We start from the raw sequence: 54,925 nt of genomic DNA, 5'->3' as shown, positions 1-54,925 counted from the left end.
CCTGTACCTTGAACTGTGTCACCGTCAGATGTTCTTCGGTGCTGCCACATTCTCCACGCTCTACATCGGTATAACCAGCGTTTCGCATGAAATTGAAAAAGTCATCCTGCAGCACACTGTAGGACGACTTCAAAATCTTTTTCCCTTTTGCGTTCAACATAGGATTTCCGTTTTCATCAAGAACGGGTTTGGATTCCCACTTCTTACTGCGGCTGACCTGTGTGATCGTTTCCTTTACCGTTCCCCGGAGGGATTCATCCTTGCATCGCTTCGACCACAGGATTTGTTTCTCCACCACCGGGATATAAACCACATGAAGGTGATAGTGGTACACATCCTCACCCAGAGCTTCCGACATTGCCCGGTTGCGCTCGTCGGCATGCATTACAGCGGAGAGGATATACTGCTCACCGCCCACGATCTCCACGGCGGCTTTATAGGCATCGGCATAAAACTGTTTTGCAAACTCATAGCCGCCGTGGTTGTAGAAATAAGCGGAGTTCACATCGAAAACCAACTCGCCATATTTGACGGCATCCGGTTTCAGCCCTCTGGTGGAGATGATCTTGTCCTGCTCCATCTGCTCAAACATTTTTACATAATCGTCAGTGGGAGACTTGAAGTGAACATTCAGCGCAGTACGTTCCGGCACGATGTCCACATTGGAATAACGGTCTTTTTCACGCTCATTGTGTTCCTGTACTTTTGTCACATCATCCGGAGTTTCCAAGTCCTGATTTCTGGCTAAGGTACGATCAATTCCATCATTTCTTGCCATAGATTTTTGTCCTTTCTTTAAGATTTGCAGACAGCGGAGGGCTGAGGAACGGCACTTTTTCAAAGTGTAATAACCCACTATTACACTTTCATCCATGCTGGCTACAAAGTGCCGTGGGCTCTCCGAGGGCTCTCCCGAGGGGGAATGCGGTCACTGCGGTGACCTCTGCTGACCAAGGCAAAATGTCTGCGCCTTTTACCTTGGTCAGCCCGTCTGCATGAAGCTGTTCTGCGGAACATTTCTTGCAGACGATGGCAGCGAAAACCGTATCTTTCACTGCCTGTCCATGGGCAGCACTGCGGTGCGCCTATGGGGACGGGAGATGCGGAGGGCTGTTGCCGGGGTATCACTTCTCCCGTCTTTTCTGCCATACGATGTCGTAACCAAGCACAGCGGCAAGCTTCAATACTTCCTTGTATCGTATACTTTCCCGCTGTAATTTTGCGGACAGGTTGGAAACGCTGTCGCTCCATCCGTACTCGTCCGAGAGCAGGTCAACAACTTCCTGCATGGTCATCCCGGCACGGATGATCTGTGCCTTTATTTCGTTGCGTATATTCATATTGATAAAATCCTCCATAATTCAGTTCATGTGTCGGTGCAACCTCTGCGCTCCAAGGTGGAGTGGATGCACCGAACAGTGAAAAATCTGCAATCTCCGAAATCCGTTCAGAATTTCGCTTGTGATGTCCTGTCCATATATGACCATATCCCACTTTGCCGTTTTGTGTGGTTTGGTCTGGAACAGTGAAAACACCCATTGTTCCGTGAACAGGGTACACGGTTCAGAGAAGCACGATTTCGTGAAATAGTTTCGTCCTGCGGTCAAAAACTTTGCTGTTTCCATTACCATTGATTTTTAATGCCCGAAAACAGGTCAGCTTTGAAAGCTGCTGTTTCCTATAACGGAAGAAAACAGGGGTAAATGCTGCGTACATACGTACAGAGCATGACTGGCAAAATCAATCCCGCCAGTCCTCCGGTACGTACGTACACGGCGAAACATCGTAAAATCCATTTATATGAGGTCTTGCCACAGCTTCCACGCCCATAAAGCCCCACACCCGCCGTCCGGCAGAGTTGGTGATGTTGTTGCAATGCTCCAGATTGAATCTCCCGGCATTGGCAATCATGGCATCGCTGAAGCTACGGGCTTTCAGCGGTGCAAGGGAGTTTTCCTCACACCACATCCGGTAGATTTCATAGAAATCCTTAGAGCTGATGGAAGCATCCGCTTTCAATCGGATGTATCCCTCCGACTCCATGAAATCAAAGATATTGTTGTTGTCACGCTTGACCGCTTCCCGGTTTTTCCGGATACGGTCACTCTCCGTAAACTTAAAGTTGTTGGCAACAAGCCGCTGTAAGCCTTCAAATGCCCACAGGAAGATACCCTCGGCTTCAGCTTTCATCTTCTCTGCAAGGTCAGGATCATCGGCTCTGTCCATGGGCTTTTCTTTGGTGGTCAGCACAAGCTGTCTGCGGTAAAAACCATCGCTGCGATCATATAGGGCTTGCAGATCACCATTGCTGAATGCCAGCAACCGGGCAAACATCCAGCCCTGATAACTCTGCTTGCCCTTGCGTTCCAAGTCCATTTTGCCCTGTGCAGTCACGATGGATTTTACATAGTTGGTCTGACGCAGAGCTTCCATCCGCATATCATCATCCACGCACAGCAGGATGTGTTCCAGATCGGCACGGGCAAAACGGTTTTCAGAAATCTTCCCGATGCTGCCGTCTTTCATATTCGTGCCGAAGATGGTGGACAGCACCGCACCGATTTGAGATTTACCCTCGCCACCGTTGCCTTTAATCACCATCATGCGCTGCCCCTTGTTGGAGGGAATCAGGCAATAGCCGATAAACTCCTGCAAAGTTGGAATGTCCTCGGCGTAAAGCAACCCATCCAGAAAGTTCAGCCAGATCACCGGTGCAGGAGCATCGGGATTATAGCCGACAGGCAGACGGCTTCGCACGATAGCCGGTCTGCCTTCGGTGAAAGTGCCGTTCAAGAGCAGCGTACCGTTGGCAACATGGATGCGATCCTGCTCCGGAGGGAAGTCAGACACCTGCGCTTCCAGTTTCAGCACTTCCAGAATGTTGGTGATCTTCCGTGGGATGTTGTTCACGGCACAAAATTTCAGCTTGTCGTAAATCTCCCCACGCAGAGGAAGGTCATCCGTCACTCGACCATCGGGCGTGAAAAAAGCTCCGTTTGCGAAGATGATTCTGCGCTCATGCAGAAATTCTTCACAAAACAGAGCTTCGTTGATGTTCTGCCCGTCAAACCAGACAGGAAAATTCATATTAGGCGTTTTCCGGTTCTTCGCCACGGTGCGCCACCTCCTTTTTCTTTCGTGCGGTATACTCTTGCAGAAAAGCAATTTTGTCGTCCTGCATCAGCTTGTCCACCAATGCCACCCGTTCTTCCAGATCACCCACCGTCAGCACATCTGCCATATATTCGATATAGCAGTGCATCTGGCAGGCTTCCACAAAACGGTCATCCAGAGCATCTTCCGGTGTCTTGGGTGCGTATCGTATTTTCCAATCTTCCAGCAGATGCAGATAATCCGTCAGCACCCGGAAACACAGCATTTCATTCTCCCGGAACTGACGGATATAGGGACGCTTTGGCTTGACCATAGCTGCGGCAGTGGGCGGTTTCGGGTCAAGCCCGAAGTCCGCAGCCAGCTTTTGCGCTGCTTCATAACTGCTCAGATCGAACAGTCTTGCCACAAGGTCGATTACATCCCCCTTGGCTCCGCAGCCGAAGCAGAAGAAATAATCCTCGTTCAGCTTCAAGCTCGGATGCCTGTCGTTGTGGAACGGGCAGCAAGCCATACCATTGCGGTTGACATTCAGCCCGTAGTGTTTTGCGGCTTGCTTTACGCTGATTGCCGCCTTGATGATTTCATAGATTGTCATAGAAAAACCTCCGTTCATAGTATTTAGAAAGCACGAAACACCCGCCGTGATTGGCAGGGGTTTGGCTCCTTCTACTATGGTTATGCCGGATTTTTCAAAAAACAGGCTAATCGGAGGACAACCCCGTTTCAAAAAACAGGACAACTTATGGATAGATGTAGATTTCTTTACATTAGCATGATAGAATTAAGAAAATGAAAAAACAGGACAGGAGGGGCAAGCATGAACCAAGAACTGATGACATTGGATTTTTGGCAGGATACGGTCATATATGAGGGAAAAACACTTCCTGTCGGCGCTCTTGCCTGTGATGCGCTGAATGTCCCTGCGGATACCATCGCAAAGATGAACGAGCAATGCGAGAAAATCAATCTGCTGCTTGGAATATTAAACGCCGGACAGGATGCTTCTGCACTCTGTCCTATTGCAACGGAAGCTGCTCTGACGATGCTTGATATTCTCAGTCAAACACCGCCGTTCTCCTATATGAATATCTCAAAGCACAGAGAACGGATTGAAAAAGTCTTTACTGTGGACAATGCGCTGAAATATGTGGAGTTTGCCATAAAAGCCGCAACCAATTCTTTGCAATTTGAAGAAATCCAGAACTTTGCCGATGCGATGATGCTCCAACGCTATACCGCAGTTTTCGGGCATCTGGCATACTCCCTTGGGGAATACCAAACGGCCATGCTTGATTTTGCAGAAAAATCAGACGGCAATGAAGCAGAACGCACCGCAGAGGGTTTTGCAAAAATGTTCGGCGACTATTTTCCGCCGGAGTTCTCTATCACGGAGGGCAATGCCTGGATGTCTACTTTGAATAATTCCGTTCAGTATATATCGGTCATCCGTCCCGGCGAAAAAGTTGCGAAGCTGGTCAAGCGGATGCACTATGTATCCTTTGTAGGGATGTTCCGGTCTGATCTTTTTGAGGGCTTATGTGTTGGTCATGCCCCGAAAAAATGCAAAATCTGCGGCAAGTGGTTCCTCACCACCAACGCAAGGCACACCAAATACTGCGGCGGCTATGCACCGGGGGACAAGCTGCACCGCACTTGCCGACAGATCGGCAACCTGAAAGGCAGAGAACAACGGGAGCTTGCGGACGATCATCCGGTGAAACAGATTTATGAGAAACGGCTGAACACCATAAACCGCTATGTGAAGCGTGGTACTCTGGACGCTGATCTTGCAGAGGTTATGAAAAAGCTGGCAAAGGATAAAATGCTTCGAGCGCTGAGCAATGTCGCCTATGCCAAAGGTGATTACGAAAAAGAGATGGGACAGGCTGCTTTGAAGAAAGAAGCAAAATTACGGACGAAATGAGGAATATGTAATGGCACAGAAATATGATTTAACTGATATTGGGAATGCGCTTAGCCGGGTTATGGACAATCCTATGACCAAAATAATCCGTTCTGGCTCTATTGGTGTGTTGGGCGTAGTAAACCCAGTTGCGGGAATTGTAGGCGGAATAGGAAATGATCTTCTATCTGAATACAATACCTTCAAACTCGGCCATCTACTGAACGGTCTTGCATCTGGCTTTAATCTCGAAAGAAGATTGAACGAGCTTTACAACTATGTAAACTCCAGCCCGGAAAAGGCTATTATCGTAGCCAATCTGTTCAAACAAACCGTAAATGCAGAATGCCCAAAGGTTTGCGTTATTTATGGTCTAATTCTTGCAAACCATTTAGAAACACTTACAGAATTCACGCACGAAGAATTGATTGTCTGTAAAGCTTTGGAAAACGCTACGGATTATGATCTGAAGAATTTCAAAGAAATAATGGAGAACTATCTTAAGCCAACATCAAATGGAAGAAGAATTGTATTTCCAAAAGACTTTGCAGATATTGCTGCTTTCACCACCACATGCGATTGGTGTGTATATAATAGAAACGAAAAACCCAGAGAAATCAAGGCAAAAAGCGGCCGGATGTAGGAATACTCAAGAAGTAATCTACACTCAGCCGCTTTTTATCACCCCGTTTTACCTTCTGAAAGGTTACCGCTCAGATCGTCTTGACATAAATATCCCCGTTATTCCCAAGGCTGCTCGCAGGGACGGTTTTACCCGTTAGTATCTGCGCTTCCTCAAGCGTCCCGGTGATGACAGCCCCGCTTTTATCGTGAGCAGTATAGCCTTTCTTCAAAGCCGACGCCACCACAGTATCAGAGGTCAGATCCACAAGGACCTTGCCTCCGTAGACGACCTTGTTGTAGCCCATTCAGTCGTCCTCCTTAACCGATGGTGACGGTCTTGCCGCCGGCAGCGTTGTCGCTCTCGGTGTACGGAATCTTGTTCACTGTCACCTGCGACAGACAGTTGTAGCCCTCGTCGGGCAGAACCTGCTGAGCCGTGCTGGTGGACGGTGTGACCGTCTTCGCCTGCGGCTTCATGTTCTCGGAACCCGACATCGTACCCTCTACGCCGAGGATCGTCACTCCCTCGCGAATGTTGGCCGCGACAAGCTTTGCCTGTTCCTCCGCCTTGATGGCGACCGAGCCGGAACCATCGTGATAACCCAGCGGGATCGTGAACGAATCAGCAACCGCCGCGATCACGCCCGTCACAGCGCCCTTATTGGGCATCGTGCCTGTCACCTTCGCTCCGCGTGCGTAGGCGATCTTGCCCTCCAGAATTTCCGCAACGGCAACATCCGCATCGCCGGAATCCACGTCAAAGGTACAGGTACCCGTGATGACAGCGCCAGATTTGTCGTGTGCGGTAAGACCCTTGAGCAGTTTGTCCGCAGACACGGTGTCGCCGGACAGGTCGATTAGGGTCTTGCCTCCGTAGATTACTTTGTTGATGTACTGATTGGCCATAAGGATGGACCTTCCTTTCTTCCGCTTACAGCGGCATAGTATAATACAACAAAGTTAAGTGGGGGGGGGGGTACTTTTCAGCCCTTGTCCTCATCCACTTCGTTATATTCTGATTTACGAAGAGGAAGCTTGTTGACCTCGTTCATAATCCGTTTTGCAGAGCCGTTCCCACCCATTTTTTCGTACGGCTTGTAGAGATATTGGTAAAGATTTTCGTACTCGTCCTGGGTGATGTGGCCCCGGTCAATGTACATCATGCCGAGATATACGATCCGGTCATGAGCAAGCCCGACCAGCATTTCCGTTTTCACGTCCCTGCTGTCCGACCGCTTATTGACGAAAGCCCAAAACCCGGATGATGCGATGACGGAGCAGACAATGGTGACGACCATTTGAATCCACGGCTCCATACGGCACCTCCTCTTAAAATTTGTAGAAGGGTTTATCGCCGCCCTCTACGGCGTAACGCATCCAGTCAAGAAGCACGATGGCTGGAACGGAAAGCGCGCACCACAGCGCCCAGAATTGCGGACAGATCTGCCCCAGCAGATTCCCCCAGAGGCCGGAGTAATCCCAGACCCCCATTTTGAACCACACGTTCAGCACCAGTCCGCTCACAAATTCCACCGCCGTGATACCCGTGCCGCAGATAAGTCCTTGCGCCCACAGCGGGCATTCCCATGGTAGCTCCGCACCGAAGCGTTCCAGCGGAACCGCCAACACGATGGCAAGCGCCAGCATGGTCCAGCTGATGCTCTCCGGTCTGCTGTGCGCGGTTTTCCAGATTATCTCCAGAAAGAAGTAGACCGTTCCGGTCCAGCTCCATAGAAGCAGACTCAAAACGGCCTTTCTCACTCTTCCGTTCCGGTTCTCGATTTTCCTTGACGGCGAACCACCCGGACTCCAGCCCATGGCGCTTACGCCTCGCCAGCCTGCGCTGCGGCAAGGATAGCCGCCATGTTGGCCGCAAGGTCCTCCGGAAGCTCGCTGCCGTATGCAATGGCCTCTACGTCCTTCACCGTTTCGCATCGGCGTACCCATGCCGCAAGGTGGTTGTAGTAGGTCGTGTGATATAGCTTGTGCTTCGTTGCAGCCTTGCCCATCACCAGGATATCGGCGGCGGAGAACATAGCGCAGAGCTGTCCGTCCAGATGGTACGGATACTCCGTCATGCCGGCTTCGATGCTGGCCGCCGCATTGGTCAGGTTGATCTGATCCTCGTTGGTCAGCGAGATATGCCCACTGGTGGAGGAGAGCGCCACATCACAGCCGTTTACGATGGTCTCGTTGCAGCTCGCGCTGAGCTCTGCCAGCTTCTCCGTCTGAGCCTGCTCTACCGTCTTTCCGAGGATTTCCTCCGTTGCCACCATGTTCGTGATAACGCCCTCATTCGCCACGATGGCTACGAACGGGCCGTGCTCCTCCCATACGCTCTTCAGCGCCTCCGGCAGCTCCGCCCAGCCGGGCAGGACCTCCTCGGCGTCCGCGATACTGCAATGGGCGTTGTTCCATTCAGATTCGATTTTGATGATCGTTTTCATAGTCGCCTTCCTCCCTTAGCACATGCGCATCCAGACGCCGTTGACCTTCTGGTATTCCTCGCCCGCCGGTGCGCTGGCAATGGTGTAGCAGCCGCTGGAGTCCGCAGAATCCGAAACCAAGATTTCAGATGAAAGAGCCAAAGCGGGACGAGCGCAGTAGCTGCCGTAGTATACGCTGCTGTTGTTGACGCTCCCACCAGCGATCACGTAGTACGCGCGGTCGTTGTCGCTGGAGTACGGGGAGCGAAGCCACCAGTAGACTGCTGTGGTGGTTTCGTCCTGATACGCGATGCGGTTCGCCTGCGTGCTCAGATAGGAAAACGCCGTTCCGTCCGAACCCCCGTTGCCCACCTCGGCCGCAGACAGGGAAAAGCACTTACGCATTAGGTTACGGACCGTAGCGCTCCAAGTTCCGTTTACATGGCCGTCGGTCGTGGGGATAGGCACATTGACCAGGCACGCCCGAATGACCGGGTCGAGGCACTGGATATGCTGCTCGTTACAGAAAGAGTCCAGGGAATTGCCGTTGTACACATTGTAGCCGCTCTGGCAAGCGTTGTAGGCGCGGTTGCCAACGGCGTCCTTGCGGAGCAGCGTTACCTCGGCCTTGCCGTAGTGGTTATAGCCGAGCATGATGTACTTTTTGGCAACCCCATTCTCGTTGAGCTTGACGAGGCTGCCTGCTGAAAGAGCGCTGATCTTTTTGCTCATTTCCATTCTCCTTTACTGGTTGTTGATAGACGCGATCCAACCGTTTCCGCATTTCGCGGATAAGCTGGTGCGTGTCGCCGTGTTTTGCATGGGCGCACCAGGACTGAAAGCTCTGCTCGATCTTCTCTTTCGAGATAAGACCGGCGGCGTAGTCCCGTTCCCATTTCTTGATCCGCCGCTTCATGCGCTTCTTGGAGGATTTACGCAGCTTGCGGACCGTTTTTCCGGTTCGGGTGAGATAGACATGGAAACCGCAGAAGTCGATGCCGTGCCGCAGCGGGAAGATTACCGTCTTCTCGTTCAGTTCATAGCCCAGTTCTGCGAATTTCACTCTTGCGGCGGCAAGCAGCGCCACCGCCTCCTCTTTTGTCTCAGCGATTGCATACCAATCGTCCATATACATCCCGGAGTCCGGATGGCCGAGATCCTGATTGATGAAATGAAGCACCTTGGATAGATAGAACACAACGCAGATATGGCTGGTCTGATGTCCCAGCGCCAGGCCCTTGTCAAGCTGCTCGATGTACTTGCCCAGCAGATAGCAGTAGCGCTCGTCGCCCAGTCTTGGGTAAACGGCAGCTTTCAGCTTTTCCTGGTCGGTCGACTCAAAGCATTTCCGCACATCGCCCTTGACCACCCAGCCGTCCGAATAATCCCATTCCTCCATGGGGCGGTACGGCAGACCGAGTTCCCGTCTACGCTGCTCGTCAGCGGCCTTTCGTTTGAGAAAATAGTGCCGCATCTGCTTTTCCATCATGTCCACGCCGTAGTGCTGCCCCTTTCCGGTCTGTGCGGCAAAGGCGTTGAACGGAATGGACTTGACCAGCGCCGGATAGATTACGTTGTCTGTCAGGTCGCGCTGTACGATCTTGTCGCGGAACGCCGGAGCGTTGATAGTCCTTGCCTTCGGCTCGTAGATCATGAACGAGTCCAGACCGGCGGGAAGATAGCCCTTGTCGATCTGCCGTGCGATCCGCTTCAGATTTTCGGTCTCGCTGCTCTCGAAAATGGCTTCTGCCTTTTTGCTCCGTTTTCCTCTTCGGGTCTTCTTGTATGCTTCATATAAAACGGGAGTGCTTTTGAACTCCTCGTATTTCATCACTTGCGTGCCGCTGATAGCACCGCTTCCTTTCTTGGGCCGAGGCGCGTCGGCATGATGTGTTTGCCCTCAAACCGGGCGGGAATTGGCCTCCTTTGGCTTGAACCTTTGCCTTCACCCTAAAAAGGGCTACCGGATCTCGGCATACTTGCCAGCCAGAGCGGGACGAGCGCAGTTGTTGCCGTTGTATACGTTGTTGTTGTTGACGCTCCCATCAGTGTTCACGTAGTACGCGTTGTTGTTGTTGCTGGAGTTCGGGGAGCGAAGCCACCAGTTGACTGCACGATACAGGCCAATCCCCATGAGAATATCACAGTAGATGCCGTTCCAGTTCCCGGTCACGCCATGCCGCACACAGATACCGGACGTCCAGCGAATGCTGTATCCAGATGTCCGCCTTATGCTGGTTGATGCCGGGATAAGCTTTGGACGCTTTCAGCGCGTCGATAAGCTGCTCCAATGTCAGACAGAGCGCGATCACTTCGGTTTGCAGCCTCTGCCGCTCCTCGAATGCGCGGTGAAGATCCGTCGTGTTGGCAAGATGGCACTTCTGAAGAATCTCCATCGCCATGGTTTCAAGCCTCTGACCCGTTGGATACCTTCTTCGCCGCGGGATGACTTTTTCATTTCCTACGGCCTCCGAGGTGTAAATATAAAGATCTTTCGCACGGTTCAGAAGAATGAACTCTTTATCCGAGAACTTGGACATAAGTATCTCCGTTGCTTCCGAGGCTGCTCGCCGGCAGGGTCGTGCCGGTATAGGTCTTGTATGCCGATTCCTTCAACTCGTCGATCTGCGCCTGCAAATTAGCGGCAACATTGTCCGTAAGCTGTGCTTTCAGATTGGCGAACCAGACGTCGAAGTCATACTCCCACTGCTCAAATAGATCACTGATGTCGGCCGGGCCGGGAAGACCGGTCACGAACGGGCATTCCGTTTTGCCGATTACATTCTCGATGTTTCCGGCGTTAATGGAAGTCGCCCCCGCATTGACCAGAATATAAGCCAGTGCGTGCTGATGCACCTTTTCAGTGTTGGTCAGCGTCGGCTTGGACGGATCTGAGCCGGGATTTCCGCTGACGATCTTGATGCTGTTGGCGCGGGTAGCCGTTTCGGTATTCACCTCCAGCACGACTGCGTCGTACCGCTTTAAGGTCACGTCCGCAGCGGGGATCGTCAGCGGCATGGGAGCGTCGTTGTAGCTCCATGTGCGGTTGAACCATGCCTTGCCGGACTTCACAATGACCTGCATCCCGCTGCCGGGTACTGTGGCCAGAATATCGCCGATGGAGTCGAAAACGCCATCGGTGATCAGTCCGTCAAAAATGGATGAAAGTTGTTCGGCTGTATACTTCCTGTCCCCATTCAGGGAGTTGAAGAAGCCGTAAGTAAATGCCATACGATAGGACCCTCCTTAATTGTCGGTCTTTTCCGTAGATGTGAAGGTCGGGTTCAGCGACTCGCCGTTCTCGTCCTGAGAAATCACGATTTCCGTCACGCGGGAGGTAGCCTCCTGACCGTATTCGTTGACCACCTGCACCACATCGCCGATGTTGAAATCCTTTTTGTAGACGAATTGGCGGCTGCCGTCGATCTCGCCCTCAAAGGATTTCGTGACACTGTTCTCGCTTTTGGCAAGTTCCTCCTTGCCTTTCTGCTTGAGCTGCTCGTCATACTCGGCATCCGTCATGTAGGTTGCCTCTACCGTGTTGCCCTCGTCGTCCACATAAGAGGACTCCAGCAGCTTCGACACGCCGGCAGCGTCCGTAAACATCTCCCGACGGGAAAGACCGGTGCCGCCTCCATCGTCGTCCGTTGCCTCGGAAAGCACCCGCTCGGCTCCCTCACCCTCGCCGCCGACCAGAGAGACTGTCCGCAGGTTTTTGCTGGACTCCAGATAGTTGCTGGAGAGGATGTTCTCGAAATCCGGTGAGAAAATGACCCATGGATGGTCGCTCTGAGCATACGAACGGTCCTCGCCGACATACAGCTCGAAGAGAAACCCGCCGCTGCCGTCCGGCAGAACGCGGAAGCCGATCTCTTTTTCCTCGCAGAGTGAAAGGATGGCGTCGTACAGGTTTTCTCCGAGAAACTGTGTGTCAACAGTGAGACCCGTGATGCGTGTGTCGGTCGAGGCACGGAATACGAAATTCGGGATTTTGCGCTTGCTGTTGCTCGGTGCGATCACGTTCTCGTTGAGAAGCGTCCGGATCGCGTCCTGAAAGTTTCCATTCAGGACCTTGTACCCCCAGATGACTCTGCGGCACAGGATAGATTCCAGCGAACGGCCCGTCACGGTCAGGTGATTTCCGTTTTCCGCGTCGGTATCCACCTGAATGTCCTCAATGATCATCATTCGGTCGGAGTCCTTGGTGACAAGATAGTTTCCCTCCTTCAGATAGGAAAGGGCGCTGGTCTCCGCCGGCATATAGATCTCGAAATCCCCGTATCCGCGGTAGCGGTCCGTCCATATAAAGGACTGAAAGGTGTCCAGCACCGCAAGGGAAGTCGCATTTTGATCCAAGATCCACGCTTCCATACTCACACACCTCCGTAAGCCTTTCGATAACTGAAAGTCACCATCAGGTTCGTCTTGGTCTCGGCGGAATCGGTCGTGAAGTCAAAGATGTTGTCACCCGGCGTGATTTGGAGCCAGTCCGCGTCTTTGGCAAGCGCGCTGATGATGTTGATGTAGAATCCGTTTCGCAGCAACCGCACATACTTGTCGCCTTTGATCGTGGAGATGATGATGTCGTCCCCAGGTGCGAAAGCGATGCCCGTGATCGCGGCGATTTTGTCGGTGTCGATTGCCATGGATTCCTTGGTGGTTACGTTGTAGAGGGTGATGTCCGATACCGTCGCCACCGGATGCAGCGTGATGATCAGTCCAGTATCGGAGTCGCCCTCATAGTTGATGATCGCTCTGGAGTCGATGCGGATAATGCTGAACTCGATCATGGGTTCCGTCACCGATTCGTTGGAAAACGGGAACTCGAACTGCGCCGAAGCGTCCATGAAAAGCGTCGACGAACCGGACGCATCGTAGAAATACGGGTCGGGGCAGAGAATAGAGATCTGTGCCGTTTCCGCTTCGCTGAAAATGTCCGGTTCGTTCGACTCCACATAGCCCTCCGTCTGTACCTGCCGGTTATCGGTTTCGATCACCAGCTTCACCTTTCCCTTGACCGGGAAGAAGTGGTAGGTCTTCTGACGGCTGTCCTCAATGGTTGGCGCAAACATCATCGCCAGCGTAAGAACGATGTTGCGCTCCGTGGTTCTGGCTGAGGAATAGACGCTGCCGTCCATCGTTGCCAGCTCCGTGGTGTTGATGTTTGCCTTGCTCGGTCCCAGCCCCTCGATGGATTTCACGATGAGCCCGGACTCTTCTGGGTTTGCCAATGTCAGCTTCAGCGACTCGCCCTTGGGCGTTGTCACCGTGATCGCTTTGATCATGCTCTGCTCACCGCTCCTTTCAGCGCCGAGAACTGGTTCTTTGTCTGACGGTAGATGTCGAGACGGGAAAGCGCCTTCGGCGAATAGTTGTTCTGGGTAAAGGTGTAAGTATTTCCGGCTCTGGAACTGCCGGCGGTGTCTGTGCCGCGCTCCTCCTCTGGTGCCATGCCGATGCGGATAGTCGCAGCCTTGCTCTGACTCAGCAGAGAACTCAGACGGGTTGCGCCGTGCTCCACGCTGCTCAGGTCAAGAACCGGACGAATGGTTGGTTCGGCATCCAGATTGCCGTTGATGGCGTCGGACAGCTTGGAAACGATAGAGGTCGCTCCGGTCAGACTGCTTGTTGCCATATCGGCGGATTCCTTTTCCGCGCGGTAGGCATAGTCCCTCAGACCCTTTGCAAATCCAAGATCGGCGTACATACCCAGTTCCGCGAATTTCTTGGAGGGAGATGCCACCTCGATGGAAGCCATGGCTGCCGAATAAGCCGCCATCGCCATTTCCGCAGCTGCCGCAGCCGCCGCTTCAATGTTGCTCCGAATGCCCTGCACAAAGCCGTCCACCAGATACTTGCCACCTTGCACCCAGGTTGGGTACTGCTCATTGATCTTGGCAGAGCAAGTGGTTGCCAGCGTTTGCAGCGAATTGACCGCCTGTGGGGTGCCATTTTGAACGCCGGTCCCAATGCCCTGTGCCATGCTGGTGCCGATGCCGGTGGTCTGCGTGATAAGACCGCTGAAAGTCGACTGAACGTTGCTCTGATACGCTACCTGCACGCTGCCCATTGCCGCCGCGACTACCTGCTGAACGTCGATGTCCATATTAGACACCATGGAGTTGGGGTCCCAGCCGGAACGCTCCTGCGCCGCGGCCTTGATCTCATCCATGGTAAAGCCGAGACGAAGCAGATCGTCCTGAGACTCGTTGAGATAGTCGGCATAAGCCTGAAAGGCCGTCCGGTTCCGCTCCACCTCGGTCTGCTGGGCGCTTTGCAGTTCTTCGGCAAGTGTAGCAAGGGAAAGCTGCTCCTGGATCAGCTTGTTGTAAGCCTCCTGCGTTTTCTCGCTGGTGGCGCCAAGCGTTTCCAGAGTGTTCTGATACTCGCCCTGTGCCAACTGAACGCGGCTTGCCTGAAGTTCCAGCTTGTTGGCCAACAGGTTCATGTTCATGGCCGCTTTTTCCGCGCTGGTGGCGTTGGGGTTCAGCTTTTCCCAAAGCTGGTATTCAAGGTCGGCCGTAGTGGTGTCAAGGCTCAGCTTGTCCAGTTCGGTCTTGAACGCATTGACAATGTTCTTCGCTTTCTGTTCGGCGGCCTCCTCGGCGCTCATGTCACTCTTGATGCCCTCGGCAATACCCTGTACAATGTACCTGCCGACCTCCTCACGGAATACGACAGAGGGCGAGTGAATGCCGAGGAAATTCCGGATGCCGTTGAGCAGCGTAGTGCCGAGCTGCTCCATCGACTCCTTTGCGCTCTTGAGTTTGTTCTGAACGCCGTTGATCAGGCCGTCCACCGTGTACTGGCCGAGAGTCGTAAAGACTTTGGACGGCGAGTTGATGCCAAGGAAGTTCTTGAATCCGTTGATGGCATTCTGCGCTACATTCACGATTGCATCCTTGACTGCGTTCACGCCGCTGGAAATGCCCTTGACAAGACCGTTAATGATATGCCCGCCAAGGTTGACGACCGCCTCCACAAGCCTTGGGGTGTTCTCCTCAATAGCCTGTCCAAGCCCGTCGATAAAGTTGATGATAAGATCAAATCCGGCGTTGACCACCACCGGGATCTGCGCGGCTACCGCGTTGACAAATTCCAGCACCACGGAAACCGCAGTTTCCACGATCTGTCCAATGTTGTTACGGATTCCTTGCAGGAAATTAACGATGATGTCGCAGCCGGACTGAATGATTTGCGGAAGATAGCTTGCGATGGTGGAAAGAAGCTGCGTCAGCAGCATTGCCACCGTGTCCATGATAGCGGGGGCTGTTGCCTGAATGGCTTGCATCAAGGAGAGGATCACCGTCGTAGCCGCCGCGATCAACGCGGGAGCGGCAGACGCGATAGCCGTAGCAAAGGTAACGACGCCCTCCGCGATTTTCACCGCTACTGCTGGAATAAGGTCGGCAAAGCCGAGAACGATCATGCTCAGCGAAGCTACGATGCCGGTTGCCCCTGCTGCAAGGGATGCCGCCAATGCGGTGATGCCGACAGCCAGTGCGGAAATGCCTGCTCCGGCCGCCAGAAGTCCCGTACCGAGTGCCAATACGCCGACGCCGATCAGCGCCAGAGCGCCGGACAAGGCGAGAATGGCGGGAATAACGGGTGAAAGCACTGCACCTGCTACACCAATCACGGTGAAAGCGCCCGCCAGCGTGATAAGGCTCTTGGCGATCGCCTCGCCGCTCATAGCGCCCAGCAGACTCAGCACCGGTGCAAGGATCGCCAGCGCACCGGCCGCGACCAAAAGTGCCGCAGAACCGGCAAGCGTGCCGTTCATCAGGTTCAATGCCAAAGCCAGTTCGCCGAGTGCAATGCCAAGTGTCACCATGCTTGTTTCAACCTGATCCCAGGTCAGCTTTGCCAGCTTTCCGACCGAGTCGGCCACCAGTTCCAACGCCGCACCGACCACGACAAGGCCCGCGCCGACTGCGATGGTATTTTTCGGCATGACCTTCAGCGCAATAGCGATCTCAGCCAAAGCAACGCCCATTCCCGTCAGCCCCTGTACAAGCTGACCGGGGTCAAGAGAACCCAGATCGCCGATCGCAGAGGCGAAGATCTTAATGGATGCACCTACCAGAATAAGACCGGCTCCGATACCCACCATGTTCTGTGCGCCGCTGGTGAATTTCGTAAAGACAGCAAGACCGCCCAGCACCGCGCCGAGACCGAGAAGCCCCTGCTTCATGTTCTCCCAGTCCATGCCGCCAAGGTCGCTAACCGCGGAAGCCAGTATTTTGATTGCCGCAGCAAGTACAACGATGCCCGCCGCCGTGCTGATCGCACCGCTCCCGAACTTCGCTGTCCGGAGAAATACGTCGATCTCTGCCAGCAGCACGCCAACACCGAGCAGCCCTTGTTTCATCTCTTCCCATTTCATGCCGCCCAGTTCCGCGCAGACGGAAGATAGGATCTTGACCGCTCCGGCGAACAAAATAAGACTGCCTGCGCCCTTGATCATCTGCCCGCTGCCGGTGGACATCGCCTTGGACGATGCCACCACGATAGCCGACAATCCGGCGATTGCTACCAGTCCTCTGGAAACGCCCTCCCAGTCAAGACTACCGAGCGTAACCATAGCGCCGGCAAGAATTCCGATTGCAATGGACATGGCCAGCATGGCGGCGCAGGAACGGGTAATGCCTTTCTGCATCACGTCGATCTTGCTGAACACAGCCATGGATGCCATAAGATCGGCAAACAGCACCGTGATCGCGCCAAGAGAGGCTGCAAGCTTGTCGCTGTCGATAAAGGAAAGCGCCACCAGCGAAGCCGCCAGAATACCGACCGCCGTAGCGATCTTCATAAGCGTACCGGCTTTAATGTCCTGCTGCCACGCCTCGAAGCAGCCCTTGACACTGTCCAGAATGCCGACGATAGACTCCTTGATGCTTGCACCGGTGTCTACAAGGTCTTTCGCACTTTTCAGGAATTTCGTAATGCCGACGGCGATGGCGCTGAGGGAAATGCCGTTGAGCAGGTCGATGATCCCGCTGAAATTAGCGTTGCTCAGCTTGTCGATGATGCTTCCAGCAGCGGAGCCGAATGCGCTGACGATACCGCCGCCGATAGTTTTCAGCGCTTTGCCGATCGCCTCTATCATCTGATAGAATTTGGAATTGGAGAGCGATGCGCCGATGGATGCAAAAGCATCCGTAACCGCCGACTTCATGTCGCTGGCGCCGCTTCCGATCTGGCTCAGCCGTGTCTGCACGCGTTCCAAAAGCGCATGGAAAGTTTCAAAGCCAACAGCCGCCAGCTTTTCGCTGACAAACTGCTTCACCATTTTGATGCCGCTGATGATCGCACTGAGCGCCGCTGCAATTCCGTTGGCGATCGTGGTGAACAGTCCGCCCTCGCGGATCAGCTCCTCCACGTTTGTAACCATTCGTCCGGTTTCCCCGGTAAAGCCAAGGATGGTTTCCAGCAAAGCACCCGCTTCTGCCCGGACAGGGGCAAAGGCGTTCCATAAGGCGCCGAATGCTTCACCGATCAGTTCCACCGCGCCAAACAATGCCGAAAAGGTGTCTTTCAGGTTCTGCGATGCGGTGTCGCTCAGCTTCAGCTTGGAGGTAAATTTGGCGAAGGAGTCCGTCAGTTCGTAAATGCGCTGTGCCGTGACAGCGGGGAACATGGCGGTGAACGCTTCCTTAATCGGCTTGATGACGCTGACCAGCCCTTCAAAGGCGCTCTTCAGCCCCTCAATCAGCTTTGCTCTGCCGCCGAGGTCTTTCCAGCCCTTCAGCAGTTCGTTGCGCGCATTTGACTGCGCATCAATAAACCCGCCGATGGTGGTGCTCAGACTGGTCCACAGGACCTTTGCCTCCTCAAAGTCGCCGAACAGGATCTCCCATGTCATGGCCCAGCCGGAACCGACCGCTTCCTTCAGCGTATCCATAAGCTGACTGAAAGTCTTAACGTCCTGTGCCGCTGCGAACGCCTTTTTACCGATCTCAGTCGTTTCGTCGGCGTACTGGCGCAGCGTTCCGACCAGCGCATCTGTCGTCATCCACTGGTCCTGCAAGCTGTCGTTGAAGCCGTGCGTCGCGTCGATCACATTGCCCTTGACCGTCTTATACATGCCGTCGGCAGTCTTTGTCAGTGTGCCGCAGGCTACGGCGGACTCCAGAAGCTGTGTCTTGAACTCCACTGTCGCCATGTTGGCGTTTTCGATGGACTTCCAGTCGATCAGCTTGACATAACCGGCGCTCAGCGCCTGTGCAAAGTTATACATGGCACGGGAGGCTTCATTGGTGTTTGCGCCGGAGACCGCGGCCACGTTGGAAACGCCCTGAATGGCCATGACGGCATCTTCCAGCCCGACACCCGCATTGGTGAATTTACCGATGTTGGAGGTCATGTCCTGAAACGAGTAGATTGTCTTATCAGAATAAGTGTTCAGCTCGTTCAGGTATTTGTTGACTTCCTCCAGCGATGCTCCGGTGCTCATCATGATGGTCTGGATCGAACCCATTTTCAGTTCGTATTCGTCAAACCCCTGTGAGATTGGCGCAATGGTCAAAGACTCTATCATCCGTTTTCCAGCGTTGACCGCCGAATTGGTGATGTTGGCGAGGGCGGTTATACCCATGACCTCCAGCGCCGAAAAGCGCGCCTTGACTGTTTCCACGGCGTCGGACACACCGGACATATCAAACCGCTTGGCCGTTGCATTGACATTTTCAAGCCCTTTGGTAGCGCCCTCCAGATTCAGGCTCTGTTTCAGCTTTTCCAGCGTAGACAGGCTCGTCTGCACGTTAGCTTCAAACTGCTTGTTGTCAAATCGCATTTCTACGACTCTTTCGTCAACCGTCGTGCTCATGTCTTTGTAACCTCCCTCCATGCGTCATTTGCAATGCGGTCAAAAATGGGCTGGATCGCAGGGTTGATGTAATCTCGTCCCTGTACCCAGCCTCCGGTCCCCGTTCCATGCCCGTATTGCAGAATGATGGCAATGGGGACACCATTTTGAATGTTGGAATTGTTGAATGTGATCGTGGCGACGCCGCCCCGGTTCGCGACCTTGTAGGACCACGATTTAGCCGTCAAACCCGAATCGACAGGCGTTGCGGCAGCCAGAGCGGCCACGCCGGCCTGACCGTATTTATCGAGGTCGCCAAGCTTCACCGCTTCCTTGGCCCGTTCCAGAAACCGCGTCAGTCTGGAAAAGTCGCCCTGCTGTCGAAATGTGATCATTCCGGCCTCCTGTTTATTCTGCTTTCTTCTGGAGTCCTTTCAGAACTTCCTGAAGCTTATCAAAGCCGAACATTGCGGCATAAGCCGCCATGAACCCGACAACGATTGCACCGACAACCAGATACCAGGTCAGTACAATGCCGTTCATCTGCGCGTAAGCGCCTCCGGACGCAAGCGTCAGCGCCTCGGCGATGATAAGTGCCAGAAGATTAGTCGGGATCTTATCCCATGTGATCTTTTTCAGAACCTGCACGATGATATTGGTCATCACCGTGATACCGGCAATAATGCTCAGCAGTACCGAAAGATTTAGTGCATCCATAATGCGTTCTCCTCCTAAATAGCGGGGCTCTCTTCCGAACCCTCTTGATTGGCGGTCGTGAAACCGGCAGCTTTCGCGGCTGCGTATTTAATGCCCTCTCCGTCAGCTCCGCAGTTTTCGATCGTGCTCTTTGTCACGATTTTCCCCAGCACAAGACTGGCCGCGGTCCCGATTGGGGTAAAAACCACCGTCCAGCACATTAGCGCGCCGGTATAACCGGTTTGAATACTCTCTCTGGCAAGATAAAAGCCGCCGATCAATCCCGCCGCAAGAAATGCGATAATGTAAAGCGCCAGTCGGTTGGTAAATCCGAGTCCGGCAAGATGGTCGATCACGCTGCGGCGCTTCTTTTTGGCAAGGCGCTTTCCATGCAGAGAGATCATCGTCATGCCAGCCCGTATTTTCGGGCAAAGCGGTAAAGAAGCTGGGCAGCCTGCTCACGGGTCAGGAAATCCTCCCACATCATGTTCGGCTGTCCGTCTTTAGCGCAGGTGCCGTTTCCGGCGAAAAGGCCCTCCCGAATGGCAAAGTCCCTCGCCTCCTGGCTCCAGCTTCCGCTGTCGTTGTCCCGCAGGTCACCGCGGTATTTGCTCATCGAAGTGGCAAACATCTTGTCAAAAGTTGCCTGGTCCATGTCGTCTTCCTCCTCTGTGATGATGGAATAGTCAGGGCGGCCGTAACCGCCGATCTTCTCGTAGCTCAATGCGTAGGACTTGTTTCGGACGCAGCCACCGTTTTCCACAACGCCCACCGCGCTGGAGGTATTACCCTCAATGGTGTAGACCCGTCCATTCTCCACCTTTTCCACAAGACCGGTGTGGTAAAAAGACTTGCCGCCATCCTTTGAGAAGAAGATCTGATCTCCGCTCTGCGGGTTTTGGGTGAAGAAACGGCCGAGATTTTTGTAGTAGCGCACGCTCTCCGTGCATCCTGCGCCGTAGCCGTCGAGAATCTGCCCGGTCATCACCAGCGTCTTCTCCAGTCCAAAGGTCTTGACAAAACACCAATCGCAGAACATATCGCACCAGGCGTAGCCGTTTTTCGGCCCGTTGTATAAACCGAGCGCATCCAGATCTCTTGCATACTTGGTCCAGTTACGGTCTCCGGCATTGGCCGTTTTGTCGTCAAGCTGTGCGTTGCTCGCTTTTTCCAGATAACCGATTTCGGCTCTTGCTGTGGCGATCAGCCGCTGCTGAGCAGTCATAGCCGCATTCCTCCTTATCCCTTTGTGTTGAGTTGTTTTCTGCGCGCCGCGTTCAAGGCGGCGTTCCGCCTCATGATGTCGCCCTGACTCTTCCGCTTCGGCTTCCGGTTCTTGACCTCGCATACCTTGATCAAGGTCAAAAGCCGGTTCAAATGCCATTTCTGGTATTCCGGCGGGATGTTCAGTGCGATCATCCAGTAATAGATCAGCTCCGCCGTGATCTGCTCACGCCCCGGCCGTCCGTTTTTCTCGTCGGAAAAGCGGGTTGCAGTCATGGGCGCTTCGATATAGCGGTTGATCTCCTCGATGTTGGCATCGGTAAGGCGGTTGTAAACGTCGGGGTTCACGTTCTGCGTCAGCGTCATGCATTTTACATAGTAAATGGTCTCCTCAAGCGTCTTTTCCTGCTTGGAGAGAAACGGCTTGCAGAATTTGGACTCCCATTTTGAAAGAGAAACAAGAGAATGCTCCAGTTGAAGCGTCTGCTCCTTGGTATAGCGGAACTCCTCTTTTCTCTCATCCCAGAATTCCATTTCCGGAATCGTGATTCGGAGCATCTCTTATCCTCCATTTCCTTCGTTGTCAGTTCGTTGCCGCAGGCTGTGCGTGGACGCTGTCCATCTGCTTCGGCAGCACCTGGTTGATGAAAGCCGCGGCCTTGTCCGCATCGGTCGCCAGGGACATGAACAGCTCAGAGTAAGCCTCCGTCTGTGCAAAAGCCTCCGCGATCTCCTTGGACTTCATCAGGCGCTTGCCGTCGGGAGACTTTTCGCCGTATGCCTTCAGAATGAATTCCTTGAATACGGTGACCAGTGTCGGCGTATCCTGCGCGGAAATGATCTTGCGGATCATCTCGGTGTACCCGCCGGTGGTGCCAAGCTCCATTTCCATGACCTCGGCCTTATTCAGATTGAAATAAAAGTCCTCCGTGCGGATCACGTTGTTATAATCAGTGTAAGTGATAGGGTATTTCAGCATAGTGGGTTTCTCCTTTCAAAAGTAAAAAGTTGGGGAGCCGCCCGCCAAACGGAATACGACTCCCCGGTTTTCATAATTCAGTGCATCAGGCAACGTTCAGAAGCTGCGCGATCTCATCAGGCAGAGGCAGACGAGGCTCGGTTTCGGTGTCGCCGAACAGGATCTTCTCCAGCTCGGCCAGCTTCGTGGGGTCGGCCTTGGTGGAGTCGATGGTCAGGGAAGCGGTAGGCTTGTGGCCGGTGACATTGACCGGGGTGGTGCTCAGCTCCCAGCTGAAGGTGATGGCTTCGGGGTCCTCGTTGATGGTGTTATACGCCTTTTCGGACGGAGCGGCGGTTGCGCCGTAGATCAGATGCAGCTTATAGCCGTGCTCATTGCCGTCAACATCGTTGCCGATGACCGTGCGGTAGACCATGCCGAAGACCTTGCGGTTCTGCTGGCCGATGGTCGCACCCTTCACCAGTTCAACGCTGCCGTCGCACTCGGCGAATTCATCGGGATAAGTGTAAGCCTCAACTGTAGCGCCGAACTTCTCCGCGCCCACCAGACCGAGGTACTTCATGTTGTCGGCATAGATGTCGTTGACGTCCGCACCGGAGGGGCTTTCGGTGACGGCGGTCAGACCGTTCCACGCGACGCCCTTGGAATAAACGCCGCCGGTCTGAATGGGATAAAGAACGCCGTGGTCAACGCCCGTTTCATACAGACGCTTGCCGGACTGGTCCCAAACAAGTTTACTCATAATTTAGATCCTCCTTAATAGTAGAGTGTGAATACATCATGGTTCAGATTGTCCTGCTCATAGTGCCGGCTAAACTGACAGGTGGGCAGGGAAGCGATTTTTTCGATCAGCTCACTATCAGGATTTGCGTCGATCGCAATGACCTGATAGCGCCGGTTGGAAAGATACACCCCGTCATCGGCGTGCTTGTTCTCGATATAGTCGAGATTGTAGACGATGGCGGGGTATCTCATTTTTACCGATTCGGGAGGCTGGAAATAGACATGCCGTGAACCAAGAAGTCCGCACAGCAGCTCATGCAGCTCAAGTCGCCTGTTTGCCATTGTAAACACCTCCCAGTGTCAGGATCAGCCGCGGATACTGAACCTCTACCTTGCTGATCTTCCATTTGGCACCCATAAATGCAACATACCGCATGGAGTGGAAATTCGCATTGGCATACGGGTCTGCCACAATGCTGATCTCATTGGCAACATTGATGTCGTCGTTCAGATCGCCGGAGTCCTGAAGCCGGCGCATATTCCGCGTCAGATCGCCGTAGTAACTCTGCTCCGCGATCTCCTCGGTCCACACGCCCGGAGCAGTCTCCTTTGTCACGGCATAGCCGATCACGCCATAAAACTTCGCCATTTTGAATTTCCCTCCGATCTGCCGGTATTAGACGTTGCTATCCGTCTGAGAAGAGCTGTCGCTGCCGGAGGGAGTCTTGGTAACATCCTCTTCCAGCGCAATAGCGGAATACACGCGGGTCAGCGCGCCGCTGATGCGGGTCTCAATCAGATACTTCTCCTGGTTGAAGTCGATGTCGAACTGGTTGAAGCGGGTGATCTCACCGCCCTTGGTCGCGCCGATCTGATAGTCGTCCATGTTAACGAAGATGCCCAGCAGCTTCTTTGTCTTGGGAGAAACATCCTTGGTGGTGCGGGTGCGGCCCTCGAACTGCTCGGCGGTATAGATGTTGCCGACGTTCAGCGCGGCAGCCAGATCGCTCTTGGAGTCATAGATGCGGCGACCATTCATGTCGCGGGCCAGCAGCATGATGTTCAGCAGATGCGGCGTGCAGTAGAAGTCAGGAGTACCATGACCCTTATACTGCTCGCGGGAATACAGAGCGGCGGTGATGATGGCCTCAGCATAGATGTAGTTGGTGCCGAAGCTTGCGCCGGTGTTGCTGCCCTGAAGTTCAGCCTTGGCAGCGGCGAAGTCCACATCCGTGTGGATGGTGTAGAGCTCATCATCGTGCCAGATGGAGCGGATGTGCTCCTCGCTGATCTTGGCCTCATCGCCGTCCTCGCGGCCGTCGCCGATCATGATAGCGGTGGCGATCTCTTCGTTCAGGTTGGAACGCATGATGCCGTACTGATACTCGACCACGTCGAAATCGGTGATGTCGACGATGTCATCGCGGTTCAGTGCATCCTTGCGATACACCGTCTGCGGGTCAGTGGTGCGCTTGAGCAGCTTCACGTTGGGGGCGACTGCCTTCTTCTTGGTCTTCTGATAGCCGCTGCCGCGAACGGTCACGTCACGGGCATCCGTCTGGCGGGTGCGGATACGGCTGATGGGGCTCTTATGAGCCTTGCTCATCACAACGTCCACCCAGCCCTGATCACGCAGCAGCACTTCGGGCGCGCCGGGGTAAACGTCCTTGTAATCGGGAAACAGGGTGTCAATGTCGTCGATGCCGTGCGCCAGTTCCTTGTTATTCTCGGCATACATGGAAATGGCGTTCTGGAGCGTGCCGACGCTCTTATTCTTGGCAAGACCGATGATGCTGGCCTGATCGGAATGGCTCAGCTCAAAGGACTGGTTGTCGCCGGTCTGGTCGAAAATGTTCTTCTTCATAGAATTGTCTCCTCCTTCAAGATCGGAATGTTTTGCGGACTTGTCGTCCTCGTTGGTTTTGGCAGCATCTTCGAGAGCCTGTCCCATCAGGGCATAGACCACAGTCTTCTGCTCTTCGGTAAAGGTCTCGAACACATCGGCCAGAGTTTTGTTGTCCTCGGCCTTCTGATCCTCTTTCTTCTCGCCATCAGCAGAAGTATCGTCCTTTTTCTCGTCCTCGGCCTTCTTCTTGCCGTCGTCGGCGTGATAAAGGCTGATCTCCTCTCCGGTATAAATAATGGCCTCTTCCTCGTTCTCCTGCCCATGACACATGACAGAGTCGATGTAGGCGCCGGGGTTTGCTCCGGCCAGCACAAGGCTGACCTCTCTGATCGCGCCGTGCAGAACATCCGCCCCCTGCTGCTTGAGCTGGTTGGCATAAATACTCAGCGCGGATACGTCGCCGTGCTCCACAAGAAGCTTGGCGTTGCGGCCGGATTCCGTTTCGTTGAATGTGCAGTAGGCGTAAACGCCGTCCTCACGGTTCTCCAGCAGCGCATGGCCCAGAACATTCATTGCATCGTTGTGCTGATGGTTCCAGACCAGCGGGACCGTCTGCCCGTCATTGCTCTTGAATGCGTCCTTGCGGATCGTGCGTCCATCGGAGCATTTCAGATCGTTACGGGTAGCCCAGCCACTGAAATCGTACCTCATTTTGAATTTCCTCCTTCAGTTTGGTTGTTGTCGGTCGTTTCTTCAGTCGGCGCTTTCGCGGCTTCACTTCCGTTCGCTTCGCTCACATTTCTGTTCCGTAGCTCGTCTGCCTTGGGGTCTGCGGACGGTTTCAGACCGATAATCTGGCGCATCTCATTGGGCGACAGGATCTCGTTTCTGGTGAATTTGTCCGCAATCTCGGCCAGCTCGGATACCGGGACCAGCTTGAACGGATCTCTGAAGAATGCGATCGACTGGAACTGCGACCGGGCAGTTTTGGTGAGAAACTTTCGTTTCATTTCGTCAGCGATGGCTGATACGAAGGGCTCGATCGTCCGGCTGTAATAGTTCAGCATCGTCTTGTCGTCGGCCGTTCCATCCATGATCTCCTGAGTGATACCCAACTGGCTGTAAAGCATACTCGTCAGGTATTCGATCTGGTGCATCAGGTTGTTCTCGACCGAACGGTTCAGTTGCGTGATGCGCTCTGTACCATCGGTATAGGCGATCCCGTACTTTGACCCGGACAATTGGTCTTCGATATCCTTACGGCGTTTTTCAGCCTGTTGACGTCTTGCGTCGGTCTTGATGACATAGGGGAGCTGGATAATCAGGTCCAGCTTTCCGCTTCCGCTCTGCTCGTCGATCACATCCAGAAGTGCCAGCTTCCTTGCCAGACGCTGCATGGTTGAGTTCGGCTCATTCATCACGGCGAACAGTGGGTTTTCTACAATTCCGATCTGGCTTTTCTGGAGCATGATCTCTTCCTTGTTGCCCGTTCGGTCGTTGTAGATACGGACCCGCACATACTGCGGATACCACTCCAGAATCTTACCGGTTCGCATGGTGTTGATCTCGTAGGAGCTGCTTACGGTTGGATCAACCGTAGTGTCCACGGGAACGATCGCCACCACGCCCTCGTCCATCATGGACATGGCAATGTCCTGCACAAAGCCTCTTCCGGTCTGATCAAGGTTGGCCTCCAGTGTCAAACACCGGTTTAATCCGGAGTCCATGGCAGAAAGAAAGCGGCCGTTCGCATCCAGCCTCACATGCTGAATGGAAATAGCCGCGACATCCATGGCAATTCGGTTGTAAACACTGGTGACGATGGAGCGCTCGTTTCCCCTCGTCAGTCTCGGCCGATCCGGACGGTAGGAATAACTTGCGCCGTAATCCGCAGTGCGGTAGGTAGGCGACCGGTTCATGAAGGCATTCCAGGCATGTTTCAGCCGGCTGCCAAACGATTCATCCATTGCTTCACCACCTCTTGTAAAATGGATTTTGTCGTAAAACAAAAAAAATCCCGCAGGTCGGTTAAGACCTACGGGAAAAGACTGGGTTATTATTTGCTGCTCTCTTTCAGTATCTTGCTGCCAAGCTCCTCGGTGATTTCAACACCCGGATGCTTTTTCGCATAGTCCATGATTGGAGCGGCCAAGCCATCATCCATCATGGGGCTGCAAATCAGCATCTTCTTAGTCTTCCGAACGCTAAGGACAATACCGACCAAGCTGGCTGCAAGTCCGGCATAGGGAATATACCGAAGAAAATTCCGGTTCATAGCAATGCCTCCTTATTTGTAATAATTATCGAGAATTTGATCGTATGACAGATTTGTTTCGGGGTGGTGCTTGCGGTATTTCTGTACGATCTTGTCGTTCTCCTGCCCGTGAAGGGCTTTCTGTCCAACGGCAACCAGCCCGGCAGAACCGGCAATTCCAGCAGCAGAAGGCACCAGCGATTTTACGGTAATGTCCATAATTCCTTTGGAATAAGCCTTCTGAATTTCTTCATGACCGACTTCCCGAACGCTGTTCACCGCAGCTTTAGATGCCGCATTAAAAGCAATCATCGGTTTGGAACTCATATAGCCGCTGTATTTCTTGTCGTTTACATCCATGATAGCATCATATCCGAGAGATTTCAACTTATTGTAAAACCCGGAATTAACGGCAGAAGAAGTTGGTAGATTGTGGTCCACCAGCGTCAAATTCAGCGCATTATAGACCTTTCCGTCGATCTTGCCTTTTGACAGGGATTTCAGACCCTCGCGGACAACACGATTTTGCTTATCGGAAGCATAGCGTCCAACGGAGTCGGACAGATGTTGCTCTAAAGTCTTCCGATACGAAGCATCCTTACTCACCAAATCGGACAGAGCTTTTGTTGCAGACTTTTCGGACGCCACTTTCATGGCCTGGTTTACTCCGATTTTGGTTTCATAAACCTTTCGCCCGCTGTTCTCGATCTGCATACCGTAAAGGCCTCGATACTTGGTATTGTCCCCCTTTGTCATAGAGAAATAGAATGCATCCGAAACGCCCTTATTGCTGTTGCCTGACATATTCTGCAACTCGGTTCCAGCTTTGATAAACTTATCGACTGTCTTATCGTAATGCTTATATGCAACATAAGCAGTTGCGGCGGCAATCGTTACACCGGCGGTAGCGGCAATAATCTTCTCGGTCCTAACGCGCTTATAGGCTGCAACAGCGGCTTCCTCTTCTGACATTCCTTTCGACCGATACTCCTCTTCAAGCTTTAACCGATGCTTAGACTTCTCCTTGGTTTCTACATTCAGCTTTTCCTTGACTTTTTCGGAGCTCAGTTTTTCTTTGGCCCAGTCGACTCGATTGGTCGCTTTCAGCAAATCATTTGTTGCCTTTTCGTTATAGACCATTCCGCCAAGAGTCGCCTTGTTGTATGCGGCTGCGGCGGCCGCCTTTTGCTTCTTTGCTTGCTCGACATTAGCTGTTGCTCCGCCGATATCTGTGTCATATCGCTTCCTGCCCGCGGAAGTCAGGCTGCCGTCCTTGTTCTGATAACGGCGAACGCCCCACTTCATGCCGAGAATTCCATGGTGAGAAAGTTGGTTCACACAGTACCCCCCCCCAACAATTTAGTGATTATTCAAATGCGTCCCGGTTTGCCTTGAATGCAATATAGGCATCCATCATTGCGGCCACCGAGTCGATCTTTTCCTCATGCCGCTGCTTGAGCAGCTTGCGGTTTCCGTTGGTATCCTCCATGGCGATGCAGTTTCCCATGGCAAAGGTCATCAGCTCCTGGTCAAAGAGTAGCATCCGCTCCTCCGCCAGCTTCTTCAGTTCGCCCAGAGGGACTGACTCTGTCTTAGCGCCCTGAATGACCTTTTCAATCCCAAACGGGCCGTTTTCCTGCGCCCACCGCTCGATGAATTCCTTGGCATTATAAGGGTCGTATCCGATGCAGCGCACATCGAATTGATTCTCCTCGATAAACCGGTCAAGGTCGTCGTAGACATCCATCATGTCAAGCACCGTTCCGTCCAGCACGATTAAACTGCCTTCGTGCATGAAATCGTCGTACTTGCTCCGCAGAGCCAGCGGAAGCTGCATCAGCGTCAGCGAGGAAATGTAGTTGATGGTCTTCACACCAAAGCTTCCGCCGCGAAGCGGAAACAAAAAGGTGAACGCGCAGAAGTCGTCGCCTCTGGAAAGGTCGCATCCGATCGCGCATGGCATTCCGTAGAACCGCTGTATCCGATGCGGCAGGGTTTCCTCATAGGTGAAGTAGTAGGTATAGCCCTCCATCGGAAGCCCAAAGCGCTTGGCAAGAATGTCGTTTCTCGCCGCAGGCGCCTTTTCCGCTCGCTCTACATCCAACTGATAAACCTCATAACTTACGGTCTTTCCGATGTTCGGATTGGCCTTGAGCCACATATCAGGGTCGCCGACTTCATCAATGGAGTCCAGCTTGTACCACCAGATAGACACATGCGGGTTGTTGTACTCGCCCTTGAGAATGTCCATCAGCTCCATTTTGATGGTGTCGCCCGGCCCGTTTCGTACCGTACCCTCCGAACTGACCGCAATGATAAGGTAATCGTCATTCTTGGATGCGCCCTGCTCCAAAGCGCCGATTACATCCTCCCGCACATCGCCGGACAGCCATTCATCCACAGTGTTGATACGGCTGTTCAAGCCTTGCAGCTTGTCGATAGACATTGGACGGATCTCAACAAGAGAGCCGTTGAAGAAATTCTCGATGCCCTTCTTGGTCGAAGCCAGCTTGACCCGCTCGGCGCGATTGCCGGTGGTGTTCTGGATAGAGCCTTCCGTCAGGAATTGAAACAGCGGACCTCTCGACCGCAGAATGCTTGTCCGCATCGGCGCGAGGACTTCCTCGGCCTGCCGCATCGTCGGCGAAGTATGCACCTGATGCGTTGTGGACATATCTACATTCAGATAGTAACTCTGGATGTAGGACTCATACTGCGACTTGGCGGCGCCGCGGGCAACGATCAGGTATTGCTTGTTGATAAGCCGTTTCTTGATGGATTTGCGGACGTAGTGCCCGCCGTGCCCATCTTCATTCGGCTCATACACGCTGCGCTCCACAAAGTAATACCAACCAAAGACCTGTTCGCCCCAAAGCTTAAAGCTGTCGAGCAGCTTCAGGTCAGAGCCGTCAGTCAGCGTCAATTCTTCTTCGCAATACTTGATCCAGCCCTCTACCACTTCGCCGTCGTAATAGATGCCCGGGTTGGCGATCAGGTCATCAATTCGATTCATCTCCATGGAAATCTCTTTGTTGACTGGAATCTCTCCGCGCATCACGGCATCCCGAAACATGCCGTAATACTTTGGAACGGCTGTATTCGATAATGCCACGAATGCTCACCTCAGCCCTTTAGTTCTTTGATTGCCAGCGCAATGCCCAGCGCAGAACTTCCAACTGTCAGCACGCCTCCTGCCACCTCAAGCGTCTCTCTGACAGCAGTACGTCCTTTGGATACCTTGGCTGCTTCCGGCTTGGCGAACAGATCATTGTACTGCCGTTCCAGCAGTTCGCGGTTGATCTGCGCCCGCATCTCCTGATCGCTCATCTTAGAAAGGTCCATACGAGTCTTTCTGGCTTTCGGCGCGCTGCTTCGCTCGATACTCTTTGCCTGATTGACAAGGCCCGAACTGGTGTCCACAAGCCGCTTGCTCCGCTCCAGATCTTCCTTAGCCCAGCGCTTCGGGTCCGGCGTGCTGACGTCAATGCGGTTTTCCTTCTTCTTGGCAGCGTTCTCACGTTGGTCGCGGTCGTACCGCTTTTGACCCGCAGAAGTCAGACTGCCGTCTTTGTTCTGATAACGGCGCACGCCCCACTTCATGCCGATAACGCCGTGATGTACTAATGTCGGGTTATTCATCTTAGATTTCCCTCCCTTGCGATGTAGGCAGTTTTCCCTGCGGAGGTGTTCGAGGTCTCAAAATATGGAACTTCCGCTACAACAACATTCTCATCGAGTACCTTGTTGGCAGTCTCCAATGTCTGCGAGGAAAACGCTTTGGGAACGACCTCGTATTCTCCGGTGTAGGGATCGGCGTCGCCACCGCTTGTATTCTCTGTTTCAGCTGCGACCTGAATCCGCCACTCCAGCTCAGATATCTGCGCTTTCGTCGCTTCCAGAACAGCAGCCACCAGCGGTGGGTCGAAAATCAGCTTGACCTTCAAACTCATGTAAGTCTTGACAAACTGAAGTGTCTCGCCGTTGGGGATATAATCGTCCCATGCCACGCTGCTGTCGCTGATTGAAAAGCCTTTGGAGGGGCCGACACCAAGTTGTGTCAGAATGGAGAATACGGAGTTGATATGGAAAACGAGAATGTCGTCGAAATGAGTGTACTCTGCTCCGATCCCCAACGACTTCTTGATAGAAGTCAGGATACTCTCCATAACTTGCCTCCTATCTTATTTGCTTCCACGGGCAGGTATCGTTTCTCGCCCGCTCAACGGGGGAATGCGCAAGCATCCCCTCATCGCCGTAATGAATTGCATTATGCGTTTTGTGACTCACACAGATCAGATACTCCGGGTTCAGCAGATTGTCGCTGAGTGTCCGGATGTCCTCTCGTGTGATTGGGTTCATGTGATGGATTAGGATTTTACCGCCAATCTCATAACCGTCGAGACCGAGGTCACAGCCGTTGTCCCGGATAAGAACAAGGTTGCGTACATCCTTCCATTTCTGCGAGCGATAGAAAAGCTGGTTCAGATAACGGTCGAATCCGAAGGTATCCTGCCCGACAGCTCCGTCCAACTTCAAATACCGAAACCGTTCCGCAAAAGTGAAAAGGCGGGATAACTCCGAATAGGTCTTAATCATCCTCGTCACCGCCTCGTCCGCTGTATTGCTTCATGGCTTCATATGCATTCTTATAAAGTTCTTCCAATCGCTGTGCAGATTTCAGGGACTGCGTCTTCGCGTCGATCAGCTCTTTCTGCTTTTCAAGGATCTCTTTTTCGATACGCTCTTTAGTTGAGCCGAGCTTTAAGTAGTGAGTAATGACCTGCGAAGACGCAGTCCCCTCCATCAACTGTTTCTCAGCAAGGTCGACGGCCAGCGAGATCATCTGGTTTTCTCTGGCTTCCGGTGTCAAAGCCGGCCGCATCTTTTTCCGAGAACTCTGGCAATCCGCAGCCTTGGCTTTTCGCATTCCCTTGCTGCCTCCTTTTCTGAAAATATCATGTGGTATTGCTTGGGTTTCTCTGACTATCCGAGGTCTTTTCCTAAAGTTTGCGGCGGCGCTTCAAAGAACCCGCAGAGCATTGCAGCATCTCTTTTGAAAGGAGAAAAAAGAAGGAGGCAAGATCCATCATCTTGGCTGCCGTATTAAGCTCTGTGGGTCCTTTGAAACGTCGCCGCTCCGGAAAGTGAAAATATCCCTCCCGGCCCCAAAACTGCTTTCCAAAAATCTCCCCCGGAGAATTTCCGAAGACACCCGCGATACAGGGAGGGGGTGTGATTTTAGAGACCCTCCCCCTATGCCTTGATGTATCAGCTATCCTCCAATGGAAAGACACAACAAAGATTGTTTTCCGGAAAACAGTTCATTCATTGATTATTTTACGATGCGGTTTGTATAACTTTTCGATAGATGTTCCGGAAGTCGTACTTGATGATTTCGTCAATCGCGCGTTCAACTTCCAAATCGTTCTCATCTTCGGTCAACTGACTCGATGTTCGGGCAATTCTTCCCAGATAAGCACAGGTATGGTACCCCTTCTCCTCGTCATAGAGGAGCCAAGAAGTGAACTGCTCGAAAGGATTGTAAGGATTGTCAACTGTTGTTAAAGCGCATTTCCTTGCCATTTGAAAGCTCACTCCTTTCCTTTGAGGTACTTTGTAACAGTCGAAGAAGAAATGCCAAGATCTTCCGCGATTTCAGATGTGCTGTAACCGGAAGCCTGCATCGACTTGATCTTGTTGACCTTTGCCTGACTGAGCGTCGTTGTGGTGCGCGGCATAGAGCGCGCCCTGAGATCGTCGATGTCGGTGTTGTTCAAGATCTGATACAGCTTATTCTCGCTGATTGCTCCGGCTTGAATTGCTTCCCATTCGCGGTCTGTGATCTTGATGTTCTCGCGCTTGGCTCCGACAGAGGTGCGGGCGGCAGAGAGGGCCTGCGACTTGGCTTTCTTCTTTTCAGATTTGGTCATGTCGGGGTTTTCCTGCTCCTTTGCCGTCACCACGGAGTTAGCGATGACCTGGGCCTGCCGCTCACGAGGCGCATTCTTCAAAGCAATGTTCAGCTTTGCAGTCAGCGACTTGTATTCAGGCAGGTAAGTTTCCTTGGCGGAGGCGCTGTATTCGATCTTGCCGGTATGGACCATCTCCTTGCGAGCCTGGTTGCCGAGGGACTTCATCTTATTGGCATAATCTGCATAAAGCTGCTCCTGGGGGGTACCGGAGGACAGGGAATAGGCATCTCTGGTTTCTGCCATTTTTGTGCTGTCCTGTGTCCGCACCTGCTTCTTTCCGCTCTTGTCGGTATACTCCTCACGAACGGACTTCCAGCTCTGCTCACCGGTATCGGGGTCAATCATAGGCGAACCCTTCCGCTTCAGTACGACCTGTTTGGAAGAGGCCCGGGATATTAAAGTCGAAGCACCCCCATAGCCCTCGTCATCGGCATGAGCCTGGTACTTCTTCTTCAACGCAATGATACCGTTATCAGTCTCGCTCTGCTTGTAGTCCAACTTGTGCTTCTCAGCGTCGATGACGACCATCGAATGCCGAACAGCCCTTGCCAGCTCGTCAGGAGGCGCACCCTTTAGGGTCATGTCGGTGATGAGGTTCGAGATCTTGCCCATCTCCGTCTGGGTGTTGTTCATTCGCTGAAAGACCTTGCCGCCCCTGCTGTAATACTCACGGCCCTTGCTATCCACTCTGACAGGATCACCGGAATCAGCTCCGTAATCAAGCTTCGGGTCGAATCCCTCAAGCCCTTTCAAAGCCGCGGTAGAGGTAATGCGCACCTTGCTCTTGGAAGAATTGCAGGGAATCACCATAACGGTGTCACCGTCAAAGTCCGCACCGGAAAGCCGACCGGCAACCTTAGAGTTGATACCGATGGCATCGGCAGGGGTGTTTCCGAGAACTCTTTTTCCCTCAGCCTGCTTGTTGTTCACAGTTAGGATTGGGATTTCAAAGGTGCCGCCATGCGGGTAACGGATCAGCGCGACCGTTTCGCCGTCTTTGTAGTTCGGGGCATACACTTCATTGTCCTTGATAGAGGTCAACGAAAGAATGACCTGATACTTCTGACGGGGAAGCGCCGCTGCCTGCAAGTGAACTGCAGCCGCATCGCAGTCGTCGGAGAACGATTTTAGCAGGACTTTTTTCAAAGTCGGGTTCGGCAGGGAGCAAATCTCATCAAACTCAGCCTGCTTATCGGCGGAAGCCAAATTGAGTTGTTTTTTGATAAGGCTCAAACTCTGCTTTGAAAGAAACTGAGAAGGGAGTCGATCGCTCCATTCGCCCCAGTCGCCCTCTTCGGCACGCTTGTTGATGAGGGAAAGCTGCTTCTTACCATTCTTGTCATAATAATAGCTCTGTCCGCCCTTTTGACCGTCGCCTTTATCGGGGTCAACAACGCCTTCTTTGATGAGCGACCCAAAGGGGTTAGTTGGATCATCCTTGATCGGCTTCAGAACCTTCATCGTCGGCGTACCCTTCGCCTTGTTGGTGTTGAACATCACGTCAATGCCGTCGGGCAGGTCGTCGGAATAAACCGCCATGCCCTTGATGTAGTGTGTTCCGTCCACAAGAATGCGGACCTGTGCATAATGCGACTCACCGAGGCTCAGATCGTCCACGCCGCGCCGGATTTCCACAACGCCATCCTTGTCAATGCCGCCGTCCTCCGCATAGCGGATCTGCAAACGGCTCGAATCCATACTCTTGGGGTAGACCCATTTCGGGTCGTAGCTTTCGCCTCCATCATGAGAAACGTAATCGACCACGGAATGAATATTCCCAAAATCATACATTTCCCGATGCTCGGTTCCCTGCGGGCAGGCCACGGTCAGCGTCGTAAATTTGCCGGGGTTGGTCGCCTGAGGAATGCGGCCGTTGTAGACCGGATAGCCCTCCTGCTCCAAAATATAAAGAGCCTGGTCAAGCTTCTCTTTCGAGATGCCCAACTCACGCTCCACACCAACGCCGACGTCGATCATGCCTTTTTCCGCGATCTGCCTTTTGAGAAATTCCGCGGTGGTCTTCGCCTGATTCATGCGAGACTCTGAGTTTTCGTTCAGCAGCGAACGGATCGAGGAGTCGCTGTTGTATCCCATCTTTGCCGCAATCTCATTCAGACTATACCCTTCGTCACGAAGACGGCGGGCAGTTGCAACCTCCTGTGAACGGCGCTCATCCTTAGCAAGCGACTTCTGCACGCGAAGCTGTGTGGTCGTCATGCCGAGCGCTTCGGCGATCTGCGTCTCACTCATCCCGGACTTCCGCATGGTTTCCACACGGCTGAGAAAATCACCGCTGTGCTGGTTGGGGTTCTTTCCACTACCCAGGGGGTATCTTCCGCTGCCCCGCCCCGGAGCGCCTTCCATTTTCCCGACGCCGTAATGCATCAGGATATCTTCCGCAATCGGGTTCACAGTCAGCCCTCCTCTGCACGAATTTTATTGATGATTTTGTCGAATGTGATGATCTTCTCCATAATCGGCAGAATATCATCTGCCGTTGGGTTCGCATAAACGATCTCGCTGTTCTGATAAAGCCGCAGTTCGATCTCGATGTCCGCCGGGCGCACGGTATATTCCAGACAGAACAGCGCCGCATAGATCTCAAGCTGTTCCATGTGTGCAGGAACGACCCCCGATTTGAAATCGTGAATACGCAGCAGATTGTTGCGGAACGCGATCGCATCGGTCGTCCCGAAGCAATTTTCAGAATAGAACAGCACCTGCTCCGGTGTCATTCGATATCCAATGGCGTCATTGACGTACATGTTCAAAGTCTTCTGTGACTTCGGGAGCCGCTGCCCCAAGCGGATGCACTGCGCGGCAAACTCATGAAGCACCGTGCCTTTCTGCGCCGCAAGGAAATTGGAATAGACGTCTACGACCTTCGCTTCGTCATAGTTGATCCAATGGTACTTGCTTGCGCCGAGAAAAGCGTGCTGTCCTTCAAGATTGGAATGCCTGTTGAAGTTCATGTAGCACTTCCTCCTCATTTTCCGGCGAGATGAAACGAGAAAACGACATCTCGTTCATCCGACCGACATAGTATTCTTGATTCGGCTGTCTTTTTGCTCCGGCGCTTTTCTTACATTCCAAAGAAGCCCATCGGTCACGATAAAGCACCAGCAAATCGGGGATACCCTGCTTATAGCTCGCGTCGTTTTTCATCACGATGCAGCCGGGGAACATCCGCTTCAGCTTTTGAATCAGGTTGGCTTGAAAATTGCGCTCCAGCATAACAGAGAGCCTCCTTTCCACAAAACAAAAGAGAGAATGCTCGTTCTGCCAAAAAGCAGACGATTTATTCCCTCTCTTCATAAAAGGGGATGTATTTTTCGCGCAGGCCAAAAAAGAGCAAAAGAAAAGACCGAGACGCAGTTAAGCATCTCGGCCATCTCTAAAATATCAAATTGTTATCTCTCTTCCACCAGCACCGGCTTCAAGTAGAATATTCCGCGCTCCGCGTCGAAGCTATCCACTTTAGCCGTCACCCGAACGTTACTCCCAGCCGCCACAAACGAGGGCAGGTACAGATCTTCGATTCCAAGCCCGTTGGTATTCACATCCTCGAACTTAAAGACCGGACCGGGGTTTGCCGTATTCTCGTCAACGTAATCACCGGCGCTGAGCAAAATATCATAGCGTGTCTTATAGTCATCGTGGTTCATCACATAAGTGATGCAGCTATCAAACAAAATCGTCTGCCCCTTATAATTCTCGGCAAACGCCTTATACGAATCGTCGATCTCCGCTTTTACAGTAATCATGCTTGCCAACGCTTCGCAATTCTCAACTGTCAAAATATCATCGCCAGTATCAACAGTATCGGCCGACTGGCTCTCTTCTGCATCAGAACTGTCGGAACCGGTATCGTCCTCCGGGAACGAATGATAACGAATGATTACTTCCGTATCGGCTGGCACCCATTTATTTGGTGAATACTCTTCGTCGCCGCCAACGGAGACAGACTCGACTTCACCCTCCTTTGTCAACCAGCCTGTAATCAGGTCGCCCATCGGAGCAAGCTGAATATTGGTAAAGCCGCTTTCCTCAAAATCGGAAACCACTTCCTGATAGCCCCGACCCTGCTGGATTTTTGAACCCGATGGGGTTTCCGCTTCGCCGTCATGGTTCTTTTCTGTTGAACCTCCGCAGGCCGCAAGCGAGAAAACCATCACAAGCATCAGCAAAACTGCAAATATCTTTTTCACGATTTCTCCTTTCGCTTCATCGCCTGAAGCACATTGTCTTTTAATTTTTCGCACGTCTCGGCAGCAGCCTGTTTCCGTGCAGCAGCTTTCACAGCCCGTTTCTCTTTGGCAAGGGCTTTCTGCTGCTGTTCTTCTTCAAACTTCCGCCGGCTCTCTGAAATGACATCTTCCGTAATATAGCTTAAAACGACGTTGCTTTTGGCTCTGACCTTTCGGCCCTGCGGAGGGTCGCTTTTTACGATTTGCTGATCGGCGCAATCCCGATACTTTGCGTGAGCGGCAGAAAGAGGCAACTTGCTTGTTGTAACAGTAAGCCCCGCGGCAGTTACCGTTGCCACGCCATCGCTGAGACTTACGGGAAAACCCTTGGAATATAAACGAGGTACTTCGATCAATTCGCCGCGTTCGTCAATCTTATCCTTTGCCCAGTCTGCGACAGGCTCGGCTAAAGCAACGACCGGCCCAATAGCTACGGCCGCCTGACCGAGTTTCTTGGCAAGCGTCATAAGCTCTTTGCTGTTCGCCATTTCCTATTCCTCCGCAAAAATAAAAAGAGTGCGCCCCAATGAAGGAACGCACCCGAAAAAGTGAAGATCCCTCATTGCTGCGACACAACCTCAAGACCGAAAGGGAAATGAGTAAAGAGAGAAAAACACTTTTTACCAAAGTATCTTCCCCTAACGGTCAAAATATATGAAGTTGTGTCGCAAGAACAGTATAGCATAGGAACTTGAAAATAGGAAGAAGAATTTGTGCGAAATATCAAGCCGACATCTTCGCTTGTTTCCGCAGGTCGTCGTAAATCATACGGCTTCCGTCCGTCAAATATACCAGAATCATCATATAGCCATACGGCTGAAAACGAAGGGACTGTCGCCCGAGGTTCGGGTAAATCGACTTGAAATTAGTATAAAGATCATCCCATGTTATTTTCGGCATTTCTTCCTCCTTAAATGACTTGTGGCCAAAAACCCACTTTTTTTCGCCTATTACTATATATTTTTAATCTTTTTATCATAATAGTGAAGAGAAAAAAGTGGGCAAAATGGGCTTTGAGCCCGCAAGCCCTTGAAAACACTGGGTTTTTCGTGGCCAAATAGGGGTTTCAAAAGTGGGCAGAAAGTGGGCAAATGGCCATTTTTTCGTCCGAAAACGCTTATCGGGGGCATAAAAATTCGGCCAAAATCACTCTCTGCCCACGTTTTTCCGGGCAAAGCCCACTTTTCAAAACCCAAAAGTGGGCAGAAAATCGAGCAGTTTTTCACCTCCAAATACGGCCGGTTCGCTTGTCCGTCAGCACAATACGGCCTTCGATTCGGAAGCCTGCCAGCTCGCAAAGATAGAAGATCGTGTCAAGAAGTCTGTGAAAACGGGCATCCTCCTCGTCGATTTTTCGCAGGGCTTCATACGCTGTCGGGTCGGAATAGCCCTCTTTGTTCTTATGCGGATTGTTCTGGGGCAAGCCAAAACACCTCCTATTCTTTTTGTCGGTACCAGTCCTCTACATCCACACCAATCTCTTTCAGCTTGTGCGTGCAGAGCCAGACATCGTCCGAAATATCCATTTCATAGCGGTTGACCAGCGCGTTCAAAGCATCGGAAAAGCCGTCAAAGAACTTCTTCAGACGCTTTGGACCAAGGCCGAGCTGCGTGTGCAGTTCCCAAAGTCTGTCACAGCCTGCTGATCGCTGTCCGAGGAGAGAATGCGGGAGAGCGTCTTAAAACGGCTGAACTTATCACCCAAGCGAATGCGTGGCATTGCCATTCCTTCTTCAATGTAGGTCTGGTGGAAGCTGTCGCCGTAGTCGTGGTTCTTTTTCGCGTAAAGCACATTCAGCCCCATGCAAAGCTCGCGATGACGGAGCACTTTGTCCGTTTCATAAGGGGTTGCCGCAAGCTCGCCGTCGGCATACAATTTACTACACATGGTCTCAATCCTCCTGTACGCCGGGAATTCTGCGGAACAGTTCAGCAATGAGCTCCGCGTTTTTGCAGGCTGTTAAAGTCTCTCGCTGAAGCGCCGTAACCTTATCCTGCATCTTCTCAATGTCATCGGTTTCAACCTCTACGGAAACCAAGATTGAAGATTCAAGGTACAAAGCGGGACGAGCGCAGTAGTTGCCGATGTATACGTCGTTGTAGTTGACGCTCCCATCAGTGTACACGAAGAACGCGCCGTAGCCGTTGCTGGAGTTCGGGGAGTAAGAAGTCGCAAGCCAGTACCAGTCAGATGCAAGCGGAATGTACTTGCGATAACGGCGGTATTCATCCAGCGTCAATACCCGTCCGAAAACGCAGGGTGTGCCGTAAATTGTCTCACCGCACATGGAAAGCAGGTTAATGGGGCGCTCGACAACAGCCTTGGAGATATTGGGATGCCCCTGATGCAGCCAAATATCAACGTGCTTCTGGAGATAGCTGCCGACGAAATTGTCGTGGTCTTTTCGCTCAGCGTCCTTATGCTCGAACGGAATGTGTTTGGGAAAAACGTCGGCGGTCAGCACGAAAGATGCGTGAGCGTCCTCATCCAGCTTGACAAACTTTACGCCATCGAGGATAAAGGATTCTCCGCGGCGTACCTGTGCGAGTTCCATATTTTTGATCATTTTGCTTCTCCTTTCAAATATCATTTGCATTGCGGTGTAAGCTGTGCTCAGCATCAAAGCCGTCTGGGTAGCGAGCACGAAGCTTATCAATGTTCATCTGAAAGATCGTTTCCAGATCATACCCGATAGCGTCCGCACTAACCGCCAGATACCATGCAACATCGCCAAGTTCCTTTGCCATGTGTTCGCGGTCCAGATCATGGCCTTGGAACAGATGCTTTTTGAGAATATCAATGCATTCTCCAGCCTCGCCATTCAGCCCCATAAGGCCGTTGAGGATACGAGGATATTCCTGAGACATTCCGGAAGCTGTCCGAAGTGCCTCTTTCTGATATTCATTGGGTGTCATGTTATCTCCTTCCGCTACAATAAGAATTTTCAGGCGCAGAATTGCCATTACCAGTAATCAATTCGCTATACGGCAGGCTCTCGATCCAGTCGCAGAAGGTATGCCACTCATCCAACTTGTGATTGCGGCGGGACTTATACATGTTGGCCAGAACCTCATAGTTCAGCATAACCGTCCGTCGCTGATTGTACGAGCTCGGCAGGAGCTGGATCATCTGCCACCAATCCTGCTTATCCTTGGTTTCAAGGTAGCTTTCGCGATATGCGTTTAGCATCTCGATCGTACATCTAAGAATATCAAGAGGCGTCATCCATACCTTGTGTGGCGAAGTGATATCTTCATCGACGGTTGCACTCTCAATCCAGTTACGGTGATAGGGTTCGCAATTCAGATGCTCATGGCTGAAGTCGTCCAGTGTGAATTCCTTATCCGCGATTTTGTGCATCGTAGAGCAGGAGTTCATTTCGATGTCATACTCTAAGTAGCCGTCGTCGATAATGTCAGGCTCATCATCACCAAACCTTTTACCGGCACGATATGTCTTGAACTCCTTCCACCAATACAGCGGAGCAGTGATATCCAGATAGACGGTAATCATCCGCATGAACTTACGGTGATCGGTGCCGGCATTTCTCAGTCGGTTCATCAAATCTGCATCATTCGGACCAATCCAAAATTCAGTATCATCAGAGTAAGAAGCCAAAATATGATTCTCCCTCTGAACTGGAGCGATATATCTCCAATTAGAATCACTCTTCTCCCAAGAGTTCTTAGGATTCCGCATACCACGAATGGCGTGCTCCCAGCCCATAACCTCGGTGTTTTCAATTTTCAGCATTGTTTTTTATCCTCCTTAAATCTCCTGAATTTAAGAATATGTTCCATAAGAATGGCCCGAGTCACGGGTCCAACGCCACCGATAAATGGAACATAATTTTGAATACCGGATATACCAACGAAATCTCCACCAATATCAACAACTGTAGCGGTCGGTTTCAATTCCAACTCCGTAAAGTCGGCTCTTCCAACAGAAGATATAATTAGGTCAGCATTTTGGGCTAATCTCCAAATAGAAGACGACTTTGTGAGACTGTGTGCGATTGTAACGGTTGCGTTGGCTCTCGTCAATAAATGTGATAGTGGCTCCCCAACTCGCTCCGATCGACCTAACAAAAGAACATCTGCACCCTGAAAAATAAAACCGTAACGTCGAAGCAAACGCATGGACGCTTCGGCTGTGCAAGGCGTCAAATATCCGCCATCCAGATTGATCGCATCGGGAACCCGAATATATGGATTTAGCGATATGGTTGGATAAGTACAGTTGTGAACAAGTTTTTCTGCGGTAATGATCTCGACTCCGCATCTTTTAGCATCTGAACAAATCCCTTTATAGTAAGGTTCGTTGGCGTTTTTGACAATGACCTGTGCAACTTTATCGCCTGGCGTATCTTTTACGGAGCCTAAAATATCAGCCGCAAGGTCGGTTCCAATCCAAATGTTCATGGCGTTTTACTCATCTCACAAAGCACGGCATTTTTTTCATCGCAAAACTTGATGGATGATGGGTCAACCCGACGAACACCATCTCTGAATTCGACGATCCCATAAACCTGCCCGATTTGTCCACCAGGGTGGCCGCCACGAAGAGGGCTGGCATCGACAACATTGCTCCACTGTTCCCAAAGATGAAAATATCCGAGCTCGCCCTTGACTTCGCAAAAACGAGTGGTAAATTCCACGTTCATGTTGATTCCTGCCATTACAAACCTTCTTTCTGCGGATCGGAAAGAACCTCAACATAGTGACTATCGACCGTAGCAGCCTCAACATTCATTTGCTCAAGCATCATTTGAAGCTCGTCAACGAGATACTTCTGCGATTTACCGAGTCCGCCGCTTGCGAGAAGCCGGATGTAATTGGTAACCGTGATGGGAACAGGGATCTTCTTACCCATCTGAGCCGCAGCCATTTGAATATATTTGCTCATTGAATAGGTGGCCACGACGATAGTCGCACCAGTCTTTTCAGACATTTCAATAAGCGTTGTGGTTTTGCCGCTCTGCCGTTCGCCGATATAAACAGTGGTCATTTGGAAGTCTCCTTTCAAAATAGATTCTCATTCGAGCCATTCGTTTTCTCGTTCGTAGAATTTGAAAACTATCACGCCAGTTCCTATAATCCAAAATATCCAGAATACAGTGGTACCGACACCTTTTTCAAGCCTGTTAACGGCCTCATCAATAGTTAAATCCTCATAAAATGGACTACTATCAGAGATAGTGTTGTCAGAAAGGGTTGTAAAGATGGTTCCTGTATGTGTGATACCGATGCCATAGTATTCATACCGAACATGACCGGATTCGTATATGGTATCAATGTATCTCGTTCCGGGTAGTTCAAATTTGGAAATTGGAAAAGTAGCTTCACAGAAAGAAACAGTTGACGCTGCCTTTGACTCTTCTCCGGCATAATCCCAACTCCAATAGGTTTCGATGGTATATGTAGTGTTTCCGTTTGCATCCATATGTGCAACTGTGCGAGTATGCATCGTATAGAGCTTTTTGATTTTTTCGACATACATATAGGAGCCGTCGATCTCTGGATAAGAAACAGGGTCGAGTGCTTCAAGTATCCCATAGACGAATGCGTTCCCGACATTTGTTCTCATGCCATAGGAAAACGTCTCTTGACTATCAATTTTGACCGCCTTGTTATAGACCTCATTCCTATCCATTTGACGTTCCGTTATTTTGGCCGAAATAAGAATCCCGACCAGTATCATGACGGCAATAATCGAGATACTGGCCAGAACTTCTCTTTTTGTAATTTCAAAATTACGCATAGTCAATCTCCGAATAGGTTCTGCGGAGCATCAACGGGAGCATTGTAGTCGAGGTAGTCATAGGTTTGCGTTTCATAACCGAGAATATTGAGAAAGAGACGAGCAGGAAATTGCCGTACATAGCGATTGTATTCCTTAACCTGCTTGTTGAAATTACTGCGGTATTCTGCAATCAGGTTCTCGGTGATGGAGAGCTCATTCATAAGTTCCTTATAGTTTTCGTTTGACTTGAGTTCTGGATAGGCCTCGGATACAGCAGTGATAGCTGTTGCAACATTTTCAATATCTCCAGAACTTCCGCGCCCCTCTACAATGGCGGTCAAAGTTTCGGCCTCGTGCTTATCATATTGCATGACACAGTCGGCGAGGTTGTAGACTAAGTCAACTCGCCGTTTTTCCTGGACGCGAATATCAGACTGTGCGGTATTGACCTGTTCTTCCAAGGTAAAGGCCTTGTTCTGAGTGCCCTGCACAGCAAAAATGCAAAGAAGGACAATCGCCAAAATGCCAGCGAGAACAATGAGAATGAGTTTGGTATCTTTTTTCATTAGGTTTCTCCTTTCAAATATCAACGGTTACTTTTTGTCGATTCTGCGGGCTTTCCGCTATTTACCCTCCCAATTCATAGGCTTGTGCGTAGCGTAGTTGACCGGATTGCTTAGGCACTCGTCGCACGGATCGGCCTCTTCCGGCAGTTTCTTGTGCTCACAAGTTTTGCAGTAACGGTCGTAATAGACTTCCTGCAAGTTTTCATCATTCATATTAAATAACCCTCCTTAACGGTTTTGTCGCGTTAGTCACATATCGTTGCTCGTTGAATTGCTTCTTTTCGCTGAGTGCACGACTGATGGCGAGGTCAATGCCGCTCCTGGATTTCAAATGAAAATAGTAAAGGTCTGTGAACTTGGTGTTCAGCCGGTCAATGCGTCCGGATGCCTGTTCCATCATCTTGTAGGAGTAGTTTTGGGAGTAAAATATAATGGTGTCGGTCGAAATACAGTTCCACCCCTCGGCTCCGGCATTGTACTGAACCAGGTAGATCCAGTTATCGCCCTTCGGAATTGGTTGGTGCTTGTGCCCGTTCCATTCCGCAACTTCGGTTTTTTCGCCATAGTAGAGACTTTTCAGGATCTCCAATTCGTAGTCGAAGTTATAGAATATAATGGCTTTTGGATGGTCCTCGATGATCTCCAGCAGGGCAATTTGCCGGGATTCGTCTGAATTGACGATTTTACGCCACGCATAGCACAGTTCCGAAGCAGTTTCAATCGGGCGTTCCTCCCAGATGTTCCAGCGGTTTCTCGTAATGTCCTTGTAGGCGGAAATGTCATACCGAACGAAGATGTCCTCGTGGTGACGAACGGTCTTTCGCTCGAAGTCCATCGTAATGAGAATGTTGTTCCGCAAGCGAACCAGACGACCCGTGTTGACATAGCGATCAATCTTCGGGAATTTGGCTCGCCAATCGTAGACGATATGGTTATCTACGAATTCCGTCTTATTGCGATAGAAGCCGTTGGCGATGAACACAGGAATATAATCTTGCCAAGTGTCGCCCGGAGTAGCGGATAATAGTATCCAATCGTTTGACTTGGCGATTTTCAGAAACGCTTTTGTCCATGCCCCATACCCGACAACACGTTGTTCGTCAAATATAAAGAAAGCATTCGCTACGCCTTTATACTTGGCGATGTTGTTCCACGAGTCCACAACGACTTTATTGGGGTAGGCGCTTGCTTCGGGATTTGTGGAAAGCAGGAACGGTGAAAGCTCACCCTCCCATTCCAGAGTGTCCCGTTTTCGCGCTGTGGTGATAATGTAAAGGTCTTTTGGCTTCTGCCGCATACGGACATACTTTGTGGTATTTAGCTGACCGCCGTTTTTCTCGTAGTAGTAAGCCAGCGCCGTTCTCGATTTTCCGCTGCCAACACCGCCGCAAAGGATACATCCATTTTTCATCCTTCCGACAGCATCGAGCTGATGATCGTATAATGAGATACCGGCCATGATCAAAGTTTTCCTGCGAGTTCGGGCATAGCCGTCATCCAATAACAGCGAAACGCATCATAGTTCAACGGAGAAACGCCGTATTTTTTCTCATACATACGGCAGATTGCGTTCCATTTCTGGTTAATCTCTTTCAGGACGGCAATAACAGCTTCATCCTTAACCGCTTTTCGTTGTTTACAAACGGCAGTAACCTCATCGGACATTTCCAGCAGCAGTTTTTTGGTTGTGCCAATTTCGCCGTTTTTTTGTTCCTCCATAATGAGGGTATCGTATTTCTCGAAATAATCCCGTGCTTTCACAGCTTGTCTCCTTTCTCGTTCATGAGGGCATCAAACCCTCGGAATATCCGTCGCATTGTCCATATGTTGGAAAAGTACATAGGCGTGAACCAGTAATGATCGAGCTTATCTCCGGTCGTCATCGGTTCGGTCAGACTGTTGCCAACCTTGACATACCCGGCAACGCCGAGAAGCGAAAGCTGGATATAGCACATAAGAGCCACACATTCATCAATATCCTGCGCGACGACAAGAACGTGGTTCTGGTGGTTCAAATTGGCTTTTTCCAGTTGCTTTCTGGCCTCATTGACGCCGGCAATCAATGTTGCTCCGCCGCCGCAACATGGGTCGTTGACCGAAATATAACCATGCTCTTTGACCTGCTCGACAACATTCTCCATCGTTATCGTCGCCATAAGCTGGCAAATATGGTACGGTGTAAATATCTGTTGCAGCCGCTTACTGCCGAGATCCAACTCCATATACATACTTCCGAGAAAATCCTGTTCGGGGTTTTCTTCCAAGGCCATAACGGTGTGAGCAAGCAGTTCGGGAAACAACGCCTGTTCTTTTTTCCGGTATTTGCGGATGATTTTCAAATATCTTTTCTCCCGCTCCTCGAAGTGGGTCTTATCGACAGGATTTGACAGCGCACAGGCGGCCATTACGACAAAATCATTCCAAACCTCAAAAGAACGGTATCCGGCAGAGGCGATCTGCTTGAAAGTCGTAAGAAATTCTTTCTGATAATGGCGTGGCTTTTTGGCTTGTGTGACAGTAGACCCTTTTACTGCGGATTTTTCAGGCTTTGGAATCGTGATATGCGGAATATCTTTTGGTAGCTCGATTGCCGATGGAGCAATCTGTCTCTTTGCCGTTGGCTTTTTAGCCTTTTTCTTAGGTTTGGGTTTCCAAAACAGCATGATTTTTCTCCTTTCAAAAAAGAAAAGGAGCGCCAGCTATTTCTAACCGACGCTCCGTGCTGTTGATTACTCTTCGGGACCTTCCTCAGCAGCGTACTTAGCCGCGAATTCGTCCTCTTCGATCGTGACATACATATTTTTCAGGTATGCCTTGACGCCCTCCTTGCCGTTGACTTCCCAGCAATAGGGGCGAATGGTCAGGTCGACATTGCGGATCTCCGCGTAATCCAGAGCCTCGATGGACTCCTCGTCCAAAGGCGTCTGAACACGCCGGGTGATCATAATGACCTTGGGCGGAATGTTCTTGAAGCTGACCGCCACCTGAATGTAGTGACGCGGCGCCTCGCCGTCCTCGCGGGGAGCGAGAACACGGATGTTCCAGCCCTCTTCGGAGAGCTGCTGCGCACGGTCGGGGTCGTCGATAATGACACAGAAATTGCGGTCGCCAGCGCGGTTGTACTTGTCTTCCTTACCGGAGAAATTGCGGAACAGGATGTGGGCGTTTTCAATGATGATGTTATCAACGGTTCTGTAAGACATAAAAAATCTCCTCTCAAATATTAGCGCACATCAAACGGTGTGCTGTCTTCTTCATGTGGATCTCCGGCTCCAAACCAGGGCGGAGTATCCTGCGGAATGTAGGGATCGTCCGAAACGAACCACTCGAAGTCGCCGTACTTGGAAATATCATTGGCCGCGGTATCAACCATAGCGTCATAGTAGGAACGGTCGATTCCGTTTTCTTTTCCGAGGCTTTTGACCATCTCGGACTCCAACCAGCGATACCCCTTTGAGCCGGTTGCCGCAGCATATCCATTCTCTCCGGTTTTGCTGGTCGTTTCCCGCAACAGAACGCCTCCGTTAAAGCCATTTTTCATAGGACAGAACTGACCAACCTTGCCGATAAACACATAGTTGTGACCCTTGGTAATTTCGGAAGTGAGTTCTTCTACACGAGCACATTCCGATTTCATCTGCTCGTTCAGCCGAGTCGGGTCGTTGATCTGCTTCCAAAGTTTGTCCCTCTCAGCTTCCAGCTTGGACACATCGGGCATACCCTCATTCATGTCCAAATATAAAGCGCTGGACACGGACTTGGTTTCGCACATATCCCGGAACTCGATCTCCTCGTGGGAGAACAGCTTCTTGAACACATACGGGATCTGGAACTGCGTACCGGTTGCGGTCCACTGGCCGCCATGTTTTTTGCAGTCTTTGACGACATCCTTGCTCTGGTTGACATAGGCTTCGCCATAAAGCTCACAGCAATGCTCCACAGTTGCGTACTTGGCAATATAAACGGCGTCATTGACCAGAGTCATACGATCGTAGGTGGCTTCGTGCTCGAAAATATAACCATACTTCTTGCCGTAGTCCGTGACAAAGCGAATGATTTCCATATCTGCGTCCGGGATCTTGATAGAGTCCGTTTTGATATGGGCGACCTTGTAGCCTCTGCGCTGAACCTCGTGCTTCAGATTGATCATGAACAAAGCCCCGCGCTTGGCCACGATGTTATCTTTGTTGCGGTTGTCCTTGAATGGGTTCTCGAATGCAGCCGAAGTCAGTCCGTAGACCGAGTTGATCGCGATTTTCAGAGCCTGTGCTAAATTGTCCGCAGCAGTCTCATCGGTCAGGTACTTTGCCAAAGCGCCGCCCAGCATTTTCTTGGCCTTATCAAAATCCTTATGCTTGATGGCTACGCGGGCATCCTTGATCTCCTGAAACCGCTTCGTATACTCCGGCCCGAACAGTTCTTCGGCAATGATGCTGCTGGGGTGCATGGATGCAATATCCAGCAGAGCAATGTTCCCATACATTCCGGGCTCGGAATAAACATATCCACCCTCGCCGACTTCTTCGTCGCGATAGGTGGATTTTCCATGATTGAACTTATAACCGGGAAAGATGGGGCGATTGAGCTTGTCGAATACCGTAAAGCGGTCGGGGTCATTCGGACCGAAAGTGAAGGGAAGATCGTCCGGATCATACACCTGACTCTCATCGCCCATGTCTCGGTAGTTAAACTGGCTTTGGGGTTTCCGATTGCCGCCAAATATAATTCTTGTGGTAAGCGAGTTTGTGGTGTCGTTGACCGTCATGCCGGCCACATCTGCCAGGATCTCTCTCGCCACAAAGTCTGCCTTGCGGGCATTGAACACCGCCTCGGTGGCAATAACGTCGTTGTCGCAGTATTCCGCGACCTTCGTCCAAAGTTCTTCGGAGACGGGCTGATTCCACGGCAGACCGAGTTCCTGATGATGAATGCCCAACTCGATCTCAAACTTCTTCAGGCTCTGCTTCTTACTGGAGAAATCGTAAACATCTGTGTAGCTAACATTGTACGCTTCCCCAAAGAAACAATTTGCGCTGCCGTTGATGATGCGCTGAGATAGGTTATAGAGCTGTTCGTTGGTGTAGCCGATCAGCCGAGCATAGAGAATGTGGTTGTCATACCGTCGGCAGTTGAACCCCACCAAACGGAACCGCATCAATTCTTCGATCTCGGTCGGTGTCGGGTTGATCATCCGAACAACCGGTTTTCCTTCGCCTTCGATCTTCCAGTTTACAAGGAACAGATTAGGGAAAACCTCAACATCGTAAAAGACGAGCTGTGCCTCATCATTTCTTGCGGTTTCAGAAGGACTTTCCGATTTGAACTGCATTTTGTTTACCAACTTGATGCAATAATCGGATTTGTTCGTGCTCTGTGCAGCAAAAGCCAAAATATCAGGACGCATGTCCGTCACATCATAGCTTATACCGCTTGCGTGAGCGTCTTCCAGCGCCTTATAAATGAAATCAACGCTGGGTTTTGTTGCGGGATGGTATTCCTTATTGAGATTGCGCTTGATGATCGTTCTAAGCCCTTTCTCGTTTTTTACCCCGTCAAAATTTACCATCTTATCTTCTCCTTTCAACGGTAAACCGGAGCTGATCGTAGCGACAGGCAAGTCGTTGCACTTCGTCAACTTGCGGCGGAGGGAGCTGTTGCCGGTGAACACTTTGACCTCAACATGGTCGTCATATACCTTGCTCAGCTTTGATGGATCTCCGCTGTAAATATAATGCAGGTGAACGCCGCAGCCGCTTTTGCTGAGTTCCGCATAGGTCAGCGGCCACTTGCTTGCCTCCTCGACATTCCGTTCAAAGGACTTGTTGCCGTTTTCATCCGGAATATCAAAGTCGATTACGATATGATTTTCAGGAAGCTTGACATAATGGAGCTTGGAGGTATCCAGATCATGCAGCTTTGTCTTGACCGTCGACCACTTCCTGAAGGGGGTTCCATTGTCGGTTGCGTATTGTGCCGGATAATCTGCACACATGGCATCGAGTATGGATTTCGTGCTTTCGAGTCGAAGCAGGTGGGGCTTTGCCTCTGTTTTCTCTCCAACGGTCTGATCCTCGAATTTCTCCGTCCGAAATCCGCTGTAATAGCTTCTCACACGGGAACCGTCCGAAAGGTTGAACCGTTCTTTATACTCGTGGAAGTAGTTTTTAAGCTCCTCCTTGAATACGCGCTGAGAAAATGGATACCCCACCTTGGCCTCTTCGCAATAGGTGTTATACATGGCCCATGCTGCTTTGAGTGTCGTCCCATCCTCTTTTTTGAAGATGTGATAGGAGTCGACAACAAAGTTATAAAAGTCGTTCGATGCTCCCAGCATGGTGATCGGAATATAATCGTCGTACTGTCCGGGGTTGTTCAAATAAACCTCTTGACAGTGATAGGCGATGGCTCCGAGTTCAAAACCGACCTGCTTTACCGTGGCTTTGTACTCCTTGGGGCTCAGCTTTTCTCCAGAGGGCGATACATCAATCAGCCGTCGGATCAGGCCCGACTTGGCATCGGTGATCTTTACCGGTTTGTTGGTGCCCATGAAGAGGAAGCACTTGAAACGGTTGGAGTAGGTCGATTTGAACTTCTCGTTGACGGTCATCAGCTCATGAGAAACAAGGCTGTTCAGGCGCGTATTGTCCTCGATTTTTGAGAGATCGCCGTCGTGCTGAATTGCCACAAGCGGATTGCTCTTGAATGCCTCCAACGCAAAGGAATTGCTGGATGAGCCGAGAGCCTTTGCGTCGAATACGGAGTAATATCCCTCGAAAAGCTGCTGAATGATGTTCAGGATCGTGGACTTACCCGTACCCGCCGCGCCATACAGCACCATGAACTTCTGGAGCTTTTTGGAGTCTCCGGAAACGATAGAGCCGATGGCCCACTCGATTTTATTCCGTTCCTCTGGAATGTAAAGCGTTGACATCAGCTTCTCGTAAGCCGTCAGAGCACCCGGTTCAAGAGGGTAGCTCAGCCGCTTGCTGGCATAGTCCTTCTTGTTGGTCTCGGTATTGGAAAATATCAATTTTTCATCCAGCATGTGAAATGAGTCACGCATCTGCTTTTGGCAGTATTTGTGCCACGAGTCGATCATGCCGGATTCCGCATCCCACATGTGCAGGATCTTTACGGTTGCGTCGAAGCGCTGGCGGTTCTCTTCCGCATATCTATCCAATTCGCGGTCTATGAGCTGCAAGGCGTCCTGCTCATCGGTGGACCATAAACCACGTTCCTCAATCCAGATAGCGTAAAAGTCACCACCTCGAATCATCAGATCGGAGCTTTTTTTGATAATGAACTTGGGATAGATTTCGATTACGCCGCGCTTTGTACTACGCGTTGAAATCATCAAAAAGTCGATCATCGCATTGTTTACTCTCCCTTCGGGCGCTTCATATCCTCAATTTTCTCGCTGAGTTCTTTCAGCTTTTTTTTCTGTTCCCAGCGGTCCATCTCAGACAACACGATATAGCAAGTCATTGCAAAAATCGTAAGCGTGAGATTGCGATTCGTCTTTTTCAGCCGTCCAGCAACGCTTTTGATTGCCTTAGTACACTTTGCGGTATCGGCAAAAATATAAATCTTCGTTTCGGCCATTTTTAAGCAGCTCCTTTCAAATCAATTTGTCCAGGTACCAGCACAGTTGATACCAGATTTCGACGGTTCTCAAGTCATACGGGCAATGCTCAATGGTAAACAGCCCACCCTTGCCATCAGGCTCATATGTTCGATCCAGAAAGCGTTGGATAACAAGGTCCACATACTTTCGGTCAAATTTCGAGTCTGTCATGTCGCCGAGGCCCAAGTTGGTAATCATTTGCCAAAACCATTGACCGGTTCGATTTCCAACATCCGGGTCAGTCATAATGTGTTCTTCACAACGCACCGCCAAAGCGGTCATCATTTCAAGAACACTGCAAGGGCTATCGTCAAGATACGCCGCGATCATGGCATCTCTATAACCGTTTTCACGACCGAACCGATACCGCAGGTCTATCCCATCTTCCATCCGATTGCCGTCCATGGGCACTGAATAAGCGAATGCAGTGTCATGAAGCCGCGCCAATAGCTTCCAATAGGATAAACGCTTGCAGTATCCGCGGTCATAGACGAGCTGGCACATCCATTCAAAATATGCATTGACAAGCTCGTTTTTCGTCACATTAGTCCTCCATTACACGAGGCTTCTTCTTGACTACATCGGCATAATTCCGTGTGTCAAGAAGAATCTCATAGTCGCACTTCCGACTGTCATTGCGGACAAAGACGGAATCATCCTCGTACTCTCCAAAATGGTTCAGAGCATCGCTTCCGACAGTCGCATCCACGTCGTCAACGACCTCGTCATCTTCATCGGCCAACACGCCATCGGCATAATAAGTCAGACTGATGCGATTGTAGTCATCCATTTCTCCGAAGGAGTCGGGCGAGATCACATAGGGCTTATCCTCTTCGATCTCTACCGGATGTTTTTCGGGCTTTTTCTGCGACTCCGCATTGCTGTAATCGCGATATCCGTTTTCCTTCAGAATATTCGCATAAGTGGCGATATCGGGTTTTTCCCGCGCCTGCTCTGCCTTGTTCTGCATATCGGGGTCGATCTCGACCGGTTCACGCCTGGCAAAAGTCTTTTTGACCGACGCGATTTCTTCGTCCGAAATCTCCTGATATTTCGTTTTGAAATACTGCCATGAGACGGCAACTCCGGCCGCTCCGCCTATGATAAGGCCGAGGCCGAAGACCAATTTGTTATTCATCGGATTCCTCCTCATCGACTTTGATGGTCATAACGGTAAGGGCGAGACCGCCAAAGAGCATTGATGCACTCAGCAGAATCCCGCCCATAATATGACGCTTGCGCTTCGTATCGAGGACGTAATCAAGTCCTGCGATAAAACGCTCCAGCTCGTCCATTTCAGCACCCCTTTCCGGTCGAAAGCAGAGCCATTCCGCCGACAAGACAGATGCCGGACATCGCAGCGAACACATAGGAAACAAACGGCAAGATCTTACGCATGATAAAGACTCCTTTCTCAGTCATAGCTTGAAAAATAGTGGTGTTCTACCTGAAACATGGGAGTGCCGTAGTTGCTATACCGCCCGGCAGTAAAGAACATGACCTCGTAATTGGTCCGATTAAGCAGCTCCTCTTTTACAAGCTGCACAATATTGTCCATTACATAGCATCGGTCAACACGCCCGTTCCACATAGAAGAAAACTGGTTTTTCTGATAGATTACTTCGGCGACCGTATCAGGGAAGCGCTCGTGATCCACACGGTTCAAAATGGTATCTATCACAAGCCGTTTGCCCTCTTCGCATTCACCCTTGGCTTCCGCCATAGTGACAAGTGCAATAAGATCGATTTCCTCCTGCGAAATCGGATATGTCGGTTCATCAATGACTAAAGCCATGGTCTGCACTGAAATATCAGTAGTGTCCGGTTCTTCCGCTACGACTTCACACTCGGTATAAACCGGTTCGGGCGGGGATTCGTCTTTGGAAGCGGTGGTATAAACCATGCATCCGGCAAAAACGAATAACATACACAGGTTGGCAATTAAGCCGATTTTTACATGCTCAGGCATTTCAACATCACCTCGGAAAATATAAATCCACCCTCGAACCGTTGAAAGCCCAAGGGTGGTCAGATCGTTTTGCGCATCAAATCAAGTCGAGAATCGGCCCATCGACATTGAAGTCCAGAAGGATGTCCGACTCATAGCGGCCATCGACATCACGGCCGATCTCACGAATATTGAAATCAACGAAGCCGTCGGACTTCTCACTGTTCTTCACCCAGCCAACAACCTGACCGGCTTTGGTAATAGGCAGGCCCAACCGTTCACAGACTTCATTCAGGAACAAATACCCGCGGGAAGTCAGTTTGTCATTGGCATAATTCTGCTCTGCACGCAGGAACATCATATTGTAGTCGTGGTCGCTCGCCAGATAACGGCTGGTGCTGAAGAAATGAGCATAATCGCTCAGATCGGCAGGATTGACAACATTGGCCATAGTCTTGACCTTCTTTTCCTTGCCGTTTTCCGGGTCGGTCGTTACCTCGTCAAACTTCTTAGCCTTGATGTTGTACTTCAATTCCTTATCGACCTGCTCGCCGAAGCGCTCGACAACGCGCTCACGATAGTCCTTGAAGCCCTTATCGACGGCTGCATACGCTGCGCTCAGAGCCACGCTGCGCTTCCGCAGAATATTGTTAGAGGCGAGAATGCTGGTGATGGAAAGCGTGCCGAGAATAACTGCGGGGGCGTAAAGCTTCGCGAAGCTTACACCGGTTTTGGCATAGATCACGGCGAGATCTTTCTTGGAATCCTCTACGGAGTAGTTCTCTCCGGCCTTGGTAATACCCTTTTCAACGGCGTCATGTACATCGTCAATGTCGTGCTTGACATCCTCGACGATCTCGTTCACCTTGAGTGTCGCTTTACACGCGATGATCGCACTCACAACCGTTCCGGCAACGCCGGCGACTACGAGGATCTCAGGGCTGTGCTTCTTAAGCTGAAAGCTGGCCTTACCGACGATTTTGCTGGCGCGGCTCATGATTTCGTTCTTATTCATTACAGTAAAAGCTCCTTTTCTAAAATATCAATCCAAGGGCATGGCCTTTGGCATCTTGACAATGTATCCGTCACGAACCCGGACAACAGACGCGCTGCGAATATCCGTCCATCCGTACTTGTTATCGGTGTAATTTCCGGTAACGCCAATCAGATCATAGAGATCAGCTACGCTGACCATTCCGTACACGGAGATCATCTCGTCCATTCTGGACAGAACATCTTCCGCTTCGCCGCGATTGGTGATTACATAATCCTCATAATCATAGCCGGAACGATTGCGCGGGGTATTTGCGGTAGGCCGGTCGTCTTTTCGACCGTAGTAGTCCTTATAAGAAATTCGCGAGGCGGCCGGACGACGGTTGTCGCCGCTCCGTCCGTTTACGCCGAGAAAGGCTCGTACGGCGTCAAGAATGACGTCTTTGATCGCGGGGACAATGATGTCCTGCATGATATAAGACTTCACGTTGTCTACATCGTCCGGAACAAAAGTTCCCGCCAGCTTTTCAAAGCCGTTCTTTTTCTTGACCTTGACCGCACCGGTCACAACTTTTTCGACTTTTTTCTTGGCAATGGCCTCCTGCGTCTCTTTGGACTTGTGGGAATTGGGCTTATATTCCTCCATTAGCTTCCTCCTAACTGGACTTCGACGAGCTTTCCGGGAAGCGAAATTCTGGTGCCCGCAACACGGTTGCTCTGTTTCTTATAACGATAGGTGAGATTGCTTCTCGCCTTCTTTTCGGAGGGGGCGTATGTCGACGCCACCCAACGATGCACGATACACCGATCAAATTCCATGACCGGTCCGTCATATAAATACTGCTGCATACGCCGCCTCTCTTTCATAAAAAGAAAAGGGAAAACACCCTGTTACGGATGCTTTCCCTCGGTGATCCAGTTTTTTCTTTACTTGTCGGTGCCCTCGGAATCCTTGTCCTCAACAACGACCGCATCGGCCTCATAGATCGCAGTCTCTTCCTTTTCGACCTTACGCTTATCGACCATCGGCTTGACAATGTACTTGTAGGCGACAACGCCTGCAATCACTGCCAGACCGATTCCGCCGGCAACCTTCAGTGCCTTTCCAGAACTCGTCTTCACGATCTCCTCCGTGGTCTCGATGACCTCGTTGTTCATGATTTCATTGGTATCCATAGTGAATCTCCTTTCAAATAATTCAGAAAATATGTGGGTTCTTCCATAAAAGAACCTGTA

At 51.4% G+C, this 54,925-nt stretch carries 68 protein-coding genes (1 of these 68 cut by a window edge); 2 read left to right on the top strand and 66 right to left on the bottom strand.

Annotation, left to right across the window (positions count from 1 at the left end; genetic code table 11):
* The 4 genes from ACSAMP_RS05690 to ACSAMP_RS05675 form a co-directional block, all read right to left on the bottom strand.
* Window positions 1–778: the 5' portion of a plasmid recombination protein gene (locus ACSAMP_RS05690; RefSeq protein WP_033121833.1), read on the bottom strand. Its footprint begins 512 nt before the window's first position; the window shows 778 of its 1,290 coding nt (coding positions 1–778); the start codon lies at window positions 776–778; its stop codon lies beyond the left edge, outside the window.
* A 346-nt stretch (window positions 779–1,124) separates the two neighbouring features.
* Window positions 1,125–1,346: a type 2 periplasmic-binding domain-containing protein gene (locus tag ACSAMP_RS05685; RefSeq protein ID WP_457799844.1), complete on the bottom strand. Its 222-nt coding sequence runs from the start codon at window positions 1,344–1,346 to the stop codon at window positions 1,125–1,127.
* Between the two features lie 394 nt (window positions 1,347–1,740).
* A complete protein-coding gene (locus ACSAMP_RS05680) occupies window positions 1,741–3,087 on the bottom strand; it encodes a DNA primase family protein (protein WP_117347204.1) in 1,347 nt (448 codons plus the stop codon).
* Between the two features lies 1 nt (window position 3,088).
* On the bottom strand, window positions 3,089–3,709 hold the full coding sequence (locus ACSAMP_RS05675) for a CHC2 zinc finger domain-containing protein (RefSeq protein ID WP_033121509.1): 621 nt from the start codon (window positions 3,707–3,709) through the stop codon (window positions 3,089–3,091).
* Window positions 3,710–3,931: 222 nt separating this feature from the next.
* On the opposite strand from ACSAMP_RS05675, the gene ACSAMP_RS05670 reads away from it, so the two are divergent.
* Complete coding sequence (locus ACSAMP_RS05670) at window positions 3,932–5,038, top strand: DUF6076 domain-containing protein (protein WP_033121508.1); 1,107 nt, start codon at window positions 3,932–3,934, stop codon at window positions 5,036–5,038.
* Window positions 5,039–5,048: 10 nt separating this feature from the next.
* Complete coding sequence (locus ACSAMP_RS05665) at window positions 5,049–5,660, top strand: hypothetical protein (RefSeq protein WP_457799778.1); 612 nt, start codon at window positions 5,049–5,051, stop codon at window positions 5,658–5,660.
* A 70-nt stretch (window positions 5,661–5,730) separates the two neighbouring features.
* Here the strand turns inward: ACSAMP_RS05665 and ACSAMP_RS05660 are convergent, their stop codons facing one another.
* From ACSAMP_RS05660 to ACSAMP_RS05355, 62 genes are all read right to left on the bottom strand, one after another.
* Window positions 5,731–5,946, bottom strand: a complete 216-nt coding sequence (locus ACSAMP_RS05660; RefSeq protein ID WP_227109780.1) for a hypothetical protein — start codon at window positions 5,944–5,946, stop codon at window positions 5,731–5,733.
* A 13-nt stretch (window positions 5,947–5,959) separates the two neighbouring features.
* On the bottom strand, window positions 5,960–6,547 hold the full coding sequence (locus ACSAMP_RS05655) for a hypothetical protein (RefSeq protein ID WP_147562177.1): 588 nt from the start codon (window positions 6,545–6,547) through the stop codon (window positions 5,960–5,962).
* A gap of 77 nt (window positions 6,548–6,624) precedes the next feature.
* The gene (locus ACSAMP_RS05650; RefSeq protein ID WP_457799777.1) at window positions 6,625–6,957 is read right to left on the bottom strand and encodes a hypothetical protein; all 333 of its coding nucleotides are present in this window, start codon (window positions 6,955–6,957) and stop codon (window positions 6,625–6,627) included.
* A 13-nt stretch (window positions 6,958–6,970) separates the two neighbouring features.
* The gene (locus tag ACSAMP_RS05645; RefSeq protein WP_227109785.1) at window positions 6,971–7,387 is read right to left on the bottom strand and encodes a putative ABC transporter permease; all 417 of its coding nucleotides are present in this window, start codon (window positions 7,385–7,387) and stop codon (window positions 6,971–6,973) included.
* Window positions 7,388–7,464: 77 nt separating this feature from the next.
* Window positions 7,465–8,088 (bottom strand): DUF4376 domain-containing protein, encoded by a 624-nt coding sequence (locus ACSAMP_RS05640; RefSeq protein WP_457799776.1) that lies wholly within the window; start codon window positions 8,086–8,088, stop codon window positions 7,465–7,467.
* 15 nt (window positions 8,089–8,103) lie between these two features.
* Window positions 8,104–8,799: a DUF6273 domain-containing protein gene (locus tag ACSAMP_RS05635; protein ID WP_457799775.1), complete on the bottom strand. Its 696-nt coding sequence runs from the start codon at window positions 8,797–8,799 to the stop codon at window positions 8,104–8,106.
* Window positions 8,708–9,898: a reverse transcriptase gene (locus ACSAMP_RS05630; RefSeq protein WP_347526604.1), complete on the bottom strand. Its 1,191-nt coding sequence runs from the start codon at window positions 9,896–9,898 to the stop codon at window positions 8,708–8,710. Before ACSAMP_RS05630 ends, ACSAMP_RS05635 begins: the two co-directional genes overlap by 92 nt.
* Before the next feature lie 129 nt (window positions 9,899–10,027).
* Window positions 10,028–10,240 (bottom strand): DUF6273 domain-containing protein, encoded by a 213-nt coding sequence (locus tag ACSAMP_RS05625; protein WP_457799774.1) that lies wholly within the window; start codon window positions 10,238–10,240, stop codon window positions 10,028–10,030.
* Window positions 10,209–10,607, bottom strand: a complete 399-nt coding sequence (locus tag ACSAMP_RS05620) for a four helix bundle protein (protein WP_147562170.1) — start codon at window positions 10,605–10,607, stop codon at window positions 10,209–10,211. Before ACSAMP_RS05620 ends, ACSAMP_RS05625 begins: the two co-directional genes overlap by 32 nt.
* Window positions 10,588–11,298 carry a hypothetical protein gene (locus ACSAMP_RS05615; RefSeq protein WP_147562169.1) on the bottom strand — a complete coding sequence of 237 codons (711 nt, stop codon included), beginning with the start codon at window positions 11,296–11,298 and terminating at the stop codon, window positions 10,588–10,590. The genes ACSAMP_RS05620 and ACSAMP_RS05615 overlap by 20 nt, the downstream gene beginning before the upstream one ends.
* Window positions 11,299–11,313: 15 nt before the next feature.
* Window positions 11,314–12,438 carry a siphovirus ReqiPepy6 Gp37-like family protein gene (locus tag ACSAMP_RS05610; RefSeq protein WP_457799773.1) on the bottom strand — a complete coding sequence of 375 codons (1,125 nt, stop codon included), beginning with the start codon at window positions 12,436–12,438 and terminating at the stop codon, window positions 11,314–11,316.
* A gap of 2 nt (window positions 12,439–12,440) precedes the next feature.
* Entirely contained in the window at window positions 12,441–13,352 is a 912-nt protein-coding gene (locus ACSAMP_RS05605) for a phage tail family protein (protein WP_418690808.1), read from the bottom strand.
* Window positions 13,349–18,895, bottom strand: coding sequence for a tape measure protein (locus ACSAMP_RS05600; RefSeq protein ID WP_418690809.1), 5,547 nt, complete (start codon window positions 18,893–18,895; stop codon window positions 13,349–13,351). Before ACSAMP_RS05600 ends, ACSAMP_RS05605 begins: the two co-directional genes overlap by 4 nt.
* The gene (locus tag ACSAMP_RS05595; protein ID WP_418690810.1) at window positions 18,892–19,269 is read right to left on the bottom strand and encodes an HK97 gp10 family phage protein; all 378 of its coding nucleotides are present in this window, start codon (window positions 19,267–19,269) and stop codon (window positions 18,892–18,894) included. The genes ACSAMP_RS05600 and ACSAMP_RS05595 overlap by 4 nt, the downstream gene beginning before the upstream one ends.
* A gap of 13 nt (window positions 19,270–19,282) precedes the next feature.
* Window positions 19,283–19,591 (bottom strand): hypothetical protein, encoded by a 309-nt coding sequence (locus ACSAMP_RS05590; protein WP_418690811.1) that lies wholly within the window; start codon window positions 19,589–19,591, stop codon window positions 19,283–19,285.
* A 14-nt stretch (window positions 19,592–19,605) separates the two neighbouring features.
* A complete protein-coding gene (locus tag ACSAMP_RS05585; RefSeq protein ID WP_347526611.1) occupies window positions 19,606–19,980 on the bottom strand; it encodes a hypothetical protein in 375 nt (124 codons plus the stop codon).
* Window positions 19,977–20,795: a CHAP domain-containing protein gene (locus ACSAMP_RS05580; protein WP_457799772.1), complete on the bottom strand. Its 819-nt coding sequence runs from the start codon at window positions 20,793–20,795 to the stop codon at window positions 19,977–19,979. Before ACSAMP_RS05580 ends, ACSAMP_RS05585 begins: the two co-directional genes overlap by 4 nt.
* A 14-nt stretch (window positions 20,796–20,809) precedes the next feature.
* Window positions 20,810–21,352, bottom strand: coding sequence for a hypothetical protein (locus ACSAMP_RS05575; protein ID WP_147562162.1), 543 nt, complete (start codon window positions 21,350–21,352; stop codon window positions 20,810–20,812).
* Between the two features lie 25 nt (window positions 21,353–21,377).
* Entirely contained in the window at window positions 21,378–21,773 is a 396-nt protein-coding gene (locus ACSAMP_RS05570) for a hypothetical protein (protein WP_147562161.1), read from the bottom strand.
* An 85-nt stretch (window positions 21,774–21,858) separates the two neighbouring features.
* Complete coding sequence (locus tag ACSAMP_RS05565) at window positions 21,859–22,515, bottom strand: hypothetical protein (protein WP_147562160.1); 657 nt, start codon at window positions 22,513–22,515, stop codon at window positions 21,859–21,861.
* Window positions 22,516–22,529: 14 nt separating this feature from the next.
* Window positions 22,530–22,838 carry a hypothetical protein gene (locus ACSAMP_RS05560; protein ID WP_147562159.1) on the bottom strand — a complete coding sequence of 103 codons (309 nt, stop codon included), beginning with the start codon at window positions 22,836–22,838 and terminating at the stop codon, window positions 22,530–22,532.
* Window positions 22,819–23,145, bottom strand: a complete 327-nt coding sequence (locus tag ACSAMP_RS05555) for a DUF7253 family protein (protein WP_227109800.1) — start codon at window positions 23,143–23,145, stop codon at window positions 22,819–22,821. Before ACSAMP_RS05555 ends, ACSAMP_RS05560 begins: the two co-directional genes overlap by 20 nt.
* A 27-nt stretch (window positions 23,146–23,172) precedes the next feature.
* The gene (locus ACSAMP_RS05550; protein ID WP_418690815.1) at window positions 23,173–25,053 is read right to left on the bottom strand and encodes an HK97 family phage prohead protease; all 1,881 of its coding nucleotides are present in this window, start codon (window positions 25,051–25,053) and stop codon (window positions 23,173–23,175) included.
* Complete coding sequence (locus tag ACSAMP_RS05545; protein ID WP_418690816.1) at window positions 25,050–26,309, bottom strand: phage portal protein; 1,260 nt, start codon at window positions 26,307–26,309, stop codon at window positions 25,050–25,052. The genes ACSAMP_RS05550 and ACSAMP_RS05545 overlap by 4 nt, the downstream gene beginning before the upstream one ends.
* A gap of 89 nt (window positions 26,310–26,398) precedes the next feature.
* Window positions 26,399–26,617, bottom strand: a complete 219-nt coding sequence (locus ACSAMP_RS05540; RefSeq protein ID WP_418690817.1) for a hypothetical protein — start codon at window positions 26,615–26,617, stop codon at window positions 26,399–26,401.
* A 12-nt stretch (window positions 26,618–26,629) separates the two neighbouring features.
* Complete coding sequence (locus ACSAMP_RS05535) at window positions 26,630–27,934, bottom strand: DUF7211 domain-containing protein (protein ID WP_418690818.1); 1,305 nt, start codon at window positions 27,932–27,934, stop codon at window positions 26,630–26,632.
* 28 nt (window positions 27,935–27,962) lie between these two features.
* Window positions 27,963–29,708 (bottom strand): terminase TerL endonuclease subunit, encoded by a 1,746-nt coding sequence (locus ACSAMP_RS05530; RefSeq protein WP_457799771.1) that lies wholly within the window; start codon window positions 29,706–29,708, stop codon window positions 27,963–27,965.
* An 11-nt stretch (window positions 29,709–29,719) separates the two neighbouring features.
* Window positions 29,720–30,235: a DUF7211 domain-containing protein gene (locus ACSAMP_RS05525; protein ID WP_418690820.1), complete on the bottom strand. Its 516-nt coding sequence runs from the start codon at window positions 30,233–30,235 to the stop codon at window positions 29,720–29,722.
* Window positions 30,232–30,762, bottom strand: coding sequence for a phage head-tail connector protein (locus tag ACSAMP_RS05520; protein ID WP_457799770.1), 531 nt, complete (start codon window positions 30,760–30,762; stop codon window positions 30,232–30,234). Before ACSAMP_RS05520 ends, ACSAMP_RS05525 begins: the two co-directional genes overlap by 4 nt.
* Window positions 30,763–30,772: 10 nt before the next feature.
* Entirely contained in the window at window positions 30,773–31,192 is a 420-nt protein-coding gene (locus ACSAMP_RS05515) for a hypothetical protein (RefSeq protein WP_410100896.1), read from the bottom strand.
* Window positions 31,185–31,523: a hypothetical protein gene (locus ACSAMP_RS05510; protein ID WP_147562149.1), complete on the bottom strand. Its 339-nt coding sequence runs from the start codon at window positions 31,521–31,523 to the stop codon at window positions 31,185–31,187. The genes ACSAMP_RS05515 and ACSAMP_RS05510 overlap by 8 nt, the downstream gene beginning before the upstream one ends.
* Window positions 31,524–31,933: 410 nt before the next feature.
* A complete protein-coding gene (locus ACSAMP_RS05505; protein ID WP_227109807.1) occupies window positions 31,934–32,179 on the bottom strand; it encodes a hypothetical protein in 246 nt (81 codons plus the stop codon).
* An 8-nt stretch (window positions 32,180–32,187) separates the two neighbouring features.
* Complete coding sequence (locus ACSAMP_RS05500) at window positions 32,188–34,980, bottom strand: helix-turn-helix domain-containing protein (RefSeq protein WP_457799769.1); 2,793 nt, start codon at window positions 34,978–34,980, stop codon at window positions 32,188–32,190.
* A 2-nt stretch (window positions 34,981–34,982) separates the two neighbouring features.
* A complete protein-coding gene (locus ACSAMP_RS05495; RefSeq protein ID WP_147562146.1) occupies window positions 34,983–35,540 on the bottom strand; it encodes a PD-(D/E)XK nuclease family protein in 558 nt (185 codons plus the stop codon).
* On the bottom strand, window positions 35,512–35,802 hold the full coding sequence (locus ACSAMP_RS05490; RefSeq protein ID WP_147562145.1) for a hypothetical protein: 291 nt from the start codon (window positions 35,800–35,802) through the stop codon (window positions 35,512–35,514). Before ACSAMP_RS05490 ends, ACSAMP_RS05495 begins: the two co-directional genes overlap by 29 nt.
* Window positions 35,803–35,978: 176 nt before the next feature.
* Entirely contained in the window at window positions 35,979–36,776 is a 798-nt protein-coding gene (locus tag ACSAMP_RS05485; RefSeq protein WP_147562144.1) for a DUF4839 domain-containing protein, read from the bottom strand.
* The gene (locus ACSAMP_RS05480) at window positions 36,773–37,303 is read right to left on the bottom strand and encodes a hypothetical protein (protein WP_227109811.1); all 531 of its coding nucleotides are present in this window, start codon (window positions 37,301–37,303) and stop codon (window positions 36,773–36,775) included. The genes ACSAMP_RS05485 and ACSAMP_RS05480 overlap by 4 nt, the downstream gene beginning before the upstream one ends.
* Before the next feature lie 734 nt (window positions 37,304–38,037).
* Entirely contained in the window at window positions 38,038–38,238 is a 201-nt protein-coding gene (locus tag ACSAMP_RS05475) for a hypothetical protein (protein ID WP_418690822.1), read from the bottom strand.
* Between the two features lie 159 nt (window positions 38,239–38,397).
* Entirely contained in the window at window positions 38,398–38,703 is a 306-nt protein-coding gene (locus tag ACSAMP_RS05470; protein ID WP_457799768.1) for a hypothetical protein, read from the bottom strand.
* Between the two features lie 4 nt (window positions 38,704–38,707).
* On the bottom strand, window positions 38,708–39,382 hold the full coding sequence (locus ACSAMP_RS05465) for a hypothetical protein (protein ID WP_457799767.1): 675 nt from the start codon (window positions 39,380–39,382) through the stop codon (window positions 38,708–38,710).
* Window positions 39,383–39,395: 13 nt separating this feature from the next.
* Window positions 39,396–39,731, bottom strand: coding sequence for a nucleoside triphosphate pyrophosphohydrolase family protein (locus ACSAMP_RS05460; protein WP_147562139.1), 336 nt, complete (start codon window positions 39,729–39,731; stop codon window positions 39,396–39,398).
* A 1-nt stretch (window position 39,732) separates the two neighbouring features.
* Entirely contained in the window at window positions 39,733–40,569 is an 837-nt protein-coding gene (locus ACSAMP_RS05455) for a hypothetical protein (RefSeq protein WP_457799766.1), read from the bottom strand.
* Entirely contained in the window at window positions 40,563–41,237 is a 675-nt protein-coding gene (locus tag ACSAMP_RS05450) for a hypothetical protein (protein WP_418690826.1), read from the bottom strand. Before ACSAMP_RS05450 ends, ACSAMP_RS05455 begins: the two co-directional genes overlap by 7 nt.
* Entirely contained in the window at window positions 41,234–41,494 is a 261-nt protein-coding gene (locus ACSAMP_RS05445) for a hypothetical protein (RefSeq protein WP_147562136.1), read from the bottom strand. The genes ACSAMP_RS05450 and ACSAMP_RS05445 overlap by 4 nt, the downstream gene beginning before the upstream one ends.
* Window positions 41,494–41,823: a hypothetical protein gene (locus tag ACSAMP_RS05440; RefSeq protein WP_418690828.1), complete on the bottom strand. Its 330-nt coding sequence runs from the start codon at window positions 41,821–41,823 to the stop codon at window positions 41,494–41,496. The genes ACSAMP_RS05445 and ACSAMP_RS05440 overlap by 1 nt, the downstream gene beginning before the upstream one ends.
* 27 nt (window positions 41,824–41,850) lie before the next feature.
* Window positions 41,851–42,576 carry a hypothetical protein gene (locus ACSAMP_RS05435; protein WP_457799765.1) on the bottom strand — a complete coding sequence of 242 codons (726 nt, stop codon included), beginning with the start codon at window positions 42,574–42,576 and terminating at the stop codon, window positions 41,851–41,853.
* Between the two features lie 2 nt (window positions 42,577–42,578).
* Window positions 42,579–43,124, bottom strand: coding sequence for a LemA family protein (locus ACSAMP_RS05430; RefSeq protein WP_418690830.1), 546 nt, complete (start codon window positions 43,122–43,124; stop codon window positions 42,579–42,581).
* A gap of 57 nt (window positions 43,125–43,181) precedes the next feature.
* The gene (locus tag ACSAMP_RS05425; RefSeq protein WP_418690831.1) at window positions 43,182–43,337 is read right to left on the bottom strand and encodes a hypothetical protein; all 156 of its coding nucleotides are present in this window, start codon (window positions 43,335–43,337) and stop codon (window positions 43,182–43,184) included.
* Window position 43,338: 1 nt separating this feature from the next.
* Window positions 43,339–44,583 (bottom strand): DEAD/DEAH box helicase family protein, encoded by a 1,245-nt coding sequence (locus tag ACSAMP_RS05420; protein ID WP_418690832.1) that lies wholly within the window; start codon window positions 44,581–44,583, stop codon window positions 43,339–43,341.
* Window positions 44,584–44,585: 2 nt separating this feature from the next.
* A complete protein-coding gene (locus tag ACSAMP_RS05415) occupies window positions 44,586–44,885 on the bottom strand; it encodes a hypothetical protein (protein WP_418690833.1) in 300 nt (99 codons plus the stop codon).
* Complete coding sequence (locus tag ACSAMP_RS05410) at window positions 44,882–45,787, bottom strand: N-6 DNA methylase (RefSeq protein ID WP_418690834.1); 906 nt, start codon at window positions 45,785–45,787, stop codon at window positions 44,882–44,884. Before ACSAMP_RS05410 ends, ACSAMP_RS05415 begins: the two co-directional genes overlap by 4 nt.
* Window positions 45,788–45,853: 66 nt before the next feature.
* Window positions 45,854–46,327, bottom strand: a complete 474-nt coding sequence (locus tag ACSAMP_RS05405) for a hypothetical protein (RefSeq protein ID WP_147562129.1) — start codon at window positions 46,325–46,327, stop codon at window positions 45,854–45,856.
* A gap of 20 nt (window positions 46,328–46,347) precedes the next feature.
* Window positions 46,348–50,493 carry a DUF5906 domain-containing protein gene (locus ACSAMP_RS05400; protein ID WP_457799764.1) on the bottom strand — a complete coding sequence of 1,382 codons (4,146 nt, stop codon included), beginning with the start codon at window positions 50,491–50,493 and terminating at the stop codon, window positions 46,348–46,350.
* Between the two features lie 8 nt (window positions 50,494–50,501).
* A complete protein-coding gene (locus tag ACSAMP_RS05395) occupies window positions 50,502–50,726 on the bottom strand; it encodes a hypothetical protein (RefSeq protein WP_147562127.1) in 225 nt (74 codons plus the stop codon).
* Between the two features lie 16 nt (window positions 50,727–50,742).
* Complete coding sequence (locus ACSAMP_RS05390; protein WP_457799763.1) at window positions 50,743–51,291, bottom strand: hypothetical protein; 549 nt, start codon at window positions 51,289–51,291, stop codon at window positions 50,743–50,745.
* A 1-nt stretch (window position 51,292) separates the two neighbouring features.
* Complete coding sequence (locus tag ACSAMP_RS05385; protein WP_147562125.1) at window positions 51,293–51,886, bottom strand: hypothetical protein; 594 nt, start codon at window positions 51,884–51,886, stop codon at window positions 51,293–51,295.
* The gene (locus tag ACSAMP_RS05380; protein ID WP_147562124.1) at window positions 51,879–52,043 is read right to left on the bottom strand and encodes a histidine kinase; all 165 of its coding nucleotides are present in this window, start codon (window positions 52,041–52,043) and stop codon (window positions 51,879–51,881) included. The genes ACSAMP_RS05385 and ACSAMP_RS05380 overlap by 8 nt, the downstream gene beginning before the upstream one ends.
* Window positions 52,044–52,162: 119 nt before the next feature.
* Window positions 52,163–52,717 (bottom strand): cell wall hydrolase, encoded by a 555-nt coding sequence (locus ACSAMP_RS05375; protein ID WP_457799762.1) that lies wholly within the window; start codon window positions 52,715–52,717, stop codon window positions 52,163–52,165.
* Window positions 52,718–52,793: 76 nt separating this feature from the next.
* Window positions 52,794–53,711 (bottom strand): DUF6353 family protein, encoded by a 918-nt coding sequence (locus ACSAMP_RS05370; RefSeq protein ID WP_457799761.1) that lies wholly within the window; start codon window positions 53,709–53,711, stop codon window positions 52,794–52,796.
* Between the two features lie 27 nt (window positions 53,712–53,738).
* Window positions 53,739–54,335: a hypothetical protein gene (locus ACSAMP_RS05365; RefSeq protein WP_457799760.1), complete on the bottom strand. Its 597-nt coding sequence runs from the start codon at window positions 54,333–54,335 to the stop codon at window positions 53,739–53,741.
* Window positions 54,335–54,538: a hypothetical protein gene (locus ACSAMP_RS05360; RefSeq protein WP_457799759.1), complete on the bottom strand. Its 204-nt coding sequence runs from the start codon at window positions 54,536–54,538 to the stop codon at window positions 54,335–54,337. Before ACSAMP_RS05360 ends, ACSAMP_RS05365 begins: the two co-directional genes overlap by 1 nt.
* Window positions 54,539–54,616: 78 nt before the next feature.
* Window positions 54,617–54,865, bottom strand: coding sequence for a hypothetical protein (locus tag ACSAMP_RS05355; protein ID WP_418690839.1), 249 nt, complete (start codon window positions 54,863–54,865; stop codon window positions 54,617–54,619).
* Window positions 54,866–54,925 lie beyond the last annotated feature (60 nt).

The sequence above is a fragment of the Flintibacter sp. SJQ-8 genome (assembly GCF_054108085.1).
Note: the sequence above shows the minus strand (reverse complement) of the source record. Positions and strands in the feature narration are given on the sequence as shown.

Bases quoted from the DNA above. Each gene is read 5' to 3' on its own strand.
- ACSAMP_RS05585 (WP_347526611.1), bottom strand. From the start codon at position 19,980: ATGACGATGATCTCTCTGCATGGAAAGCGCCTTGCCAAAAAGAAGCGC.
- ACSAMP_RS05620 (WP_147562170.1), bottom strand. From the start codon at position 10,607: ATGTCCAAGTTCTCGGATAAAGAGTTCATTCTTCTGAACCGTGCGAAA.
- ACSAMP_RS05490 (WP_147562145.1), bottom strand. From the start codon at position 35,802: ATGCTGGAGCGCAATTTTCAAGCCAACCTGATTCAAAAGCTGAAGCGG.
- ACSAMP_RS05660 (WP_227109780.1), bottom strand. From the start codon at position 5,946: ATGGGCTACAACAAGGTCGTCTACGGAGGCAAGGTCCTTGTGGATCTG.
- ACSAMP_RS05445 (WP_147562136.1), bottom strand. From the start codon at position 41,494: ATGGCAGGAATCAACATGAACGTGGAATTTACCACTCGTTTTTGCGAA.
- ACSAMP_RS05540 (WP_418690817.1), bottom strand. From the start codon at position 26,617: ATGAACCGGAATTTTCTTCGGTATATTCCCTATGCCGGACTTGCAGCC.
- ACSAMP_RS05600 (WP_418690809.1), bottom strand. From the start codon at position 18,895: ATGAGCACGACGGTTGACGAAAGAGTCGTAGAAATGCGATTTGACAAC.
- ACSAMP_RS05505 (WP_227109807.1), bottom strand. From the start codon at position 32,179: ATGGCAAGGAAATGCGCTTTAACAACAGTTGACAATCCTTACAATCCT.
- ACSAMP_RS05580 (WP_457799772.1), bottom strand. From the start codon at position 20,795: ATGACTGCTCAGCAGCGGCTGATCGCCACAGCAAGAGCCGAAATCGGT.
- ACSAMP_RS05630 (WP_347526604.1), bottom strand. From the start codon at position 9,898: ATGAAATACGAGGAGTTCAAAAGCACTCCCGTTTTATATGAAGCATAC.
- ACSAMP_RS05565 (WP_147562160.1), bottom strand. From the start codon at position 22,515: ATGAGTAAACTTGTTTGGGACCAGTCCGGCAAGCGTCTGTATGAAACG.
- ACSAMP_RS05470 (WP_457799768.1), bottom strand. From the start codon at position 38,703: ATGTGTAGTAAATTGTATGCCGACGGCGAGCTTGCGGCAACCCCTTAT.
- ACSAMP_RS05680 (WP_117347204.1), bottom strand. From the start codon at position 3,087: ATGAATTTTCCTGTCTGGTTTGACGGGCAGAACATCAACGAAGCTCTG.
- ACSAMP_RS05615 (WP_147562169.1), bottom strand. From the start codon at position 11,298: ATGGCATTTACTTACGGCTTCTTCAACTCCCTGAATGGGGACAGGAAG.
- ACSAMP_RS05595 (WP_418690810.1), bottom strand. From the start codon at position 19,269: ATGATCACATTTCGACAGCAGGGCGACTTTTCCAGACTGACGCGGTTT.
- ACSAMP_RS05410 (WP_418690834.1), bottom strand. From the start codon at position 45,787: ATGCTGTTTTGGAAACCCAAACCTAAGAAAAAGGCTAAAAAGCCAACG.
- ACSAMP_RS05510 (WP_147562149.1), bottom strand. From the start codon at position 31,523: ATGCGAAAAGCCAAGGCTGCGGATTGCCAGAGTTCTCGGAAAAAGATG.
- ACSAMP_RS05590 (WP_418690811.1), bottom strand. From the start codon at position 19,591: ATGGATGCACTAAATCTTTCGGTACTGCTGAGCATTATTGCCGGTATC.
- ACSAMP_RS05640 (WP_457799776.1), bottom strand. From the start codon at position 8,088: ATGAAAACGATCATCAAAATCGAATCTGAATGGAACAACGCCCATTGC.
- ACSAMP_RS05635 (WP_457799775.1), bottom strand. From the start codon at position 8,799: ATGAGCAAAAAGATCAGCGCTCTTTCAGCAGGCAGCCTCGTCAAGCTC.
- ACSAMP_RS05655 (WP_147562177.1), bottom strand. From the start codon at position 6,547: ATGGCCAATCAGTACATCAACAAAGTAATCTACGGAGGCAAGACCCTA.
- ACSAMP_RS05460 (WP_147562139.1), bottom strand. From the start codon at position 39,731: ATGACACCCAATGAATATCAGAAAGAGGCACTTCGGACAGCTTCCGGA.
- ACSAMP_RS05400 (WP_457799764.1), bottom strand. From the start codon at position 50,493: ATGATCGACTTTTTGATGATTTCAACGCGTAGTACAAAGCGCGGCGTA.
- ACSAMP_RS05675 (WP_033121509.1), bottom strand. From the start codon at position 3,709: ATGACAATCTATGAAATCATCAAGGCGGCAATCAGCGTAAAGCAAGCC.
- ACSAMP_RS05480 (WP_227109811.1), bottom strand. From the start codon at position 37,303: ATGGCGAACAGCAAAGAGCTTATGACGCTTGCCAAGAAACTCGGTCAG.
- ACSAMP_RS05525 (WP_418690820.1), bottom strand. From the start codon at position 30,235: ATGAATAACCCGACATTAGTACATCACGGCGTTATCGGCATGAAGTGG.
- ACSAMP_RS05425 (WP_418690831.1), bottom strand. From the start codon at position 43,337: ATGAATGATGAAAACTTGCAGGAAGTCTATTACGACCGTTACTGCAAA.
- ACSAMP_RS05365 (WP_457799760.1), bottom strand. From the start codon at position 54,335: ATGGAGGAATATAAGCCCAATTCCCACAAGTCCAAAGAGACGCAGGAG.
- ACSAMP_RS05555 (WP_227109800.1), bottom strand. From the start codon at position 23,145: ATGGCGAAGTTTTATGGCGTGATCGGCTATGCCGTGACAAAGGAGACT.
- ACSAMP_RS05360 (WP_457799759.1), bottom strand. From the start codon at position 54,538: ATGCAGCAGTATTTATATGACGGACCGGTCATGGAATTTGATCGGTGT.
- ACSAMP_RS05355 (WP_418690839.1), bottom strand. From the start codon at position 54,865: ATGGATACCAATGAAATCATGAACAACGAGGTCATCGAGACCACGGAG.
- ACSAMP_RS05430 (WP_418690830.1), bottom strand. From the start codon at position 43,124: ATGAAAAAAGATACCAAACTCATTCTCATTGTTCTCGCTGGCATTTTG.
- ACSAMP_RS05450 (WP_418690826.1), bottom strand. From the start codon at position 41,237: ATGAACATTTGGATTGGAACCGACCTTGCGGCTGATATTTTAGGCTCC.
- ACSAMP_RS05435 (WP_457799765.1), bottom strand. From the start codon at position 42,576: ATGCGTAATTTTGAAATTACAAAAAGAGAAGTTCTGGCCAGTATCTCG.
- ACSAMP_RS05465 (WP_457799767.1), bottom strand. From the start codon at position 39,382: ATGATCAAAAATATGGAACTCGCACAGGTACGCCGCGGAGAATCCTTT.
- ACSAMP_RS05440 (WP_418690828.1), bottom strand. From the start codon at position 41,823: ATGACCACTGTTTATATCGGCGAACGGCAGAGCGGCAAAACCACAACG.
- ACSAMP_RS05665 (WP_457799778.1), top strand. From the start codon at position 5,049: ATGGCACAGAAATATGATTTAACTGATATTGGGAATGCGCTTAGCCGG.
- ACSAMP_RS05395 (WP_147562127.1), bottom strand. From the start codon at position 50,726: ATGGCCGAAACGAAGATTTATATTTTTGCCGATACCGCAAAGTGTACT.
- ACSAMP_RS05605 (WP_418690808.1), bottom strand. From the start codon at position 13,352: ATGATCAAAGCGATCACGGTGACAACGCCCAAGGGCGAGTCGCTGAAG.
- ACSAMP_RS05515 (WP_410100896.1), bottom strand. From the start codon at position 31,192: ATGATTAAGACCTATTCGGAGTTATCCCGCCTTTTCACTTTTGCGGAA.
- ACSAMP_RS05550 (WP_418690815.1), bottom strand. From the start codon at position 25,053: ATGAGGTACGATTTCAGTGGCTGGGCTACCCGTAACGATCTGAAATGC.
- ACSAMP_RS05455 (WP_457799766.1), bottom strand. From the start codon at position 40,569: ATGCTGAAAATTGAAAACACCGAGGTTATGGGCTGGGAGCACGCCATT.
- ACSAMP_RS05380 (WP_147562124.1), bottom strand. From the start codon at position 52,043: ATGGACGAGCTGGAGCGTTTTATCGCAGGACTTGATTACGTCCTCGAT.
- ACSAMP_RS05570 (WP_147562161.1), bottom strand. From the start codon at position 21,773: ATGCTGAAATACCCTATCACTTACACTGATTATAACAACGTGATCCGC.
- ACSAMP_RS05610 (WP_457799773.1), bottom strand. From the start codon at position 12,438: ATGGAAGCGTGGATCTTGGATCAAAATGCGACTTCCCTTGCGGTGCTG.
- ACSAMP_RS05495 (WP_147562146.1), bottom strand. From the start codon at position 35,540: ATGAACTTCAACAGGCATTCCAATCTTGAAGGACAGCACGCTTTTCTC.
- ACSAMP_RS05575 (WP_147562162.1), bottom strand. From the start codon at position 21,352: ATGCTCCGAATCACGATTCCGGAAATGGAATTCTGGGATGAGAGAAAA.
- ACSAMP_RS05560 (WP_147562159.1), bottom strand. From the start codon at position 22,838: ATGGCAAACAGGCGACTTGAGCTGCATGAGCTGCTGTGCGGACTTCTT.
- ACSAMP_RS05385 (WP_147562125.1), bottom strand. From the start codon at position 51,886: ATGAATAACAAATTGGTCTTCGGCCTCGGCCTTATCATAGGCGGAGCG.
- ACSAMP_RS05545 (WP_418690816.1), bottom strand. From the start codon at position 26,309: ATGGATGAATCGTTTGGCAGCCGGCTGAAACATGCCTGGAATGCCTTC.
- ACSAMP_RS05670 (WP_033121508.1), top strand. From the start codon at position 3,932: ATGAACCAAGAACTGATGACATTGGATTTTTGGCAGGATACGGTCATA.
- ACSAMP_RS05375 (WP_457799762.1), bottom strand. From the start codon at position 52,717: ATGCCTGAGCATGTAAAAATCGGCTTAATTGCCAACCTGTGTATGTTA.
- ACSAMP_RS05520 (WP_457799770.1), bottom strand. From the start codon at position 30,762: ATGGAGAGTATCCTGACTTCTATCAAGAAGTCGTTGGGGATCGGAGCA.
- ACSAMP_RS05370 (WP_457799761.1), bottom strand. From the start codon at position 53,711: ATGAATAAGAACGAAATCATGAGCCGCGCCAGCAAAATCGTCGGTAAG.
- ACSAMP_RS05650 (WP_457799777.1), bottom strand. From the start codon at position 6,957: ATGGAGCCGTGGATTCAAATGGTCGTCACCATTGTCTGCTCCGTCATC.
- ACSAMP_RS05420 (WP_418690832.1), bottom strand. From the start codon at position 44,583: ATGGCCGGTATCTCATTATACGATCATCAGCTCGATGCTGTCGGAAGG.
- ACSAMP_RS05405 (WP_147562129.1), bottom strand. From the start codon at position 46,327: ATGTCTTACAGAACCGTTGATAACATCATCATTGAAAACGCCCACATC.